Genomic DNA, 56,257 nt, shown 5'->3' with positions numbered 1-56,257 from the left:
CTCCCCGAGACGCACGCCTCGCAGACCTGGCAGATCGACGTGTACGACGGTTTGCGGCGCCGCCAGGCCTGCCAGTACGGGGCCCAGACGCGCACCGCCGCCCAGAGCGCGTCCTCCGTCGAACTGGCCTGCGTCCTGCGGACCGTCCGTGCCTGGTCGGAGCCGTGGGCCGACGACCCGCTGCCGGGCACCTATTACATCCGGCTGACGGTCGTGGGCGTGCCCGCGTCCGACCTGGGTCTCCCGGTGAGCACCGAGGTGCGGGTGGACTCAAAGGACATCGGCGGGGCGGCGGCGGTGGACGGCTCGCTGTCCGAGCCGCTGGTGCCGGGGATCGCGGTCACGTCGGGCAAGGACGACGAGGACGAGAAGGACTCCGCCGTCCTGTCCGCCATCGAGCCCGACGACGGCTGGTCCTCCGGCTGGTGGTCCGACCGGTGGGTGTGGACCGGGGTGGGCGGTGTGCTGGCCGCGCTGGCGGGCATCGGCGGGTACGCGCTGACGCGTGGCGCGGGGCGGCCGTCGAGGGTGCCACCGGGCGCGTGAGGAGTCGTCACAACAGGCCTGACGATCCGCCACGACCGGCCTGACGATCCGCCACAGCAGCCTGAGGGGCCTCACAACGGCCTGAAGAGTCGTCACAACCGCTTGTTCGAAGGCCCGCTGCAGAGAAGAGCAGCGGGCCTTCGCTCATGCTTCCCGCAGCACCTTCGCGAGCGTGCCCTCGCCGCTCACCTCGACCCGCCCGCCCCGCACCGCGTCCGTCAGGCTCAACTCCCCCCGGGCCAGCGCCATGCACGTCTCGCCATCCAGGGCCAGCCTCGCGTCGGGTTCCGCGGGCGCGGACCCTTCACCGTAGACCGGGCCGTCCTGGGCTCCGACGTACAGGTGGAAGTTCCCTTCCTCCAGCCGCACTTCGACGAGTCCCTCACCCTCCAGGGAGTTCAACAACGGCAGTGCGAACCAGTGGGCGCGGACGGCGTCCGTGGGGCGCCGCTCGCCGAGCTCGGTCCGCCCCCACTGCCCCAGCGCCTGGAGCACCGGCAGCAACTGCCGCCCGTGATCGGTGAGTTCGTACACGTAGGCCGCGCCGGGCGGGGGCAGCCGGCGTCGGGTGGTCAGTGCGTCGCGCTCCATGTCCTTCAGCCGCGAGGCGAGTACGTCCGTGCTCACACCGGGCAGGTCCGCGTGCAGGTCCGTGTAGCGGCGGGGACCGGCCAGCAGCTCCCGGACGATCAGCAGGGTCCAGCGGTCGCCGACGACGTCGAGCGCGCGAGCGGCGGAACAGTACTGGTCGTAGCTTCGGCGAGGTGACATGGCACGCAGTCTAGACAAGTCGTTGGACTTTCCAAGCTGGAACTTGGTAAAACCAAGCAACACACCGAACCGGAGGGGCGAGCGCGCATGGAGTTCCGGCAGTCGAACAAGCTCAGCGAGGTCTGCTACGAGATCCGCGGCCCCGTGATCGAGCACGCCAACGCGCTGGAGGCGGCGGGCCACAGCGTGCTGCGCCTGAACACCGGCAACCCCGCGCTGTTCGGCTTCGAGGCGCCGGAGGAGATCCTCCAGGACATGATCCGGATGCTCCCTCAGGCGCACGGCTACACCGACTCGCGCGGCATCCTGTCCGCCCGCCGGGCCGTGGCCCAGCGCTATCAGGAACGCGGCCTGGAGGTCGGCGTCGACGACGTGTTCCTGGGCAACGGCGTCTCCGAACTGGTCTCGATGGCCGTACAGGCATTGGTGGAGGACGGCGACGAAATCCTCATCCCGGCCCCGGACTTCCCGCTGTGGACGGCGGTCACCACACTGGCCGGCGGCAAGGCGGTCCACTACCTGTGCGACGAGCAGGCCGACTGGTACCCGGACCTGGACGACATGGCCTCGAAGATCACGGACCGTACGAAGGCCGTGGTCATCATCAACCCCAACAACCCCACCGGCGCGGTGTACCCGAAGGAGATCATCGAGGGCATCCTCGACCTCGCCCGCCGGCACGGCCTGATGGTCCTCGCCGACGAGATCTACGACCAGATCCTCTACGACGACGCCGTGCACCACACGGCCGCCGCGCTCGCCCCCGACCTGGTCGTGCTGACGTTCTGCGGTCTGTCCAAGACGTACCGGGTGGCGGGCTTCCGCTCCGGCTGGCTCGTGGTGACCGGCCCGAAGCAGCACGCGCGGGACTATCTGGAGGGCCTGACCATGCTGGCCTCCATGCGCCTGTGCGCCAACGCACCCGCGCAGTACGCCATCCAGGCCGCGCTCGGCGGCCGCCAGTCCATCCACGAGCTCACCGCCCCGGGCGGCAGGTTGCACGAACAGCGCAACGTGGTCTGGGAGAAGCTCAACGAGATCCCCGGCGTGTCGTGCGTGAAGCCGAAGGGCGCGCTGTACGCGTTCCCTCGTATCGACCCCAAGGTGCACCGGATCCACGACGACGAGAAGTTCGTCCTGGACCTCCTGCTCCGCGAGAAGATCCAGGTGGTCCAGGGCACCGGTTTCAACTGGCCGACCCCGGACCACTTCCGCATCCTCACGCTGCCCTACGCGGACGACCTGGACGCGGCGATCAGCAGGATCGGGCGGTTCCTGAGCGGGTATCGGCAGTAGCGGGTCCACGGCGCACGCCCCGCAAGAGTGCTGGATGATCTCCTGACGGACAAGACGCTCCTGGGCAGGCGTATTGTCCCGTGCAGGACAACAGGGCGGGGGGGTGTCATGACATACGGTTCACTGATTTTGTTCAGCTTGGGCCTGGTCGCCATCATCTCGGTGTGCGGGGGCTCGCTGGGCATCTATGCCTTCACCCGCAACCGTGTGCCCGGCCGACCGCTGCGCCGCATCGTGCGCAACCCACGACTGTGGGGGCTGGGCCTCCTGCTCCAGGTCGCGAGCCTGCTCACCCTCTCCTGGACCCTCCTGGTCCTGGGCTTGGTCTGCACCATCTGCGGCCACGCCCTCAAGCCGACCGGGTGAGACCGCGGTCCGGGTCGCCCGACACGTGGTTGCCCCCGCATCGGACGACACACCCCCGTTGACCCCGCCTGGCCGGGAGAAGTCCCCTCCCGCCATCGGCGACGATGCCGTCGCGGGGGGGCGCTGCGGAGAACCGCCGTCCGGTCCAGTACGGCCTGCGTGGGCCGGGTGTCCTGTGACACGGTGCGAGAGAGGTACGACAGGAAGGGCGCGCGTGGGTGACCTGTTTCTTGTCCGCCACGGTGAGACCGAGTGGTCGCGATCCGGGCGGCACACCGGGTGGACGGACGTCCCGCTGACCGAGCACGGGAGGGACGAGGCGCGGCGGCTGGTTCCGCTGATCCGCTCGCACCGGATCGGCGCCGCGTTCGTCAGCCCCTCGCAGCGGGCGCGGGAGACGGCCGAGCTGGTCGGACTGCATGAGGTACGGGTCGACGCCGACCTGCGGGAGTGGGACTACGGCGGGTACGAGGGGGTCACGACCACCGAGATCCAGCGGGCCCGGCCGGGCTGGTTCCTGTTCACGGACGGCGTTGCGCCCGGGCCGCCGGACCACCCCGGGGAGACCCCGGACCAGGTCGGGGAGCGCGCCGACCGTGTGCTGGCCCTGGCGGACGCTGCTCTCGCCAACACCGAGGGCGCCGTCGTCCTCGTGGCGCACGGACACTTCCTGCGCGTCCTCACGGCCCGGCGGCTGGGGCTTTCGGCCTCGCACGGGGCGCTGTTCCAACTGTCGACGGGGACGATGAGCCGGCTGGGCACGGAGCACGGGCGGCCGGTGATCGCCGGGTGGAATGTCAGACCCGGGTCGTAGTCTTCGAAGTGGATGATCCAAGTCTTCGGCGTGGGTGATCCAGGTCTTCGGCGTGGGTGAGCGGGTTGGATTCTCCCAGGTCGGCCGAGGGCTCTTCGCCGGAAAGGAGCACGCCGTGACGCGACCGCCCACCGCCGCGCAACGGCGTGTCATCGACGCCGCCGACCCCGTCACCGGCCGCCTGCGGGGGACGGAGGCTCAGCTGGCGGCTCTGGTGAAGCACGGGCTCGCCTTCCGGCATCCGCGTCCGCCCCACGACCACTTCCTGACCCCGGCCGGGCACCGGATCCGCGAGGCGGTCCCGGACGCGCCCGCGCCCTCCCCCGCCGAGCCGGCCCCGGCGACCGGCGTCTTCACCGCGCGCGTCGGCGGCGAGGAGGATCCGCCGGCCAGCTCTCCCGCCCGCGTCCGCGAGGTGCACAGCGCCTGGCAGGGCCTGCTGGAGCTACGCCGGATGACCAACCAGGACGGCGCCACCGACCGGCCGTGCGGCTGGGAGCGTACGCATCTGGTGCAGGCCGCCGCGCTCGCCCTGGAGGCCGCCGGACACCACCCCGCCGGGCCGGACGGCGAGGGCTACCGGGTGCGCGCCACCCCTCAGCCGGAGGCCGTGGCCGTGCGCGAGCCCGATCCGGAGGCGCTGCGCGCGTGCGAGGCCACCCTGGAGGCGGCGGGCTGGCAGGTCGGCGCGCACACGGAGCCGCGTACGAGGGCTCGATATCTACTGGCGTCGCCGCGCCGGGCGAGATGAGCATGCCAAGATCCATCGAAAGGGGAAGTCATGACCGAGCCGTTCTCCGTCCCCGTGACCGTTCGCGGCTACGAGACCGACGTCCAGGGGCATCTCAACCAGGCCGTGTACCTCAACTACGCCGAGCACGCCCGCTGGGCGCTGCTGCAAGCGGCGGGAATCAGCCAGTCCGGGCTCATAGGCAAGGGCGTCGGCCCGGTGGCCCTGGAGACCACCATCCGCTACCACCGGGAACTGCTCGCGGGCGACGAGGTCGAGGTGACCTGCGCCTTCGACTGGGGTGAGGGCAAGACGTTCCGTATGCGGCAGGCGATCCGCAAGACGGACGGCACGGTGGCGGCCGAGGTCACGGCCGTCGGCGGACTGCTGGATCTGGAACAGCGCAGGCTGGTGGCGGATCCACGGGAGTACTTCAAGGAACTCGCGGCGGATCCCGGCCTGTTTGGTCTCTAGTGCCCCGGCAGGCAACGTTTGCCCGTCAAGGAGCGGCGTCCGGTGCGTGCTCTCGGCGTGCCGGCCGAAAGCCCTCGTACTGGATGTACTTGGGCTTCCGGCCGGTGCGGCGAGAGTGCGTGCCGGGCGTCGCGACGGGGCGAACGTTGCCTGCCGGGGCACTAGAGCCTCACGAGCCGTTCCAGGGGCCGTCAGGGGCTCCTACGCGTCGACCAGTTCCGGCCGGTGCTCGGTGTCATAGGCGGCACGCGACTCGGCGATGTAGACGCGGTTGCGTTCCGCCCAGTCGGTGAGTCGTTGCAGCGTCTCGTGCAACTCACGTGCCACCTCGGTCAGTTCGTACTCGACCCGCGGTGGCACCGTCCGGTGCACGGTGCGGGTCACGAGCCCGTCGCGCTCCAGGTTGCGCAGGGTGAGAGTGAGCATGCGGCGGCTGATGCCCTCGATGCTGCGCTCCAACTCCGTGAACCGGATGGGTCCGTGCGCGGCGGCGACCAGGATCTGCACGCTCCACTTGCCGGAGACCCTGTCAAGAACTTCGCGGACCGGGCACGCGTGCGCGTTCACGACCTGCGCGGTAACACCGGTGTTCCTCTGGGACATCGGACTGCCTCCTTACGCCGGACTCCATGGTCACCCACGATGATCCCCGTTACAAGTCGTGCACCAAGGGCACGACCCGGAACCCATGGAGATCACGGAGGCCACACCGCCATGACCGCCCTGACCGAGTCCCGGACGCCAACGTCCCGTACGAACCGCACGACGCCACGAACGTACTCCCGTTGGGCGTCCCTCGTCGTCCTGTGCGCGGGAGCCCTGATGACGATCCTGGACGGCAACATCGTCACCGTGGCGATGCCCGCCATCCAGAGCGACCTCGATTTCAGCGGGCCCGGGCTCGCCTGGGTCGTCAACGCCTACCTCATCCCCTTCGGCGGACTGCTGTTGCTGGTGGGCCGGCTCGGCGACCTGATCGGCCGCAAGCGGATGTTCACCGCGGGCCTCGCCGTGTTCACCGCTGCCTCCGTGCTGTGCGGGGTCGCGACCGGTCAGGGCACGCTGATCGCGGCCCGCGCCCTGCAGGGAATCGGCGGGGCGATGACGACGGCCGTGGTGCTCGGCATGCTGGTCTCTCTCTTCCCCGAACCACGCGAACAGGCCCGCGCCATCGCGGTGTTCAGCGCGGTCGGCGCTGCAGGCGGGGCCCTCGGCACCTTCCTCGGCGGGGCGCTGACGCAGGCGGTCGGCTGGCACTGGATCTTCCTGATCAACCTGCCGATCGGGGTGGCCGCCTGGCTCGCCGCACTGCGCGTGCTCCCGGCGGAGCGGGGCACCGGGCTGCGCGAAGGCGCCGACTATCCCGGCGCGGCGCTGGTCACCGGCGCGCTGATGCTCACCGTGTACGTCATCGTCGGCGCCGGCGACCGCGGCCTCACCGCCACCCTGCTTCTGACCGCTCTCGCCCTCGCCCTGTTCGTGGCCTTCACCCTCCACCAGGCCCGGGCCGCACGCCCGTTGCTGCGGCTGCGGCTGTTCGGCTCCCGGCTGCTGAGCGGCGCGAACGCGGTGCAGGTCCTGATGGTGGGGACGATGTACGGCTTCCAGTTCATCGGCGCGCTGTATCTGCAACGCGTGCTCGGCTACGACGAGTTGACCACCGGCACGGCGTTCCTGCCCGCGCCGGTCGCGATCGGCGTGCTGATGCTGGGCCTGTCGGCGCGGACGATCGGCCGGTTCGGCGCGTACCGTGTGCTGCTCGCCGGGCTCGTCCTCATCGTCGCCGGGACGGCACTGCTGAGCCGGGCGCCCGTGCACGGTGCGTACGCGGCCGACGTCCTGCCTCCGCTGCTGCTGCTCTCCGCCGGGTTCGCCGCGGCGATGCCCGCGCTGACCGGGCTGGCCATGACCGGGGCCCGCGCGGAGGACGCCGGTCTGGCCTCCGGACTGTTCAACACCACGCAGGTGGTGGGCGGTTCCCTGGGCCTGGCCGGGCTCTCCACCCTCGCGGCGAGCCACACGGACCACCTGCTCGGCGCGGGCGGGCAGCTGCTCCCGGCCACGGCGGAGGGTTACCAGCTGGCGTTCCGGGTGGCGACGGGCATCGCGGTGGCGGCACTGATGCTGGCCGCGGCGGTGCTCAGAACACGACCGGCACAGTCCGCCGACTGACCGACCACCACCACCGCCGCCGCCGCCGGCAGCAGTGCTCGGGAACAGACGGCACCGGCCACCGCCCCGGCCTCACTCCTGCGCGAACGCCCCCCTGTGGTCCTCGGCCCACTCCCGGTACGTTCGCGCCGGACGGCCAAGCACCTCCGCCACGTCCTCGGTGACCACGGCGTTGCCGCCCTCGCGGACGAAGACGGTGCCGGCCAGGACGCCCTCCGCCTGTGCATCGCCGAGGCCCCAGGTGCGCAGGAACGCGCGGGTCTCCTGCGGCGCGAGGTCGTTGGTCGTGACCGGGCGGCCCAGGACCGCGGCGAGGACGGCGGCCTGGCCGGGAACGCTGATCGTCTCCGGACCGGTCAGCGTGTACGTCCGCCCGGCATGCCGGTCCTCGACGAGGGCCCGCACCGCCACCTCGGACACGTCCCGTGGGTCGATCACCCCCTGCAGCCCGTCCCCGGTCATGTTCGGCACCGGCTCGCCCGCCCCGATCGGTCGCGCCCAGCTCAGCGTGTTGGAGGCGAAGGAGGAGGGGCGCAGGACCGTCCACTCGGCCCCGCTCTCCCGGAGAGCCCGCTCCCCGGCGATGTGCCAGGTGCCGGACGGGCCGACCCGGGGATCGCCCGTCGCGATCGCGGAGAGCTTCACCAGCCGGCCCACACCCGCCACCCCGGCCGCAGCCACCAGGTCCTGGTCGTGCCGCGTGTCCGGGCCCGGCACCCCGACCAGGAAAGCGGCGGTCACCCCCGTCATCGCCGCTTCCAGCGAGCCGTGGTCGAGATAGTCCCCGCGCACCACCTCCACCCCGGGTGGCACCTGCGCCCGCGCCGGGTCGCGGGTCAGCGCGCGCACCTTCTCACCGCGCGCCGCGAGCTGTCGTACGACGTCACTTCCGATGGTGCCCGTGGCACCCGTCACCAGGATCATGCCCCCACGGTGGCGGGCCGCCGCCCCCCGGCTCTAGGAAATTCCGGCACGGTCGCGACGCCCGCGCGGGCGGGCCACGCGCTTACGGTGAGAAGGTGACCAACGCCCTTGCCGAGCGCACCCTGACCGTCCCCGACGCGCTGCGTCCCTGGATCGCCGAGATCGAATCGGCGTCCGTCCGAGGCGAGTTGCCGGAGTCCTTCACCCATGTGCCGGACTCCGCGACGAAGTTGGTCGTACGGATCGAGGAGGACGGCCACCGCGAGACGCTGGTCGTCGGTCCGCGCGCCCGCGCCTCGTACCACGCGGACACGGAACGGCGTGTGCGGTCCTGCGTGCAACTGCGCCTCAGCCCGGGAACGGTCCGCCCACTGCTCGGCACCCCGGCCGTCGACCTCGTCGGACAGGTGCTGCCCCTGGCCACGCTGCCGACCACCACGGCAGTTCAACTTGCCCGAGAACTGGCCGACTTGGCGTCGGAGGAAATAGCGGCGCACCTGGCGCGGGTGCTGCCCGAGCGGCTGACCCCGGCCGTCGACCGCTCGCGCACCCTGCTGCTGAGCGCCGCCATGGACGCCCTGTCGACCCGGGCCGGACGTGCCCCGGCCCAGGTGAGTGACGTGGCACGTGACCTCGCGGTCAGCGAGCGGCAGCTGCGCAACCTCTTCTCCGAGGGCGTCGGCCTCTCCCCCAAGCACTACGCCCGCATCGACCGCGTACGGCACGTCCTGACCCACGCGGCGACCGCCCCGTGGGCCGAACTCGCCGCCACCACCGGCTACTACGACCAGTCGCACATGACGTCGGACTTCCGCACCCTGATGGGCGTACCGCCCCGCTCCTTCTTCACCGGCCGACTTCCCGAGGCGCGCCCCTGCCAGGCCTTCGCCCGCCGTTGACGTACGACGACGGTGCTCCTGGGGCGTGTTGCGAGAGTCCCGCCTGCCCTGCGGGCGGACGACGGGACGTTCGCAACACGCCCTAGACCGCCCGCCAGACCGTCATGTCCACCTGCAGGAAGGCGATGTCCGTCAGCGCGGTCGACTTCGTCTGGACCACGAGCAGCGCGATGTCCCCCGAGGAGTGCTTGACGCAGATCCGGCTGCCGGCAGCCGTCGCGGCCAAGGGGAGGCTGGGGCTCTTGGCGTGGGCGAGGAGGAGACGGCATTCGTCGAGGGAGGCGCTGGTATCAGTGAACAGCGGGACGAACACACTGGTGTCGCTCTTCAACCGGCAGCCGGCCTCCTCGCAGTCGAAGCGGATGTCCCCCTTGCCGTCCTCGTGACGGACCGGCTCCCTGAAACTCAGCGAGGTCTTCGCGTCCAGCCACTGAACGGGATACACGGCGGCTTGCGGCGCCTGGGACGCGGCCGAGGACGGCTGTGGCGCTTTTGGTGTCCCGTCACCGTCACCGGCCTGCGATGCCGGTGACGGGACGTCGTAGGCCGATGACGACGGAGATGCCGACGACCGTGCGGACTCCCCCGGGCCGGGCGTCGACGGTGCGCTCGCGAACCAGTCGCCGAACTTGTCCACCCCGTCCCCGACGGTCCACACCAAGCCCGTCAGCAGCAGCGTCCCCGCCGTGACAGCCGCGGTGGTGATCAGCGCGGTACGCCGTCTTCGGGCCGGCCGCTCCCGCGGAGCCGGCGGCGTCGGTCGCGGGACCCACGGCAGTGTGTGCACCGGGGTGGGGTCGGGGGCCGGAGCCGGAACGGTCACTTGGGGCCCCATGAACTCCCGCCAGACGGCCGGTCCCGCGCCCGCGTCGGCGTCCGGGCCCAGCCGTTGCCGGCACCATTCGACGATCTCCGCCAGGGTGGCCCGATCCTCCGGGGCGGCGGCCAGGCAGCGGGCGACCAGCGGACGGAGTTGCTCGGGCAGCACAGACAGGTCGGGTTCCTCGTGCACGATCCGGTACAGCACGCTGACCGCGGGACCGTGGCCGTACAGCGGCTCGCCCAGTGCCGCGAACGCCGCCGTCTGCCCCAGGGCGAAGACGTCGGTCGCCGCCGTGACCTCACCCGCGGACGCCTGCTCGGGTGCCATGAACTGGGGCGTGCCGATGGTGGAGCCCGTGGCGGTGTGCGAGGTGGCGTCGGCGGCCAGCGAGATGCCGAAGTCGATCACGCGTGGCCCGTCGGCGGCGAGCAACACGTTCGACGGTTTGAGGTCCCGGTGGACGATGCCCGCGCCGTGGATGGCCTGCAGCGCCTCGGCCACGCCCGCGATCAGCCACAGCACCGCGGTCACGGGCAGCGGTCCGCTCCGGGCGACGGCCTCCGCCAGGGAGGGACCGGGCACGTACAGGGTGGCCAGCCAGGGTGGTGTGCCGTCCGCGTCGGCGTCGATCAGCTCGGCGGTGTACGCGCCCCGGACCCGCCGCGCCGCCTCCACCTCCCGGTGGAAGCGCCGCCGGAAGTCCGGGGCGTCGGCCAGCTCCGGCCGTACCACCTTGATCGCCACCGGCCGTCCGCCCTGCGTGTGCGACAGGTAGACCCGGCCCATGCCACCCGCGCCGAGCCGGGCGGCGAGGCGGTAGCCGGCCACCAGCGGCGGATCGTCCGCCTGGAGTGGCTGGAACACCTCAGTCGCGCTGCTCATCGACCTGCTTCCCCCTTGGTCCCCTGCCCCCTTGGCCAACCGAACGGTCGACCAACGGCAGCAGCCTAAGCGGACGGGCGCGGTCGGTGATCACGAGGGGGAACCGTGCGGGTTCGGCGCCACTCAACGCCAGGGGTCAGGCGGGGAGGTGCAGGCCCGGATGGACCGTCCGGGGCGCGCTGAGCGCGTGCCCCGGAGGCTGCCGCCGCGGACCCCCGCTCGGGTCCACGGCATCCGGCCAGAAGCCTCCCACCCGGCCGTAGTTCTTCAACTGATCAGCCCTGCGCGGCGATTCGTGCCAGGCGCTGGGCCTCCTCGCGTGTGGCGTGCGCGATCGCGTCCTCGTCGGCCGTGAGGAGCCGGCCGTGGGCCACGATCTGACGGCCGTTCACGAAGGACGCCGTGACGGGTGCCGCCGCGCCGAAGACCAGCGCGGTGACGGGGTCGGCGATGGAGGCGTGGGCGAGGGTGTCGAGCCTCCACAGCACCAGGTCGGCCAGCTTGCCCGGCTCCAATGAGCCGATCTCCCTTGCGCGGCCCAGCACTTGAGCGCCGCCATAGGTGCCCAGTCGCAGTGCCTGACGGGCGTTCAGGGCCGCTTCCCGGCGTGCCCCGAGGCGGTTGATGAGCAGCGCGTTGCGCAGCTCGGTGTGCAGTTCGCCGGACTCGTTGGACGCCGTACCGTCGACGCCGAGGCCGACCGGGACGCCGGCCGCGAGCATGTCGGGGACGCGGGCGATGCCTGCGGCCAGGCGGGCGTTGGACGAGGGACAGTGGGCGACCCCCGTCTTCGTACGCGCGAAGGCGTCGATGTCGGAGTCGTTCATGTGGACGCAGTGCGCCATCCACACGTCCTCGCCGAGCCAGCCGGTGGACTCGAAGTAGTCGGTCGGGCCCATGCCGAACAGCTCGTGGCAGAACTTCTCCTCCTCGACGGTCTCCGAGCCGTGGGTGTGCAGCCGTACGCCGAGTCGGCGGGCCAACTCGGCGCCCTGCTGGAGTAGTTCGGTGGAGACGGAGAAGGGCGAGCAGGGGGCGACGGCCACCTGGGTCATCGCGTCGAAGGAGGAGTCGTGGTGCTCCTTGACGGTCCGCTCCGTCGCGGCGAGGGCACCCTCGAGGGTCTCGACGGCGAAGTCCGGCGGCAGACCGCCGTCCTTCTCGCTGCGGTCCATGGAGCCGCGGGCGAGGGTGAAGCGGACGCCCATGTCGCGGGCGGCGCCGATGATGGCGCCGGACAGGTCGCCGGAGCCCTTGGGGAACACGTAATGGTGGTCCATGGCGGTGGTGACACCGCCGCGGGCCATCATCGCGAGCGAGCCCTGGGCGGCCGCGCGGACCATCGGCTCGTCGATGCGCGCCCAGGTCGGGTACAGCGCGACGAGCCAGTTGAACAGGTTGTGGTCGGTGGCCAGTCCCCGGGTGATCCACTGGTAGAAGTGGTGGTGGGTGTTGACCAGGCCGGGGGTGACGAGGTGGCCGGTGGCGTCGATGCGGCGTACGACGTTCTCCAGGCCCTCGGGGGCCTGGCCCGCGCCGAGCGACTCGATGCGGTTGCCCGCGAGGACGACGTACCCGCAGGCGTGCTCGGTGTCGTTCGCGTCGACGGTCGCGATCGCCGCGTTCTCGATGACGATGCGCTGGGCTGTTGCCATGGTTCGTCCTTCAGAGGTTGGTGAGGTCCGCGGGGATCTTCGCCTCGCACCCGTCCCGCAGGACGGTGGCCTCGATCAGGCCGTAGGGGCGGTCGGCGGCGAGGTACACAGCTCCGTCGGCGGTGTCGTTCTTGAGCCCGAACGGCTGCAGGTCCACCAGGAAGTGGTGCTTGTTCGGGAGGGAGAAGCGGACCTCGTCGATCTCGCGGCGGTTGTCGATGATCCGCGCGCCCATCTGGTACAGGGTCTGCTGGAGTGACAACGAGTACGTCTCGGCGAAGGCCTGGAGCATGTGCTGCCTCGTCTGCCCGTAGGACTCGTCCCAGTCGGGCGTCCCAGTCGCGTCGTCGGCCCAGTTGAAGCGCCATCGGGCGGAGACCTGCGTGGCCAGGATGCGGTCGTGGGCCTCGGGGAGCGTCGTGTACTTGTCCTTGACGTAGCCCCAGAACTCGGAGTCGGTGGAGTTCATGACCACCAGGTCCTTCAGGCCCGAGACGACCTCCCACGACGAGCCGTCGTACGTGATCTGCGCGAGCCGGGTCTCCTGCCCCTTGCGGACGAAGGAGTGGGCGCCCTCGCCGGAGTGCTCGATGCGCTCCCAGGCGTACTCCTCGATGCGGATCCGGGCCCGGTGGATCGGCTCCTGACTCGTCACGAAGTGGCGGGCGAGGTGGATGCCGAACTGCTCGGCGGACTCGATGCCGTGCTCCTTGGCGAACGCGTACACCGTGTTCTTGGTGGTGTCGGTCGGCAGGACGTTGGCATTGGAGCCGGAGTAGTGGACCTCGTCCATGTCGCCGGAGAGCGACACGGAGACGTTCAGGTCCTTGATGTGGTGGGTGGCGCCGTCCCGCGTGATCTTGACGACTCGGTTCTCGGCCTTGCCGTACTGGTTCGGTCCCAGGATGGGCATGTAGCTAGCTCCCTCGGTATACGGAGTAGCCGAACGGGTTGAGCAGCAGCGGTACGTGGTAGTGCTCGCCCGGTACGACGGCGAACGTGATCGCCACCTCCGGGAAGAACGCGCCGGCACCGCTGTCCCGATTCGCGGGGGCGTCCTGCTGCGCATCGGCTTGCTTCTTCGCGGATGTCTCGAAGTACGGCTCCACCGCGAAGTCGAGCCGTACGTGGGTGGTCCCCTCCGGCAGCACCGGGAGGTCCTTGCACCGTCCGTCCGCGTCGGTCGCGGAGCCGCCGAGCGCCCGCCAGTCCGCGTCTCTGCCGCCGCGGGCGGAGAGGTGGACGGCGACGCCCCGGGCGGGGCGGCCGACGCTGGTGTCCAGGATGTGGGTGGACACGGAGGCGGTGGTGCTGGTGCTCATGCTGCTCTCAGTTCTCTTCGACGAGGCGGGCGAGCCGGATCCTGTTGATCTTGCCCAGCTCGGTGCGGACGATCTCCCGCTCCTGCTCCGGCTGGTTCCCGATCCGCTCCTTGACCGCGTCGCGCATCTGCTCGCCGGTCAGGCCGGTGGCGCAGATGAGGAAGACGTGGCCGAAGCGGTCCTGGTAGGCCAGGTTCAGTTCCAGCATCTCCGTTTTGAGCTCCTCCGAGGCGCCGGCCATGCCGCGCTGCTCGCGCGCCGAGGTCGGGTCGCCCTGCTTGGGGCGGCCGATCGGCGGGTGCCCCGCCATCGCCTCCTCAAGGTCCGCGGTGGTCAGCTCGGCCATGGCGGCGTCGCTCGCGGCGAAGAGGGCGTCGGCGGTGGCGTAGGGGCGGGACGCGAGCAGCCGCTCCGCCCACGCCGTGGAGGCGCACACCTCGTGGAGGGCGGCGAGGGCCGCTGACTCCTCGAGTTCATTGAACCGGGCCAGGCCCATGGGCATGGAGGTCGAAGTCACGGGGCCAGCTAACGCCTCCCCACAACCCGACGTCAACACTTTGTTGAAAATTCCGGGCCGGGTTACAGGCCTACAGGCTTTCCGCCGCTCAGCCCTTCTCGCGGTTGAGGTAGTTGTAGACCGTGAAGCGGCTCACCCCGAGCGCGCTCGCCACGGTCTCCACGCCGTGCCGTACGGAGAAGGCGCCGCGCGCCTCGAGTATCCGTACGACCTCCTGCTTGGCCTTGCGGTCCAGGTCGGCGAGGGGCTTGCCCTTCTTGCGCTCCATCGCGGCCAGGATGTGATCGAGGGAGTCGGCGAGCTGCGGCAGGCGTACGGCGACGACGTCGGCGCCCTCCCAGGAGAGCACGACGTCGTCGGGGCCTGCCTCGTCGGGCGGGAGCATCTCGCCGCCCATGGCGTCGACCAGCGGTTTCACGGCCGTGATGAACGGCTCGTCCCCGGAGCCGGTCACTCGCCCTCCCCGAGGACGTTGACCTGCAACGAGATCCGGGTGGCGCCGGCTTCCAGGGTCTTGCGCAGCAGGGCGTCCACGGCGGTGAGGACCGCGCCGGCCCGCCCTTCCGCGGTGTTGCCGAACGGACCCACGTCCACGGCGTCCAGATCCGCCGCCTCGACCACTTCGCGCGCCACCAGCGCGTGCGCCGGCGCCTCGTCGAGGTCGAAGGGTTCGGTCGTGAACTCCACTCTCAATCGCACGCGCCCAACCTAACGCGCGGTGCCGCCTTGCGCCGCCCCCGCGTGACAAGCTCCGACCCGCGGCGGGAGCCTTCCGGAGTCGGAGCGGTTCCGCGCCGACATCGACGTGGCCGACGATGCCCCGGAGGACCGAGCGGGACCGTGGCGGCCTGCGAGCCAGTGCGGTGGTGAAGGTCCGGGGCCCGCTTCTCGACCTGAGGGGAAGCGGGCCGCCGGTTCCGTCGCACCGCCACGGTCCTTCCGGCGTGCGGATCCGCGTCCCGCGCAGCAGCCTGGGGGCATGGGAAATCCGACGCAGTACCCGCACATCGTGGTGCATGTCCCGGCCCTCGACGGCTCCCGCCGCGTGACCCTGGGCGACGAGACCCTCGGCATCGCCACACATCTGGACGACGTCGTGGAGATCCTTCGGCTGGCCGACCTGGACCGGATCGAGGTCGAGGAGAGCGACCTGATCGAATGGCAGGGCGGCGGACCGGACGACTGGCCGGGACTGTCGGAGCACCACGAGGACTGAGTCCGCGTACGGCACCGGTCGTAGGGCGGCTACGGAACCCTCAAATCAACCTCTGAACCGGCGCCGAAAGGCTTCAACCACCCCCGCGGTCGGGCACATTGTCGTCACACGGGGCCCGTCGGCACGGGGGCGGCGGGCCCCGCACGGGGGTGATGTGATGGGCGGCGCGGTGACGGTCCCCTTGGAACCGCACGAGATCGCGCTGCTGCGGGGCGGTCCCCGCGCCGCCGTCACGGTCGCCGTGGTGGGCCTGTACCTGCGGGGCGAGGTGGAGCCCGGCCGACCGGGGACGACGCAGACGACACGGACGACGGAGCCGGTCGTCGCGGACGCGGTTCCTGCGCACTCCCCACCTCCCCTTCCGCCGCTGGAGAGCGCGGTACGCGCCTCCCTCGACGAGCCCCGCGCGCCGCGGAAGTTGGCGAAGCGGTCGGACATCCAGCTGGCGGTGGCCCTGATGCGCGTCCCCCTGGCGGAGGCCGGTCTGCTGCGCTACCCGCTGCTCGGCCCGACCCGCGCCGCCCGCCGCCATGTGCGCGACCTTCAGCGGCGACACCCCCTGCCCCCGAGCAGGCGCGGCCTGACGGACCACGACAAACTGCTCGCCGTAGCACTGCACGGCGAGGCGGCCCTGCACGCGCTCTTCCCACGCTTCGCCCTGCGGACGGGACTTCTCGCCCGCGCCGAGGTCGCGGACAAGGGATTCCACGGCCGCCCCAGGGGCGGCGGAACGGGCGGCGGGGAGTCCTACTCCTCGTACTACTCCTGTGGCGGCGGGGGCGGCGGCTCGGACTGAGCGCGCCCAAGAGGTCGGCCTCTCCTGGTGGGCGGGCCGACCCAGGCGTTTCAGGCCTTCAGCGTCCTGATCGAGGTCGGCACATGGCCGGGCTCGGTCGCGAGTTCCTCGAACTCGACCACGTGCCGATGTCGTTGGTCGTCGACATCGCGATACTGGTGACGCGCTCCAGGATCGCCTCGCCCGACGACCGGGACCCGGTACCCGGCGGCGAGCTTCTTGGCCTGTTCGGAGGCCGCGCCGAGCGCGTTCGGGTCCGTCACCCGGATCGCCTTGCAGCAGGGGCCCTCGGCGACCTGACGTGGTCGACGCCGCAGACGCCGAGTTCGGGCGCGTTGACGTTCTCGAACTCCAGCTTCGCCTGGAAGTCGATGTCGAAGACGCGCTGCGCCTGCCGGATCCGGCCGAAGGAGGCCGGGGGGCCGGCCGAAGGAGGCCAAGGGACGGACAGGCGGGGGTGTCGTGGGCGACGATGGGGTCATGTCCGAGAGCGTGTCCATGCGCTGCCCGGCCTGCCGGCGCGAGCACCTCTACGCCGCTCCGTCGTACCCGTGCGTGTGCGGTGCGCCCGTCCATCCGCCGCTCGATACCTCGGGGACGGCTACGGCGGTCACCCACCAGGTGTGGGACGAGCAGTGGATCACCGTGCGCTGCGCGTCCTGCGGCCGCCGCGACGAGTGGCCGCGGCCGGAACTCGGGTGCCCGTGCGGGACGATACTGCGGGTTCCGGTGACGGCCCCCGGCGCCACGACCGAGGCCGGGCCGCCCGGCTCCACGGCCGATGCCCGGCCTTCCGGCACCACGGCCGACGTCCCACCGCCGACCACTACCGATACCGGCCCGCCGGACGCCACGGCCGACACCCGGCCCCCGACCACTACCGACGCCGGGCCCCCGACCACCGCCGAACCGGTCCGTGTGCCCCGGGCCCTCCAGCCGGTCACGATCCGTACCGCCCGTGACGCCGTCACCGCCGCCGCGCTGTACCTCCGGAGCCTCGGGTACCAGAACATACGCCGGGCCGACCAGCGCCCCCCGTCCGGCATCGGGCTCGCCGCCCGCGGCCTGCTCGCCCAGGTCGACCCGGCCATCCGCCCCGCCTCCCTGCGCGACGTGGAGTGCCTGTGGCTCACCGCCATGACGGAGTCCGCCGCCTGTGTCTACTTTTCCCTCGCGGGCTACACCGCCGCCGCCCGGACCCGCGCCGACGGCCTGGACATCCCCCTGTTCCTCCTCGACCTCACGGGCGTTCCGCAGCCGGTGAACGCCCCTGCGGGACGGCTGGACGCGACGGGGGCGTGAGGGGCGCTCAGCGGGATCAGACGGAGGCCCGGGGGACACCCGGCGCCCGCGCGAGAGGCAGGCACCGCGCGAGAGGCAGGCAGGCCCAAACCGCACCCGCCGACCGCGCACCAGGCACGCACCCTGCGCGACAGGACACAGAAGCCCGAGCCCCACCCAACACCGCATGCGGAACGCACCTGCGCGCGCGAGAGCACAAAAGCCCGAGCCGCACCCGCCGACCGCGCGAGGGGCGGGCACCGCAAGAGAGGACGCGGCAGCCCGACCTCCGCCCCATGCCCATGTCAGGGAGCGCCCCACGCCGGAGCGCACGACGACGCCGGCCGGGCCGCGCCTGAAAGCCGGACGACACCCACCCCACCCCGACCCGATACTCGACCTATGCGCATCCGCCCCGCGGCCCCCAGTGAACTCCCCGCTCTGCAGGACATCGAGCGGGCCGCCGGCCTGGTCTTCCGGGAGCTCGGCATGGTGGAGATCGCGGAGGACGAGCCGCCCGCGGTGGCCGTGTTGGAGCGCTTTCGCGGGGCGGGGCATGCCTGGGTGGCCGTCGGCGAGGGGGATCGGCCGGTGGCGTATCTGATCGGGGAGCCGGTGGACGGGGCGTTCCATGTCGAGCAGGTCTCGGTGCATCCGCGTGCCGCCCGCCGGGGCGTGGGCCGCGAACTCCTCGACCACGCCGGAGGCCGGGCCCGGGCCGAGGGGCTGGCCGGGCTGACGCTGACCACCTTCAGGGACGTCCCGTGGAACGCCCCGTACTACACCCGCCTCGGTTTCCGCACGCTGCCGGAGGCCGACCTCACCCGCGGCCTGCGCGCGATCCGTGCCGCGGAGGCCGAGCACGGCCTCGACCGCTGGCCGCGGGTATGCATGCGCAGGGACTGAAGGAGCTAGGGTCTTTCGTTTGGATCAGGCCGGACCCCGCGAGCCCGGCATGATCCAAACGGGAGGCCCTAGGCAGTCGCTCAGTCCGCGTACGTCTCCCGCAGCTCCACCTTCCGTACCTTCCCCGACACCGTCATCGGGAAGGAGTCCAGGATCCGCAGCCTGCTCGGTGCCTTGTAGTGCGCCAACTGGCCCTCGCAGTAGGTGCGCAGCTCCTCCAGGGTCGGCGGGTCGGCCGGGTCGTGTGGGATGACGCAGGCGAGGACCTCCTCGCCGTATCTCTCGTGCGGTACGCCGACGACCTGGACGTCCCTGATCTTCGGGTGGCCGTAGAGGAACTCCTCGATCTCGCGGGGGTAGATGTTCTCGCCGCCCCGGATGATCATGTCCTTGATGCGACCGACGATCTCGACGTACCCGTCCTCCCGCATCGTCGCGAGGTCACCCGTGTGCATCCAGCGCCCCGCGTCGACGGCCTCGGCGGTCTTCTCGGGCTCGTTCCAGTAGCCGAGCATCACGCTGTAGCCGCGGGTGCACAACTCGCCGGCGCTGCCGCGTGGTTGGGTCACCCCGGTCGCCGGGTCGACGACCTTCACCTCGATGTGCGGGAGGACACGGCCGACCGTGCCCGTGCGGTGCTCCAGGTCGTCGTCCCGGCGCGTCTGGAGGGACACGGGGGACGTCTCGGTCATGCCGTAGCAGATGGAGACCTCCTCCATGTGCATCTCGGCGACCACCCGCTTCATCACCTCCACCGGACACGGCGAGCCCGCCATGATGCCGGTGCGCAGGGAGGAGAGGTCGTACGCGGCGAAGTCGGGGAGGTTCAACTCCGCGATGAACATGGTCGGTACGCCGTACAGCGAGGTGCAGCGCTCCTGCTGGACCGCATCCAGCGTGGCCCTGGGCTCGAAGGACGGTGCCGGGATGACGATGCAGGCGCCGTGGGAGGTCGCTCCCAAGTTGCCCATCACCATGCCGAAACAGTGGTAGAAGGGCACTGGGACGCAGACCCGGTCCTGCTCGGTGTAGGCGATCAACTCGCCCACCCAGTAGCCGTTGTTGAGGATGTTGTGGTGGGAGAGCGTGGCCCCCTTCGGGAAGCCGGTCGTCCCCGAGGTGTACTGGATGTTGACGGGGTCGTCGCAGCTCAACTCCGCCGCGATCTCACCGAGTCGCTCCTGCAGGACCGAGGCGGCGCCCGCGGTCAGGGCGTCCCAGGAGGCGTCGCCGATGTAGACCGTCTCCCTCAACTCCGGGCACTTGCCACGCACCTGGTCCACCAGCGCCCGGTAGTCGCTCGACTTGTGCGCGAGCGAGGCGATCAGCACAGAGATGCCCGCCTGCTTCAGCACGAACTCCAACTCATGGGCGCGATAAGCCGGGTTGATGTTCACCATGATCACGCCGAGGCGGGCGGTGGCGTACTGGACGAGGACCCACTCGGGACAGTTGACCGCCCAGATCCCGACGCGATCCCCCTTCACCACGCCCTTGGCGAGCAGCCCGCGCGCCACCTCGTCGACCGCCACCCCGAACTCGGTGTACGTCCAGCGCCGCCCGGACGGCACGTCGACGAGGGCCTCGCGGTCGGGGAACGCGGCGATCGCGCGGTCGAGGTTGGCACCGATCGTGTCGCCGAGCAGCGAAGTCCCGCTCGTGCCGTGCGTGTAGGACAACTCGCTCATCGGAAGTCCTCCTCGCGGTACTCGTTCGCCGAGCCCGCGGCCGTGGCCTCGCGCAGCTCGATCCGGCGGATCTTGCCGGAGACGGTCTTGGGCAGGGGCGCGAACTCCAGTCGGCGGATGCGCTTGTAGGGGGCGAGGGCCTCGCGGGAGTGCTCGAACAGCACCTTCGCGGTGTCGGCCCCCGGCTCCCAGCCGGCGGCGAGAACGACGTACGCCTTGGGGACGGCCAGGCGCAGCTCGTCCGGTGCGGGCACGACGGCCGCCTCTGCCACCGCCTCGTGCTCCAGCAGCGCGCTCTCCAGCTCGAAGGGGCTGATCTTGTAGTCGGAGGCCTTGAACACGTCGTCCGCCCGCCCCACGTACACCACGTACCCGTCGGCGTCGCGGGTGCCGATGTCCCCCGTGCGGTAGTAGCCGCCCGCCATCGCCTCCGCCGTACGGTCCGCGTCGCCGTGGTAGCCGGTCATCAGGCCGACCGGGCGCGCCGACAGGTCCAGCGCGATCTCGCCCTCGACGGCGCCGGGCGCGCCGGAGACCGGGTCGAGGAGCTCGATGCGGTAGCCGGGGCTGGGGCGGCCCATGGAGCCGGTCTTCAGCGGCTGGCCCGGGCTGTTGGCGATCTGCACCGCCGTCTCCGTCTGCCCGAAGCCGTCCCGGATGGTCACACCCCAGGCGCGCCGGACCTGCTCGATGACCTCGGGGTTCAGCGGCTCACCGGCGGCCACGACCTCGCGGGGCGGGGTGCGCAGCTGAGTCAGGTCGGCCTGGATGAGCATGCGCCAGACGGTGGGCGGGGCGCAGAAGGTGGTGACGCCCGCCCGGTCCATCTCGGCCATCAGCCGGGCCGGGTCGAAGCGTGTGTAGTTGTGGATGAAGACGGTCGCCTCCGCGTTCCACGGCGCGAAGAGGTTGGACCAGGCGTGCTTGGCCCAGCCGGGTGAGGAGATGTTGAGGTGCACGTCGCCGGGCTTGAGGCCGATCCAGTACATGGTCGACAGGTGCCCGACGGGGTACGAGGTGTGGGTGTGCTCGACGAGCTTGGGCCGGGCGGTGGTGCCCGAGGTGAAGTAGAGCATCAGCGGGTCGTCGGCCAAGGTGGGGCCGTCGGGCACGAACTCCGGGGAGGCGGCGTAGGCGTCCTCGTACGGCTGCCAGCCCTCGGGGACTCCGCCGACGGCGGTGCGTGTGTAGTCGCCGGGCACGTCGTCGAACTTCGCCGCGTCCTCCGCGCGCACGATCACGTGCCGCACCCGGCCGCGGTCCACGCGGTCGCGCAGGTCGGCGGGGCCCAGCAGCGGGGTGGCCGGGATGACGACGGCGCGCAGCTTCATCGCGGCCAGCGCGGTCTCCCACAGCTCGGCCTGGTTGCCGAGCATCACGAGGATGCGGTCCTCGACGCCGACCCCCCGCTCGCGCAGCAGGTTGGCGACCCGGTTGGAGCGCTCGGCCAGCTCGGCGAAGGAGAGCAGGGTCTGCGAGCCGTCCTCCTCGACGATGTGCAGGGCCGTGCGGTCGTTGCCGTCCGCGATGACGTCGAACCAGTCCAGCGCCCAGTTGAAGTGCTCGGGACTCGGCCAGGCGAAGCCCTCGTAGGCCGTGGTGTAGTCCTCACGGTGGGCCAGCAGAAAGTCCCGCGCCCTGCGGAACTGCTCCGTCGCCGTCGTCATCTGTCCTCCGATTTTCTGGCCGGCGCGCCCCTGCGGCTCGCTTCCGGATCGTTGCCGGACCATTGCCGGGCGGCTCTCTGTCATCGTGTAATCCGTGATGCAGGTCTCACTACCCCCGAACGGGGGTGTGGGCCACGAGTCGGCCGCATTGAAGGGGCGAACAGGTGACAGCGGACGCGGCCGGGGTGCCGGAGATACGGGGTGCGCTGGCGCGGCTGCGCCGCGCGACCGGCCTCCCGATGGCCTTCGGCGGCCTGGTGGGTGCCGGGCGGCAGCAGATGCGTATCAGCGAACTGAGCGGCAACACCACGCTCGCGCTCAATACCGTCACGGTGACCTCGGGAAACGGCCTCGGCGGCAAGGCGGTGGCGCTGGCCCGCCCGTGCGCCGTGACCGACTACTCGCTCTCGCGGCAGATCAGCCACGAGTACGACGCCGCGGTGGCCGCCGAGGGGCTGCGCTCGGTGCTCGCGGTTCCGGTGGTGGTACGGCGTCGGGTGCGCGGTGTGCTGTACGGGGCCCTGCGGACGGCCCAGCCGCTGGGCGACCGCGCGCTGTCGGCGGCCGTGGCGGCGGCGCGGGACGTGGAGCAGGCGCTGGTGGTGCGGGAGGAGGCAGGGTCGCTGCTGAGCGCGGTGCGGACGGTGCCCGTCCGCCGGGACGCCGACCCGGATGCCGCCTGGGAGCAGGTGCGGGAGGCCCACGCGGCCCTGCGGGCGCTCGCCCCGCGCATCGCCGACCCGGCGCTGCGGGCCGAGCTGCTCGCCGCGTGCGGGCTGCTTGCGGGGGGCTCGCCTACGGCGGGAATCAGCCTCGCGCCGCGTGAGGTGGACGTGCTGGCGTGTGTGGCCGAGGGGGCGACGAACGCGGTGGCGGCGCAGCGGCTGGGGCTGCGCGCGGAGACCGTCAAGGGGTACCTCAGGTCGGCCATGCGGAAGTTGGGGGCGCACACGCGCGGGGAGGCGGTCGCGGCCGCACGCCGGGCGGGGGTGCTGCCGTAGCGCCGGGCGGAGGGGGCGCCGTAGCCCTGGAGAGGGGGCGCCGTGCGACCCTCCGGCCTCCCGGGCAGACGACTTTTCATTCATTCACGCGCGCTTTGAATTTCCCTATGCCTCGGGCGCTGTTATTTCCCTCACCACGCCGTACGTCCGAATTCCGAAGAAGGATTGCCTAATATTGGCCAGGACACGACACACGGAGGGGAGCGGTGACCGTGCGACGGGAGTTCCAGGAGCCTGCGGGAAGCCGCCCCGACCTGGTCATCGGCAGGGACGAGCTGACGACGGCGGCGCGTGAGCAGCTCGCGCGCGGCGGCAGTGTGCTGCTCCACGGCCCCGCCGGAATAGGAAAGTCGACCGTCCTGCGGGCATTGGCCGCGGAATACGCCGATACGGCACGGATTGTGTTGCGCTGCTCGGCGACCGAGTCGGAATCCCATCTCCCCTTCCTGGCCCTGGCCGACCTCCTCGGTCTGGTCGTCGGCGAGGTATCCGACCAGCTGCCCGCCGCCCAGCGCACCGCCCTGGAGTCGGCGCTCACCGGACGCGGCGAGTCCACCCTCCAGAGCGACGGCCTCGCGCTGCGGCTGGCCGTGTTGTCGGCGCTGCGCGCCCTCGCCGCTCACGGCCCCGTCCTGATCGTCGCCGACGATCTCCAGTGGCTGGATTCAGCCAGCGCCGAACTCCTCGGCTTCGCCGCCCGCCGCCTCGGCGACACCCCGGTCCAGCTGTTGTGCGCGGTACGGACCGAGGGGCAGGAGTACGACCGCCATCTACGCGCGTCCCCGCCGGACACTCTGGCCGTACGGCTCAATCCGCTCTCCCGTGTCCAGGTCTCCGCGCTGCTCGACCACCGCGGCTACACCGACCTGCCGCGCTCCACCGTCCGCGACATCCACCGCACCAGCGGCGGCAACCCCCTCTTCGCCCTGGAGCTGGGCCGCGCGCTCGCCGAGAGCCCCACCCCGCCGCGCCCCGGCGAGCCGCTGCCGGTGCCCACCTCCCTGCGCGCCCTGGTCCTCAGCCGCCTGGACTTGCTGTCGGACGAGGCCCGCCGCACCCTCCTCGTGGCCAGCGCCGGCGCCCGCCCGACGCTGACCCTGCTGCACGCGGCCGGACTGGGGAACGCCGAGGCGGACACCGCGCAGGCCGCCGCGCTCGGGCTGCTGGCGACGGAGCCGGAGGGTCCGGCCGTACGGTTCGCGCATCCGCTGATCTCCGCCGCGCTGTACGCGGAGGCGAGCGCGCAGGAGCGCCGCGCCGCGCACGCGGCGCTGTCCACGGCCGCCTCCGACCCGATCGAGCGGGCCCGGCACCTCGCCCTGGCCACTACCGGCACCGACCCGGAGGTGGCCGCCCGGCTCGCCGAGGCCGCCGCGCTGGCCCGGGACCGGGGCGCCCCGTCGGTGGCGGCCTCGCTCGGGCTGCTCGCCGCCCGGCACACCCCGGCCGACGGCGAACCGGCCCCGGACGAGCGCCGGTTGCAGGCCGCGGAGGACGCGATCACCGCCGGCGAGGTGGACCTCGCCCGGGACATCGCGCGCGAGGTGCTGACCCGGGCCACCGTGCCCGCCGAGCGGGTGCGGGCCTGGGAGGTGGTGATCGAGGCGGCCGGGCAGTCCCTGGGAGACGTCGACGCCGTCTTCCCGCAGGTGCTGGCCGACGCGGGCGACGACCCCCGACTGCTCGCCCTGGTCCACTACCGGCTGGCCTGGCGCGGCCTGGTCGTCATGGGCGACTTCGCCGAGGCCCGCCGGCAGGCCGCGCACGCGGCGGAACTGGCCGCGCGCGGCTCCGACCGCCGCACCGAGCTGATGGCCCTGTCCTTCCAGGCCTCGGCCGAGGCCCTCATGGGCCACCCGGACGCGCCCGCCACCATCAGGCAGGCGCTGCGCGAGCCTCAGGACCCGTACGTGGCGTGCCATCACAACGGCGTCGGCATGGCCCGGTTCCGCTGGCTGCTGATGAGCGACCAGTTGCCCGAGGCCCGCACGACCATCACCGCGCTGCTGCGCGAGGTGCAGCGGCGCGGCATGGTCGAGAGCGAGGTGCACTTCCAGCGCTTCCTCGCCGAGACCGAACTGCGCTCCGGGCACTGCGGTCGCGCCCTCGACCTGGCCCGCGAGTCCCTGCGGCTGGCCCGGGACTCCGGGATCGGCCTGGGCGCCTCGGCCATGCTCACCTCCCTGGCGGAGGCCTCCGGCGGTGACGTGGACCGGGCGCTGGCGCTGGCCCGGGAGGCGGCCGAGCGCGCCGAGGAGGACGGCGACCAGATGTACCTCTCGCGGGCCCTGGCCGCCCTCGGGTACGCCCAGTTGGTGGCCGATGACGCGGCGGGCGCGGTCGGCTCGCTGCGCCGGGTACGGGAACTGGAACTCGGCCTCGGCATCACCGACCCGGCGCGGGGCCGCTGGCAGGGCGACCTCGCCGAGGCCCTCGTACGGATCGGGGAGCCGGGCGAGGCCCAGGACGTGATCGACGTGACGCGCGAACACGCGCTGCGGCTCGGCCGGGAGAGCATCCTCGCCGTACTGGACCGGGCGGAGGCGCTGGTGCGGGCGGCGCGCGGGGAGCACGAGGAGGCACTGGCGCGGCTGACGTCCGTACAGGACCGTCTGGCCAAACTGGGCTACGGCCTGGAGGAGGCGCGGGCCGCGTTCGCGCTGGCCCGGCTGCGCACGCGGCAGCCGGGCCCGACGTCGTACGACGAGTCGGCGCGGCTGTTCCGGCGGTGCCGGGCGCTGCCCTGGCTGCGTCAGGTGGACGCGGCGGCGACCGCGGTCGAGACACAGCCCATCGCCGTTCCCGAGCGGGACACCGCGTCGGCGGCGCTGGAGGGGCTGGCCTCGATGGAGCGTCAGGTCGCCGCGCTCGTCATGGAGGGCGCCACCAACCGGGAGATCGCCGCGCGGCTGTTCATCAGCGTCAAGACGGTCGAGGCGACGCTCACCCGGGTCTACCGCAAGCTGGGCATCCGTTCGCGGGTGGACATCGTCCGACTGGCGGCGGGGCGCCGGGCGATGTGAGGGCGGCGCGGCTCCAGGGCCCGCCCGGCGGACCATGCCCCAGACGCGGGGTGGGGCACGCCCCCTCCCCCACTCCGGGTTTCGCTCGCGCGGGAGCCCGTCGCGTCGACGCCCCCCTCCGCCTTGCAGCTGCACGCACCACACCCCGCTCAGCCGCGTCGATGAATCTCTGTCGCCTTCCTGCGACTTGATCCGCCGGGGCGGCCCTACCGCCCTCACGGAAGGCAGCCCGTCCTCGCAGGTTTCCCGGAGGGTCACCGAGGGTTTTCCCTCCCCGCCTCCCGGAGGCGGTAGGGGGTTCCCTCATTGGGATCCGGCGAGCCGGGCCATAGCGTTTGGGACGTGCCGCTCGCCCGGGCACACGGGGGTCGGTCCCGCGACCCCCGTGCAAACCCCCCACACCCGCGCGACCCCCCACCGGCAAAACCCCCACTGAGGAGACTCATGTTCGGGCTCACCCGTGCCAGGAAGACCGCAGCGGTCCTGGCGGCGACCGCCGCCGCGGCCGCGACCGCGATCGCCGGCGCCCCCACCGCCGTCGCCGCACCCCAGCCGATCGTGGGCGGCACGACCACGACGACGACCGCGTACCCGTTCGTCATGCAGATCACGGACGCCTCGCAGAACCAGTTCTGCGGCGGCACCCTCGTCTCCCCCACGAAGGTGGTCACGGCCGCGCACTGCATGGTCGGCGAGACCACCAGCAGCGTCCGGGTGGTCGGCGGGCGCACCTATCTCAACGGCACCAACGGCACGGTCAGCAGAGTCAGCAAGATCTGGATCCACCCGAGCTACACCGACACCACCAACGGCGACGACGTGGCGGTCCTGACGCTGTCGACGTCGATGCCCTACACCGCGGCGAAGTACGTCTCCTCCTCGGACACGTCCGTGTACGCGGCCGGCACCAGCGCCCGCATCCTCGGCTGGGGCACCACCTCCTCGGGCGGCAGCTCCTCCAACCAGCTGCGGACGGCGAGCGTGCCGATCGTGTCCAACTCCAGCTGCAGCAGCTCGTACGGCTCCGACTTCGTCGCGAGCGACATGGTTTGCGCCGGATACACCTCCGGCGGCACAGACACCTGCCAGGGCGACAGCGGCGGTCCCCTGCTCATCGGGGGCGTCCTGGCAGGGATCACTTCTTGGGGCGAGGGCTGCGCGCAGGCCGGTTACCCGGGGATCTACACCCGGTTGACCACCTTCTCCAGCCTGGTGACCACACAGGTCAACTCGTGACCCGGAAGAATTCCTGAGCACCCCTCAGGTGACATACCAGGGGGCGCTGCGAGCCTCCACGAGCGGCCCGCAGCGCCCCCTCTCCACGCCCCGGCTCACTGTCGTACGACAGTTCCGAACCGGATGTCGTACGCGCTGCCCGGATGCATCACCGCGAGCATCCGCTCCGCCTCCTCGGCGATCTCCTCCCGCTGCGCCCTGCTGAGCCGCCCGAAGGGCTCGACGACCAGGGCGTCCTCCTCCAGCTTCCACACTCCCGCCAGGAAGCCGTCGACGAGGAGGGTGGAGTACGCCAGGTTCCCCTGCCAACTGCGGCCCCGGTACTCCTCGGGGACCACGCGGGTGCGGTCGGCGTGGGAGAGGAGCAGGTTGTCGAACTCGGGGAGGAAGCGGGGCGGGGCCGGGGTGCCGGGATCGGGGCGGGGTGCGTCGGGGAGGTCGAAGAGCTCTACGCCGCCCGTGTCCCGGAAGGTGACCAACTGCGGGCGCAGCCGCTGGAAAGCGGGACGCAGACGGGTCAGACCGGACCAGGTCTGCATGTCCTTGACGGAGGCGGGTCCGAAGGCGGCGAGGTAGCGCAGGACCACCGCGTCCGGGGCGGGCGCCTCTTCGCCGGCGCGGCCGAGCCAGTGCTCGGCGGTGGTGAGCGCGACCTGACCGCTCCTGCCCCACAGGCCGCGCGGGGTGACCTGGACCAGCGGCAGCTTGCAGCGCGCGGCGATGGCGAGGGCCTGCGGATCGGCGTCCGGCCACTCGGCGAGCAGGGCCTCGCGCAGCTGCTTCATGGTGCGAGGCTCGGCCTCGACGAGGTCGCGGGCGAGCGCGGCGAGCCGGTCGAGGTCGACACCGACGAGCCCTTTGCGGAAGACGCCGATCTCACGGTCCCGGGCGGGCTGGACGAGCGGTCGCAGGGTGAGGCAGTCGTCGGCGGTGTGGGTGTGGATGGTCGAACGCAGGGTGACGATCCGGACGACCCGACGGTCCGCCATGAGCCGGGACAACTGCTCGGGGGCGAAGGCGTCGAGACGGGCGGCGAGAGCGTAGTACGGCGGCTTCACGTTCTGCGCCTGGAGCCCCACCAGGTGTGTGACGGCCGCCTCGGCGCTCAGCGTCGAGCGGCGCAGCAGCAGTTGCCGGTCGAGGGTCGCGCGGTTCAAGGCGCGGGCGTCGAGCACGGGAGCCGTCCCGGACGTCGTCTTGGTCATGCGGAGCACGTTAGCGGTGGTTGCGGACAGGGGGTGTCCGCAACTCTCCGAGCCTCTGGAGCTCCTCAAGTCGCTTGGCGGGGACGGGACATGACCGCCACGATGATCCACATGGCAGGAATCAGGGGACTGAACAAGAAGCTCAACCATGTGCTGCTCATCCGGGACGCGGACATCGTCGCAGCAACCCTCCGGCAGGCGCTGGCGGACGCCTCGCCCGAGGACCGCCCGGGCCTGGAACGCGCCGCCGCGCTCGTCGAGTCCACCGCCGCCACCACCGAAGGCCAACTGCGCGCCCGCTGGGTCCACTCCCGGCTGGCCGCCGTCGGCTTCACGGGAGACATCACCTCGGTCAAGGCGATCAGAGCGCTGCGCCAGGCGGAGCCCGGGCTGAGCCTGTCGGCGGCGGTGGAACTCCACAAGGAGGCGGTGGCCCACCCGGAGTGATCCGGCAGGGCCGTCAGGTCAGCGGGTCGAGGAAGGTCAGTACCGAGGCGTCCTCCTCGATCAGTGGGGCGAGGGCGGTGTTGAAGGGGCCACCGTAGGGGGCCTTCAGGTGGGCCTGGAAGGCCTCCTCGTCCCGGTAGGCCTCGAAGATCCAGAAGGCACGCGGGTTGGACGCCTTGGTGTAGACGTCGAAGGCGAGGTTGCCCTCTTCCTCGCGCACCTTCCGGGCGTAGTCCAGGATCATGCGGGCGACCTCGTCCTGCGCTCCCTCGCGGGCCGTGAACTCGGCGAGCAGGGTCTTGTTCATGGTGTGGGGTCCTTCGTGGTCGAGTCGGTCGAGTCGGTCGGGGCGATCTGGGCGATCTGGGGGGGTCGATTCGGAGTCGGGGATCGGTCGCGGCAGGAGTCAGGGGCCAGACGCGGGCCCGGTCCGGCTGCACCGAGCCGCTCTCCGCGAAGGCCGGTACTCCCTGGCCGGCGGGGTCGGGGACAGGCGGGGCGCGACACGCCCCGGCAAGGCCCGTCCGCCCGTCAGACGCGGTCGGCAGCCATGAGCTCCGCCAACTGGCTCTGCCACGGCGGGTTGGGACCGGCGACCGCGCAGGTCAGCGCCGCGACCCGGGTGGCGAAGCGGCAGGCTTCCGCGACCTCGTCGAGGCGGAGTTCCGTCAGCCGGCCGCCGAGGAGTCCCTGGGCGCCGAGGTGGTGCAGCAGTCCGGCGGTGAAGGAGTCCCCCGCCCCGACGGTGTCGGCGACGCTCGTCCGTACGGCGGGCACCTGAACCCGTTCGCCGTCGAGCGAGGCCAGCGCGCCGTGGGCGCCGCGCGTGATCACGACGAGCCGGGCGCCGGCCGCGTGCCAGATGTCGCATGCCTGCTCGGGCGGCGTGTCCGGCAGCAGGAGCGCCAGGTCGTCCTCGCTGAGCCGGAGCACGTCGGCGAGGTGGCACCAGTGCGCCAGCCGAGCGCGGTAGACCTCGGGGCGTACCAGGAGAGGCCGGACATTCGGGTCGATGCTGATGGTCGCCCGGGAGGCGGCCGCCGCCAGGAAGTCCTCCACGACCGCCGCTCCGGGTTCCCGGACCAGGGCCAGGGATCCGGTGTGCACGCAGACCGTGTCGGACAGGTCCACCCCTGCCAGTTCCTCGGCCGTCCACTGCCAGTCGGCCGTGTTCTGGGCGTGGAAGGAGAACGCGGCCTGTCCGTGCGCGTCCAGCTCCGCCACGGCCAAGGTGCTGGGCTCCACGGCCGGGACGGCGTTCGACAGGTCCACCCCGGACGCCTCCAGGTGGGCCCGGAAGAGGCGGCCGAACACATCGCCGGACAGGCGGGCGAGGAAGCGGGCCGGGGTGCCGAGCCGGGCCAGGGCCACGGCCGTGTTCGCAGGTCCGCCGCCGGGCAGCACCCGCAGGGAGAGTTCGTTCGACGTGCTGGCGGGGCCGGTGAAGGCGTCCGCCACGCACTCCCCGAGGACGGTGATCTGACGTGGACTCATGGGCTGCTCTTCTCTGACGAACGGACGGGCCGACCGGACGCGTCTCGGCGGGGCGGCGGAGCGGCTCCGCAGGGGCGGCCGCGAGCGTTGCCGATTTGTGACGAGCGAAGGGCATTGACGTTTCCGGGAGACGGAGTCCATCATCCTCGCCATGCGGTGTCAACGATGACATAAGTCAACGATGACACCACGGGACGGCATGCTCCGATGCCGGCCGCGCCGCTCGTAATCCCGCAGGAGTCGTTCATGTCTCGCACCTCTCGTCTGCCCCTCTCCCTCCTCAGAGTCGCCGCGTGCACGGGCATCGCGGCCCTCACCCTGACGGCCTGCGGTTCCGGCTCCGGATCGGGTTCCTCAAGCACCGGCTCGGGCGAGGTCAAGGTGGGTCTGATCACCAAGACCGACACCAACCCGTTCTTCGTGAAGATGAAGGAGGGCGCGGAGAAGTCCGCGAAGGCCGAGGGCGTCAAGCTCATGACCGCGGCCGGCAAGTTCGACGGCGACAACGCCGGTCAGGTCACCGCCATCGAGAACATGGTCGCCGCCGGAGTGAAGGGCATCCTGATCACCCCGAGCGACTCCAAGGCGATCGTGCCCGCGATCGAGAAGGCCAAGGCCAAGGGCGTCCTCGTCATCGCCCTGGACACCCCGACCGACCCGCAGACCGCGGTCGACGCCCTCTTCGCCACCGACAACCTCAAGGCCGGCGAGCTGATCGGCGAGTACGCCAAGGCGGCGATGAAGGGCAAGACCGCCAAGATAGCCGCCCTCGACCTCGCGCCGGGCGTGTCCGTCGGCGTCCAGCGCCACAACGGCTTCCTGAAGGGCTTCGGCGCCACCGACAAGGACGTCGCCTGCGCCCAGGACACCGGCGGCGACCAGTCCAAGGGCCAGACAGCGATGGAGAACTGCCTCCAGAAGGAGCCCGGCATCAACGTCGTCTACACCATCAACGAACCGGCCGCCCTGGGCGCGTACACCGCGCTGAAGGCCAAGGGCCGGGAGAAGGACGTCCTCATCGTCTCCGTCGACGGCGGCTGCACCGGCACCACGGCCGTCAAGGACGGCAAGATCGCCGCCACTTCGCAGCAGTACCCGCTGAAGATGGCCGCCGAGGGCGTCAAGGCCGTCGTGACGTACGCCAAGGACGGCAAGAAGGCCTCCGGCTACACCGACACGGGCGTCACCCTGATCTCCGACAAGCCGCAGGACGGGGTCACGTCGAAGGACACCGCCTACGGCCTGGAGAACTGCTGGGGCTGAGCCGCCCCCTAGGGCCTGTCGCGAACGTCCCGCCTGCCCTGCGGACGGGCGTCGGGACCTTCGCCACACGCCCTGGAACTGTTCGTTCCTAGAACTGTTCGACGCCGCCTTTCCCGTCAGCGGGCGGCCGGCCCCTCCTCCCCGAGCGGGGACGGCCGCCCCCTCGTCCTCTTCGCCCGCTTTGCCTCGTTACCGTCCGGCAAGGACGGGCAAGGGCTTCTGTCTTCCGACAAGGACTTCGCATGACTGCCACGTCCACGCCACCGTCGACGTCCACGCCGTACGCCGAGCTCAAAGCACCGACCGCGGCCCGCCGGCTGCTCACGGCGCCGACCACCGGCCCCCTGGCCGCCCTCCTCCTGGCCTGTGCCTTCTTCTCCTTCTCGACCGACCAGTTCCTCACGGGCGGCAACTTCTCGCTGATCGTGCAGCAGGTCATGGTCGTCGGCACCCTCGCCATCGGACAGACCCTGATCATCCTCACGGCGGGCATCGACCTGTCGTGCGGTGCCGTGATGGCGTTCGGCAGCATCGTGATCGCAAAGATGGCCGCCGAGGGATCCGTGCCCCCGCTCGTCGCCATCGCCCTGGGCCTGGTCGTCTGCGGCGGCTTCGGGCTGCTCAACGGGCTGCTCGTGCAGAAGATCCCGCTGCCGCCGTTCATCGTGACCCTCGGCATGCTCAACGTGGCCTTCGCGCTGACCCACATCTACTCCGAGGAGCAGACCGTCAGCAGCCTGCCCGGCCCGCTGACGGCCCTCGGCCAGACCTTCCCGCTCGGTCACACCGACATCACCTACGGCTCCCTGGTCACCATCGCCCTGTTCCTCCTCCTCGCCTACGCGCTGAGCAGCACCGGCTGGGGACGGCACGTCTACGCGCTGGGCAACAGCCAGGAAGCCGCACGCCTGAACGGCATCCGCACCTCCCGGCTGACCATCGGCGTCTACACCACGGCCGGCCTCCTCTACGGCGTCGCCGCCCTGCTGCTGATCTCCCGCACCGGAGTCGGCGACCCGCAGGCGGGCCAGACCGACAACCTCGACAGCATCACCGCCGTGGTCCTCGGCGGCACCAGCCTCTTCGGCGGGCGCGGATCGGTCCTGGGCACCTTCATCGGCGTGCTCATCGTCGGCGTCTTCCGCAACGGCCTGCAGCTGATGGGTGTCGCCTCGATCTACCAGACCCTGATCACCGGAATCCTGGTGATCCTCGCGGTGACCGTCGACCAGATCTCCCGGAAGAAGGCCCGATGACCGCCACCTCCTCCCCCACGCCCGTGCTGCAGGCCCGCGGTCTGGTCAAGCGCTACGGCCACGTCACCGCCATCGACGGTGCCGACTTCGACCTGATGCCCGGCGAGGTCCTCGCCGTCATCGGCGACAACGGAGCCGGCAAGACCAGCCTGATCAAGGCCCTCACCGGCGCGGTGGTCCCCGACGAGGGCGAGATACGGCTCAACGGCGAACCGATCCAGTTCTCCGGCCCGCAAAGCGCCCGCGCCCACGGCATCGAGACGGTCTATCAGGACCTCGCCGTAGCCGCCTCCATGGACATCGCGTCCAACATGTTCCTCGGACGCGAGCTCCGCCGCCCCGGCGTCCTCGGCAGTGTCTTCCGCATGTTGGACAAGAAGCGCATGCGTCAGGAGGCCGCCGAGCACATGGCCGACCTGAAGATCGGGCTGCGTTCGCTGACGCAGTCGGTCGAGACCCTCTCCGGCGGACAGCGGCAGGCCGTAGCGGTCGCCCGTTCCGTCGCCTGGGCCCGCAGCGTCGTCGTCATGGACGAACCGACCGCCGCCCTCGGCGTAAAGGAATCCGGTCAGGTCCTGGACCTCATCCGCCGCGTCCGGGACAAGGGCATGCCGGTGGTCCTGATCAGCCACAACATGCCGCACGTCTTCGAGATCGCCGACCGGATCCACGTCCACCGGCTGGGCCGGCGTGCCGCCGTGATCAAGCCGTCCGACTACTCCATGGCGGAGGTCGTCGCCATCATGACCGGCGCGCTCACCGTCGACGAGGCCGGCGGTACTGTCGTAGCGGATTCCGAGGCGGCGAAGGCCGCGGGAGTCCAAGCCGGTTGACGGCACGACCCCGAAACACTCCCAGGTTCCGGCCGGGGCCGCGGCCGGAACCGACAAGCACAGGAGACTGTTTACTCCATGGCAGCGAACCGCCGCCCCACCCTGGCAGACGTCGCCCGCGAAGTGGGCGTCAGCGCCAAAACGGTCTCCCGCGTCCTCAACGAGGACGGTCCGGCCTCGGCGCAGACGAGGGAACAGGTGCTCGCCGCCGTGGCCAAGCTCGGCTTCCAGCCGAACCTCATGGCCCGCAACATCCGCGTCGGCGGGCCCGACACCACCATCGGCCTGGTCGTCCCCGACCTCGGCAACCCCTTCTTCGGAGCCGTGGCCAGAAGCATCGAGGACACCGTCCGCGACCGCGGCCTGACGCTGCTCATGGGATCCTCCGCGGACGATCCCGGCCGCGAACGCGCGCTGACGGACACTTTCCTCGCCCGCCGCATCAGCATCCTGATGGTCGTGCCGTCCGTCGGCGCCGACCACTCCCGTCTGAAGACCCATCGCGCCGCAGGCCTGCCCATCGTCTTCCTCGACCGTCCGGGAGTGGGCCTGGCCACGGACAGCGTCGTCAGCTCCAACCGCACGGGCGCGCACGACGGCGTCGCCCACCTGATCGCCCACGGACACCGGCGCATCGGCTTCGTCGGCGACCTCCCCACCAAGCTCTACACGCGCCGCGAGCGCCTGGCCGGATACCGCGCCGCCCTGCAGGAAGAGGGCCTGCCGCAGGACCGCTCCCTGGTCACCAACGCCCATGACCAGCACGGGGCTTCGGCCGCCACGTCGCAGCTTCTGGGGCTGGCGGATCCCCCCACCGCCCTGTTCGCGGGCAACAACATCGTCGCGTTGGGCATAGTCACCGAACTCGCCCGCAGCGACCGCAAGGACGTCGCGGTCGTCGCCTTCGACGACGTGGCGCTCGCCGAGGCACTCGAACCGGCCCTGACCGTCGTCGCCCAGGACCCCGAGGAGATCGGCAGGACGGCGGCGACCACCGCCCTGGCCCGCCTGGACGGCGACCGCTCCCGCACCCGCACCGTCACCGTCCCCACCCGGCTGATCGTGCGGGGCTCGGGCGAGCGCCCTGCTCCGGTGTGGCAGGAAGCCTGATCCGGCCTTCCTCCGTGGAACGCCGAAGGACGTCAGCTCCGGGCCGGCGTGAGTACCACGAAGTCCGCCTTCGACGGATCGAGGCAGACAGCCAGCCGGCCCACGCCCTCCGCGTCCTCCGGTCCCATCTGCACACTGCCGCCGTTCTCGGTGACCTTGGCGACCGCGGCGTCGCAGTCGGCGACGGCGAAGACCGGGTGCCAGTACGGCCGCCCGTTCGTCAGGGAGAGATCCTCCTTGCGGAGCTCCATGAGGCCGCCCTGCATACGCTCCTCGGGAAGCCCGGCGGGGGTGATGAGGATGTATGTGCCCCCGCCGCCCGGCAGGTCCATGTCGGTGAACTGCCAGCCGAAGACATCGCCGTAGAACTCCCTCGCGCCCGCGGCGTCGCTGGTGTACAGCTCGGTCCAGGACAGCGAACCAGGCTCGTCCGCCAGCTCGAAGCCCGCATCCTGCCCAGGCTGCCAGACGGCGAACTGGCCCCCTGCCGGGTCGTTGTACTGCGCCATCCGGCCCCATTCGCCGAGGTCTCTCGGCGCCACCCGCACCGTGCCGCCCGCGCGCTCCACGGCCTCGGTCGTGGCGTCGGCGTCGGTGACGGTGTAGTAGATCATCCAGGCCGAGCGCGCGCCCTCCTCGGTGAGCTTGCCGAGCCCGCCGACGATCTTGCCGTCCTTCCGGAACATCCCGCCGTCCATGCCCTCGCCCATGGACTCGTACTCCCAGCCCAGTACCGCGGCGTAGAAGGCCGCGGCGGCCTGGACGTCAGGGGCTCCGAGGTCGAGCCAACAGGGGGTGCCGGGGGTGAGGTCAGTGGTGATCACGACGATGCCCTTTCGCAGATCCTGTGTCCGAGATCAGCTCTGTGTGACATCAGCGTGACACCCGGCACTGACAATCGCGCGTCGGCCGGTGCGCGGTCAGGCTCCGTTCGTGCCGGTGCGGTGCGGGAGGCGGCCGGAGAAGCGGTGGTACGCGGCGCCGAGTACCGCCGCCTGGAAAAGGGCGCCGATGGCGACGCCGGCCCACGGGAGCGGGCCCGGCAGGGCCAGGAACAGCCAGGAGGTCGGGGCCGTGACCACGAAGGCCCACACCCCGGCGAGGCTCGCGTCCTGATGCTCCACGAACAGCCAGTCCGCCCCCACCCAGCCCAGGACGGCGGCCACCACCACGAGGTAGCCCAGCGCCGCCGGGTTGAGCAGGTAGTGGCGCACCGTCGCGGGAAGGGAACGCTGCGAGCCGTTCATGTCGGGCCTCCTGAGATCGTTTACCGGTTTCCCACGATCCCGCGAGGCGGCCCCGGCGGCCTGAGTAGCCGTACTCAAGTCCGCACGCACGGCTACCCAGGCGGGGCTACATTCGTGCTGTGAGCCATCCCGGTGTCCAGCAGTCGGTCCTCCAGGCCATCGGCGACACCCCCCTGGTGCGGCTGCGTGACGTCGTCCCGGACGGTGCCGCGCAGGTGCTGGTCAAGCTGGAGGGCGGCAACCCGTCCGGCAGCTACAAGGACCGGATGGCGCTGGCCATCGTCGAGGGCGCGGAGCGCCGCGGTGCCCTGCGGCCCGGGCAGCGCGTGGTGGAGTACACCGGCGGCAGTACGGGATCCTCGCTCGCCTTCGTCTGCGGGGTGAAGGGGTACCCCCTGTCGCTCGTGTCGTCGGACGCGTTCGCTCCCGAGAAGCTGCGGACCATGCGGGCGTTCGGTGCCGAGGTGATCGTGGTGCCCAGTGAGGGTGGCCGGATCACGCCCGAGCTGTTCGTGCGCATGCGCGCGGAAGTGGACCGGATCGTGGAGCGTGAGGGGGCCTACTGGACCGACCAGTTCCACAACACCGACGCGCTCACCGGCTACGAGGAGTTGGGCCGGGAGATCCTGCGGCAGACGCAGAGCAGCGGTGTGACCGTGGACGTCTTCTGCGCGGGCGTCGGCACCGCCGGGATGCTCGCCGGTGTCTCCGGGGCACTGCGCCGGGCCGGTAGTGGTGAGCGTGTCGTCGCTCTCGAGCCGGCCTCCTCGCCCATGCTGACCACCGGCACGGCCGGCCCGCACCGCGTCGAGGGCCTCGCCACGGGGGTGGTCCCGCCGCTGCTCACGGCGGAGGCGTACGACGAGGCCCGAACCGTCGATGAGACCGAGGCCCGGCGCATGGCGCTGCACCTGGCCCGGCGCGAGGGAGTCCTCACCGGCACGTCCGGTGCCCTCAACATCGTCGGCGCGGTCCGGCTGGCCGGCGAGATCGGCGAAGGGCACACGGTCGTGACGGTCGCCCCGGACACCGGGCTCAAGTACCTCACGGGTGATCTGTTCGAGAGCTGAAGCCGTCGCTCGGGGAGGGGCGGCCACCGACGGACGCGGTCGTTCTCAGGGGCGCCGCCGCAGGGGGCATGCCCAACAGGGCGCGGGTCGCCGCGTGTTGGGGTGCGGCGAAAAGGTCGGTGGTGGGGCCGGACTCCACGGCGCGGCCGGCGTGCAGGACGGTGACGGTGTCGGTGCGGTCGGCGATGAGGGGGAGGTCGTGGCTGATGAGGACGAGGGTGGTGCCGCGCCGCTCACGCAGGTCGGTGAGGAGGTCCATGAGGGACCGGCCCGTCTCGGGGTCGAGGGCGGATGTGATCTCGTCACAGATGAGGACGTCGGGCTCGGCGGCCAGCGCTCGTGCGACGGCGACCCGCTGGCGCTGTCCGCCGGACAGCTCGTGCGGGTAGCGGTCGGCGAACTCGGGCGGCAGACCCACCTGTTCGAGGAGGTCGGCGACCCGGTCTCGGACCTCCGCGGAGGCGCAACGGCGGTGCAGGCGCAGCGGTCGGCCCACGGCGGCGCCGACCGTCCGGCTGGGGTTCAGCGCGCCGAGCGGGTTCTGCGTGACGAGTTGCAGCCCGCGCCGCTGCTCACGGGTGCGGCCGCGCAGGCCGGTGCTGAGGGCGGTGCCGGCCAGGTGAACCGTGCCGGAGGTGCCGCGTTGCAGTCCTACGACGGTACGGACGAGGGTGGTCTTGCCGGACCCGGAGACCCCGACGATACCGACCGCGGAACCCGCGGCGACGGTGAGACCGACGCCGGTGAGGGCGGGGGTGCCGCGGAACGTGACGTGCAGGTCCCGGACCTCGAGGATCGGTGAACTGGCCTTGGGCGCCGCGGGGTTGGTCGCCAACGCTGTGGGCGCGGTGCGCGGTGCGGGCGCACCGCGGCCCGTCGACGCCGTCAGACCAGTCGGCTCTGTCGGACCAGTCAGCGCCGTCATCCCCGTAGCCCCCGACAGTCCAGCCGGCGACAGCCCGCCCGGGCCCGACAGCTCAGTCGGCGACAGCCCGCCCGGGCCCGTCAGACCAGTCGACCCGGTCGGCCCATCCGGTCCCGCCGGACCACTCGACCCGGTCGGCCCACTCGACCCCGCCGACCCAACCGGCCCCGCCAGACCACTCGCCCCTGTCGGCCCAGCCAGCCTCGATGGCTCCGCCGCGCGCGCTCCCCCCACGCCCCCGGTCCCGAGTTCCACCACCTCGTCCGCCACCCGCTCGACCACCACCGGGTCGTGGCAGGAGAAGGCGACGGCGAGGTGGTGTTCGCGGGCGAGGTGGCGGAGCAGCTCTGCTATCTCGTCGCGGAGTTCGGGGTGCAGGCCGGCGGTCGGTTCGTCGAGGAGGAGGACATCGGGGCGGCGGGCCAGCGCTCGGGCGAGGGCGACGCGGCGTTGCTGGCCGCCGGAGAGGGCGCCGGGGCGGCGGGCGGCGAGTCCGCCGTCGGCCGGGAGGCGGACCTCGGAGAGGAGCGCGGCGACGGCCTGCGGACTGCGGTCGGCGGAGAGTTCGCGGACGAGGCTGCGGACCCGCATCCGGGGGTTGAGGCCGGAGCCGGGGTCCTGTCCGACGTAGGCGAGGCGGGTGCCGCGCAGGGTGCGCAGGTCGCCCTCGGTGAGGGCGAAGACATCGTGGCCCAGGACGTCGACGTGGCCCGCGGTGCGGCTCGTGCCGGGCGGCAGGAGGCCGGTCACGGCACGCAGCAGTGTCGTCTTGCCGGCGCCGGAGGGCCCGGTCAGGGCGACCAGTCGGCCCGGGCGGACCGTCAGGGAGGCGTCCCGCAGCAGGAACCGGCCGTCGGGCACGGTCACCGCGAGGCCCGTGACCCGTACGGCGGGTGTGTCGCTCGGCGGGCCCTCGGGCTTCGCGTACCGGTCACGCACATGGCTCACAGGACGGTCACCGCCTTCCGGCCGGTCTGGGGGGCGAGGGCGGCGGCCGCGAGGTTGACGCTCAGGGCGAGCAGACCGATGGCGATGCTGGGGGCGACGACCGACCAGGGGTTGAGGAGGATTCCGGGAGAGTTCTCGCGGATCATCAACGCCCAGTCGGCGGCGGGGGGTTGGGGACCGACCTGGAGGAATCCGGCGGTGGCGACGAGGTACACGGCGGCGACGAAGCGCAAGCCGAACAGGGCGAGCAGGGTGGCGCGCACGTTGGGCAGGATCTCGCGGACGACCAGGTACCAGAGGCGTTCGCCGCCGGCGGCCGCCGCTTCGACGTACCCCGCCTCGGCGACGGGGGCCGCCGCGCTCGCCGCGAGCCGGACCGCGTACGGCACTCCGAGGACGACGGCGGCGGCGATGACGGCGAGTCGGCCGCCGCCGGGCCAGGAGAGGGTGACCAGCAGGATCCCGAGGACGGCGGGGAGCAGCATCAGCACGTCGGCGGTCCGTTCCACGATCCGTCCGACGAGCGGCCGTACGGCGCCGATCGCGCCGAGGATCGCGGCCGTTGCCGTGACGAGCACCGCGACGAGCAACGAGGACAGCACGAGTTCGCGCCCGCCGGCCAGCAGCCGGCTGAGCACGTCCCGGCCGAGTTGGTCGCCGCCGAGCAGGGCACCGTCGGTCCCGGCCTCCGCGTACGGCGCGGCCACCGGGACGTCCACGGCGTGCGGCGCGATCCAGGGGCCGACCAGGGCGAGGCCGGTCAGGAGCAGGGCGGGCAGGACGCGCAGGACGACGCCCGCGCGGGCCCGTGACCGGCCGCCGGGGCGGTCGGTGGGGAGGTCGCGCGGAGTGACGCCCCCGCGGGCGGTCTTCTCGCTCATCGTCGGCCTCCGGTCACCGTGTCGCGTACGAGGTCGGCCAGGAGCAGCACGCCGGTGATGACCGCGCCGGACAGCGCCGTGACCCCGGCGATGACCGGGCTGTCGCGGTCGGTGACGGCCGAGGCGAGGACCGTACCGATGCCGGGGTAGTTGAAGATGGTCTCCACGACGACCGCGCCGCCCAGCAGCATGCCGGTCGAGGTGGCCAGGCCCGCGGCGACGGCGGGCAGGGCGCCGGGCAGCACGTGGTGGGTGAGGACGCGGCGGGGCGGGAGTCCGTCGAGGACGGCGGTCTCGACGTGCGGGGCGCGGGCCTCGTCGGCGAGGGCGGCCCGTACGATCCGGGTGTTCCAGCCGACCTGCGGGACGGTCAGGGCGAGGACGGGCAGCACGAGCATGTCCCAGGAGGCCGGAGAGCCGTCGGCGTCGGTCAGGGTGACCGCGGGCAGCCAGCCGGTCCACAGCGACAGCACCAGGACCAGGGCCACCGCGACGACGAACTCCGGCAGGGCGAGGATCGCGGTCGCCGTTCCCGACACGGCCCGGTCCAGGCGTCCGCCGGGCCTCAGGGCGGCCCAGCAGCCCAGGCAGAGGGACAGGACGGCGGTGAGCAGCAGGGCGATGCCGCCGAGCAGCAGGGTGTTGGGGAACGCGGTGGAGAGCAGGTCGGTGACCTTCTCGCCGCGCGCCGAGGTGCCGAGGTCACCCGTGGGCAGGCCGGTCATCCAGTCCCAGAAGCGTTCCAGGACCGGGCGGTTCAGCCCGAGCAGCTCTCGGCGTGCCGCGAGGTCGGCCGCGCTCTCGCCGCGTTCGGAGGTCGCCTTGGCGGCGTCGCCCGGAAGCAGTTCGACGGTGACGAAGACCAGCGCGAGCAGCAGCGCCAGGAAGGCGACCCGCTTGGCCAGCGTGGTGCCGACGCGGGCCAGGAGCAGGGCGGGGCCGCGGCCCGGCCTCCTCTCCGCGGGGAGCGGGGAGGAGGCCGGGGCGGCGGTGTCGGGTGTCAACTGGCCAGCCATGCGCCTTCGAGCTGGACCCTTCCGTATCCGGGCAGCGTCGGCAGTCCGCGCACCTTGGCACCTGCGAGGTCGATGCCGTCGGCCATGCCCCACAGGAGGTAGCCGGAGCTGTCGTACTCGATCTGCTGGAGTTGCTTGAGGAGTTGGGTGCGCTCGGTGGCCTCGGCGGTGCCGATGGCCTTCTGGTAGGCCGCGTCGAACTCCTTGGACTTCCAGCCGGCCTCGTTCTGGCCGCTCTCGGAGACCATGGTCTTGCTGGCGAAGAAGACCACGGAGTCGTTGGTGCCCCAGTAGGTGGTGTAGAGGTCGCCCTTGAGCCAGGTCTTGTCCCAGAAGACGGCCGACTCCTGCTTGACGACCTTCACCTTCACACCGGCCTCGCGGACCTGGGTGGCGAAGAGGGTGGCCGACTCGGCGAGGCCGGATATGTCCTCGGTGGTGAAGAGTTCGTAGGTCTTGGAGGTGTCGAAGCCGGCTTCCTTCAGCAGCTTCTTGGCCTGCGCGAGGTCGCGGGTGCGCTGCGGGATGCCCTTGTCGTAGGCGGGGTCGCCGGTGCCGAGGATGTCGTTGGCGACGGTGCCGTAGCCGGAGAGGACCTGGTCGACCATGGCCTTGCGGTCGACGGCGAGGCGGAGCGCCTCACGCACCTTCGGGTCGGCGAAGGGGCCGTCGGTGGTGCGCATGACGATCGGCATCGCCATGTCGTTGGGGCGGCGGACCGTCGACACGTCCTTGCGAGCCTTGGCCGTTCGGGCAGCGACGGCGCCGACGTTGGAGGCGAGGTCGATCTGGCCGGCCAGCAGCGCGTTGGCCATGGCCTGCGGGCTCTCGAAGATCTTCACCTCGATGGCGTCGAGGTACACCTCGCCGCCGTACCAGCCGTCGTTGCGGACCAGGCGGGCGTTGCCGGAGCGGAACCAGTCGAGCTTGAAGGGGCCGGTGCCGGGGGCCTTCGCGATGTCCTTGTCGGTGGTGCCGTCGGGGACGACGAAGGTGGTCAGGCGGGTGAGCAGGGGCAGTTCGGCGTTGGCGTAGTCGGAGACCAGGACGACGGTGTCGGTGCCCTCGGCGGTGATGTTCTTCGCCTGGATGCCGGGCAGCCGGGAGGCGCCGGACGGGGTGGCCCGCAGGCGCTTGAGGGAGAAGACGACGTCCTTGGCGGTCACCGGGGAGCCGTCGTGGAACTTCGCGCCCGGGGCGATCTTGAATTTCCAGGTCTTCAGGTCCGCGGAGGGCTGCCAACCGGCCGCGAGCCGGGGCTCGGTGTTCGGCTTGGTGCCGGGCACGGTGAGCGTGTCGTACACCAGGCTGATGATGAGGTAGTCGCTCTCGTTGGCCTGGGAGCCGTGCGGGTCGCGGGTGATGGCGCCCGGCCTGCCGAGGGCGCCGACGCGCAGGGTGCCGCCCTTGCGGGGCTTTTCGGAGCCGCCGGTGGCGGACCCGGCCGGCTCGGCGTCATCGCCGCCGCCACATGCGGCCAGCAGGGCGGTCGCGCCCACGGCGCCACCAGCCCACAGGAGTTGACGTCTGGTCAGGTCCACTTCGTCCTCGATTTCACACGTGGCTCGATTGCTTAGGTTTGCCTACCCTGATTCATACCCGGTGCACAAGGGGGTACGCAGCGTGATCTAGATCAAACTTAGGTAAGCCTTGCCTACCATCTGTGAAATGGCTATGTTTCCGTCCGGCCCATGCGGCTTCCTTCGACGGAAGCCCACCGCCCGCACCCCCACCCGCACCGGAACGGACGGTTCACCATGCCGACGGCAGCCATGCCTGTACGTCAGCTTCACCCGCAGGCCGTGACCGAACTGCACAGCACGGCCCGTACTCTGCTCGACGCCTTCGACGGCGTCTCCACCCACGCGGGACTGCTCGCCCAAGTCCCCTCCGCCGCAGCCGCGTTGAGCGATGAAGTCCGCCACGCCTGCCGCCCCGTCGACACCGCCGACGGCCTCTTCGTCCTGCGTGGCCTGCCGGTCGACGACGAGGCGATCGGCCCCACCCCGGACCACTGGTCGACCGCCGGGAACGCCGGCGCACTCCACGACGTGGTCCTGCTCCTGCTCTCCACGGTGATGGGCACGCCGCTCGCCTGGGAGGGACAGCAGGACGGCCGGTTCGTGCACAACATCGTGCCCTCGCCCGGGCACGAGGAGGAACAGACCGGCGCCAGCAGCAGCGTGCTGCTCAGCCCCCACACCGAGGACGCCTTCCACCCGGGCCGCGCCCATCTGCTGGTCCTGGGCTGTCTGCGCAACCCGGACGCCGTCGCCACCACAGCCGCCAGCGTCCGGCAGATCCAACTAGACACCGACGACCTGGAGTTGCTGGGCCGCCCCGTGCTGCCGATCCTGCCCGACGACGCCTACGCCGAGGCACAGGGCTACGAGGGCACCCCGCCGCCCGTGCCGACCGTGTGGCAGTCACCGGACGGACCGACACTGCGCTTCGACCCCGCCTACACCCCGCTGGAGGAGGCGCCCGAGGAGCACCGCGCGGCCTACGGCCGGCTCGAGGCCGAACTCTCCCGGGTCTCCGTGGCGGTGGCCCTGACCCCGGGTGACGTCCTGGTCGTCGACAACGACCTCGTCGTCCACGGACGGGTTCCCTTCAAGGCCCGCTACGACGGCACTGACCGCTGGCTGAAACGTTCCTCCGTGCGGGTGCCCGGCCGCCGCAGCCGCCCGCAGGCCGAGCGGTTCGAGCACGGCTACGGCCAGGCGGCCGTCGAGGCGTTCGCATGACCCACAACGACAGGACGGGGAGCACCATGGCGACCGACGACACGACCCTGCGCATCCTCAGCACCAGTGACGTGGCAGGTATCGACATCACGCTGTCCGACGTCGTCTCCGTGGTGGAGCAGGCGTACCGCACCCTGGCCGAGGGCAGGTCGGACAACCCCCGCAAGCTCACCGTCAAGCCGCAGGACGGCCACTCCGTCGCGTACGCGATGCTCGGCCGCGACGGGGTGCGGGGCGTGGTCGCGGTGAAGACGTCGTACAAGTACGGGCTGCACGAGGACCGCGACAAGCAGCACTACTACACGACGCTGACCCTGTACGACGACGAGACCGGGCTGCCGGTCGCGATGCTGGACTGCGGCCGCGTCGGCGCGCTGCGCACCCCGGCGGTCTCGGCGCTGCTGGCCCGTGAGCTGGCCGCACCGGGCAGTAGCAGTGCACTTGTCATAGGCACCGGCACCCAGGGGCGGCTCGCGCTGCCGTTCCTGCTGACCACGCTGCCGGACCTGGAGCGGCTGATGCTGTTCGGCACGCATCCGGACGGCATACGGGCGGTCCGCGAGCAGTTGCACGCCCACTTCCCCGAGCGTGAGCTGGAGATCGTCACCGACCTGCGCGCGGCGGCCGGGGACGCGGACGTCGTCCTCGCCACCGCCGGCCCCAACACCCCGGCCTCCGTGGACGCGGAGTGGCTCAAGCCCGCCGCGTTGTCCGTTCTCATCGGCTACGGCATCGCTCCCTCGACCCTGCACCGGGCCGACCGCGTGATCGCCACCAGCGCCGCCCAGATGCGCGTCACCGGCACCGACATGGCCGGCACGGACGGGCAACTGCGGGACGTGCACGCCGAGTTCCCCGACGTGCTGGCCGGACGCGCCGCCGGGCGCACCGACGCGGGGCAGCGGATCTTCGCGTACAACAGCGGGCTGGTCGTCACCGACATCGCGCTCGGCCACCGGTTCGCCCAACTCGCCCTCGCGCAGGGGCTGGGCACGGCGGTCCCGTTGTGGAAGTGACGACGGCACTCCCCTCGCACACCACGCCCGAGGTGCGCTCGCTCCTCGGCGAGGCGCTGCCGCACGAGCTGAGTCATGGGCTCGGCGGCCCGTACCACGTGCTGTTCCCGGGGCGCTTCGACGCCAACGCGGCCGCGTTCCGTGAGGTGTTCACCGAGACCGGCGTCGACGGCCGGGTGTACTTCGCGAAAAAGGCCAACAAGGCGGCCGTCTACGCCGAACGGGCCGCCGTGGCGGGCCTGGGCGTGGACGTGGCGAGCCATGGGGAGCTGCGCGAGGCCCTGGCAGCCGGGGTGCGCGGTGAGGACCTGGTGGTGACCGGTCCCGCCAAGGGCGACGATCTGCTGCGCGTCGCCGTGCTCCAGGGCGCGCTGATCGCGGTGGACGCGCTCGACGAGCTGGACCGCCTGCTCGTCCTGACGGCGGAACTCGACCGTACGGCACGGGTGTTGCTACGCCGCCTGCCTCCGGAGCAGCCTCACAGCCGCTTCGGTCTGGATGACGCCGAGTTGCGCGGTGCCCTGCGACGATGCGCCGACGGGCGGGTCGACATGGAGGGCTTCAGCTTCCACCTCTCGGGCTACGACACCCGCCAACGTGCCCAGCTGGCAGCGGAGTTGATCCGCCTCTGCGCGGACGCCCGCACGCTCGGCCTGCGCGCCGACCGGATCAGCATCGGCGGCGGCTTCGCCGTCGACTACGTCGACGCCGAGCACTGGCGGCGGTTCGAGGAGAGCAGGCGCCCCGAGCACTTCCACGCGGGCAAGTCCTTCGGGGGCTTCTACCCGTACCACTCCCCCGTCGCGGGCGCCGACGCCCTGCGTACGATCCTGGCGGCCACCCCGGCCGGTGAGAACACGGACCTCGCCGGGCTGCTGCGAGCGGCCGGTGTCGCACTGCTCGTCGAGCCGGGCCGGGCACTGCTGGACCAGGCCGGGTTCACGGTGTTCCGGGTGCAGGGCGTGAAGGAGCGCGACGGGTACGCGATCCTCACCGTGGACGGCAGCAGCCTCAGCCTGTCCGAGCAGTGGTTCGACAGCGAGTTCCTGCCGGACCCGGTGCTCGTGCCGGCCGGGTTCGGTCCGGTCGCCGACGCGGGCCCTTACCCGGCGTGCGTGGGCGCGGCCACCTGCCTGGAGTCGGACCTGCTGACCTGGCGCAAGATCCCCTTCCCTGTCCGGCCGGCCGTCGGTGACCTGCTGGTGTACCTCAACACCGCGGGCTACCAGATGGACTCCAACGAGTCGCCGTTCCACGAGCTCCCGCTGCCACCGAAGGTCGTCGTGGAGCCCTCGATCTCAGCCTCGGCCTCGTCCTGGTCATCTTCGTCCGCCTTCCGCTGGCGCCTCGACCGCCGCCCCGCCTGAACCTCCCTGGAGCCCCCATGGACGACCCCCTGTACCGGCCGCCCATCGTGCGGCAGGTCTCCGAACTCATCGGCGCCACCCCGCTGTTCGAGCTGTGCCGTACCGAGAGCGACGCCCGGCTGCTGTTGAAGCTGGAGCAGTTCAACCCCACCGGCACCGCCAAGATCCGGATGGCCCGGCAGATGGTCATCGACGCCGAGGAGCGCGGTCTGCTGCGCCCGGGCGGGCGGATCATCGAGTCGACCTCCGGCAACACCGGGCTCGGTCTGGCCGTCGTGGCCGCCGAGCGCGGCTACACCTTCACCGCCGTGGTCGACCACCACGCGGCCGTCGACAAGCTGCGCGCGATGAAGGCGCTCGGCGCCGAGCTGGTCTACGTCGCGGCGGACGGGGACGAGGAACTGGCCACCGCCGCCCGCGAGGAGCTCGCGGAGAGGATGGCCGCCGAGTCCGACAACGCCTACTTCACCGAGCAGCACAACAACCCGGCCAACGGGGTCGGTTACCACCCGGTGGCCCGCGAGCTCGACGCCGCCCTGGACAGCCGTGTCGACATCCTGATCGGCGCGGTCGGCACCGGCGGCGGGCTGTTCGGGACCGGGAGCGTGCTGCGCGAGACCGTCCCCGAGGTGCGGATCGTCGGGGTCGAGCCGAAAGGGTCGATCGCCTTCGGGCCGCCCGCGCACGACTACTACCAGTCCGGCACCGGCACACCCGAGGGTGCGACGATCGGGGCCATGGTCGACTACTCGCTGCTGGACGAGGGGGCGAAGGTCGGGGACGTGGAGGCCTTCGCCACGGCCCGGGCCGTGGCCCGCCGCACCGGACTGCTCCTGGGCGGTTCGGCGGGCGGGGTGGTGTACGAGGCCCTGACCCGGATGTCCGCCCTGGCGCCGGGCACGACTATGGTCGCGTTGGTCAACGACGGCGGTGAGAAGTACATGGACACCGTCTTCGACGACGACTGGATGGCCGCACGCGATCTCCTCTCTCCCCAAGTGGAGCGCGAGGTCGACGAGTTGCTGACCAAGCTACGCCGCACCGCCGCGCCCGATTTCCCGCAGGAAACGAACTGATGCCGCCCGCCCTCTCCCGCCTCCTCGTCGACGGCCGTGCCCTGGCCACGCTCGCCGTCCCGCTCGCGCTCACCCAGCTCGCCCAGGTCGCACTCACCACCACCGACACGGTCATGATGGGCCTCCTCGGCACCGAGGCCCTGGCCGCCGGCGGTCTCGCCATGGTCATCTTCAACCAGCTGCGGACCATGGGCGTCGGCCTGGTCACCGCCGTCGGCAACCAGGTCGCCGCGGCGGACGCGCGCGCCGAGAAGGAGGGCGCCGACGCGGAGAGCGCCCACGAGGAGGTCCGGGACCTGGTCCGGGCGAGCCTGCTGCTGTCCACGCTCGCCGGTCTCGCGGGCGCGGTGCTGATGGTGCTGATCGGGCACGCCGTGGTGTTCCTCGGCCAGGACCCCGACGTCGTCGACGCGGCGAAGCCGGTGCTGTACGCGATGGCGCCCGGCCTGGTGCCCTGCCTGTGGTTCCAGGCGATCCGCCAGTTCACCGTCGGCATGCGCCGCCCGCAGGCCCTGCTGCGCATCACGATCGCCTCGATCGCGGTCAACGCGGGCCTCAACTGGGTCTTCATCCACGGCACTTGGGGTCTGCCCAAGCTGGGCCTGCCCGGCATCGGACTGGCCACGACCTCGGTCTACGCGCTGTCGTTCCTGGCGCTCTACGTCTCCGCCCGCCGCGACCCCGCGCTGGCACCGGTGCTGTCGCTGAGCATCTGGAAGACCCGCCCGGCCACCTTGCGCCGCCTTGCCGGTCTGGGCGCGCCGATCGCCGCGACCTACGGCTCCGAGGCGGGCTTCTTCTCCGTGGTCGCGCTGCTGGTGGGCAGCTTCGGCACGGCCGCGCTGGCCGCGCACACGGCCGTCAACCAACTCGTGTACATCGTGTTCCAGATCGCCGTCGGCCTCTCCCACGCCGCGTCCCTCGGCGTCAGCCGCGAACTCGCCCTGGGCAACACTGCGGCGTCCCAGCGGCTGAAGTCGACCGCGCTGGCGTGCGCCGCCGCGGTCATGGCGGTGGTGGCGCTGATCTATGTCACCGTGCCGAGCCTCGTACTGGCGCCGTTCTTCGAGAGTGAGAACAAGTCGGCTATCGACCTCGCCACCCAACTCCTGCTGGTCGCCGCGGTGATGCAGTTCTTCGACTGCACTCAGAACATCGGCGTCGGTCTGCTGCGCGGCCTCGACGACACCAAGGGCGGCTTCCGGGTCACCCTGGTCGGCTACTGGCTCGTCGGCCTGCCCGCCGCCGCGCTGCTCGGCTTCGCGGCCGGCTGGGACACCGTGGGCATCTGGCTGGGGCTCCTCATCGGCCTCGCCACGACCGCGGTACTTCTGCTGCGCCGGTTCGGGCGGGGGGTGGAGCGGCGCCAGGAGGCCGCGGCCGTGGCGCTGTGAGGCGCGGCGGGCGCACGTGGCGGGCGCCCTCCCACCAGCCAATGTTGTGCACTTTCTTGACGCCAGTAAGTGGAGAGCCTAATTTCGCGGTGTCCTTCCCCCGTCAAGGGAGTTCGCGATGCCCCCGTCCCCCCTCGCATCACCGCCCCCCGACCGCGAACGAACCCGGCAGCTGCGCCGAGTAGCCCTCTCCGGGCTGCTCGGCACCGCCGTGGAGTTCTACGACTTCCTCGTCTACGGCACCGTCGCCGCCCTCGTCTTCGGCGAACTGTTCTTCCCCGGCGCCGACCCCGCCGTGGGCACCGTCGCCGCCTTCGGCACGTTCGCCGCCGGCTATGTCGCCCGACCGCTCGGCGGCATCCTCTTCGGTCACTTCGGCGACCGGCTCGGCCGCAAGTCCATGCTGCTGCTCACCATGGGCCTGATGGGCGGCGCCAGTTTCCTCATCGGCCTGCTGCCCACGTACGACACGATCGGCGTGTGGGCGCCGGTGCTGCTGATCACCCTGCGCGTCGTCCAGGGCGTCGCCATCGGCGGTGAGTGGGGCGGCGCCACCCTGATGGTCGTGGAGCACGCCGGAGAGCGGCGGCGCGGACTGTGGTCCAGCTTCACGCAGATGGGAGCACCGCTCGGCTCCCTGCTGTCGACCTCCGTCGTCACGTTCGTCGTCGCCCTGCCCAAGGACGAGTTCACGGCGTGGGGTTGGCGTGTGCCGTTCCTGCTGAGCGTGGTGCTGCTCGGCGTCGGTCTCTTCGTACGGCTGAAGGTGGTGGAGAGCCCGCTGTTCGCCGAGGTCAAGCAGGACCGATCCGAGTCGCGGCTGCCGATCCTCGACGTGTTGCGCCGCCCGCGCCCGGTGCTGCTCGCCTGCTGCGTCGGCATCGGCGCCTTCACCGCCCAGTCGCTGCTGACCAGCTACATGATCGCGTACGCCACCGGCATCGGCTACGCCCGCCCGCAGGTGCTCACCGCGCTCACGGTCTCCGCCTGTGTCGCCCTCGTCGTCCTGCCCTGCGCCTCCGCGCTCTCCGACCGGATCGGCCGCCGCCCGGTCGTCCTGGCCGGAGCCCTCGCCTCGGCCGCGCTCGCCTTCCCCGTGCTCGCGCTGGTCGACTCCGAGTCGCCCGGGCTGCTGATCCTCGCCGTCGTCCTCGGCCACGGCATCGCCCAGTCCACGATGTACGGCCCGCTGGGCGCCCTGCTCACCGAGATGTTCGGCACCCGGGTCCGCTACACCGGCGCCTCCCTGGGCTACCAGGGCGCCACCCTCATCGGCGCCGGCTTCTCCCCCATGATCGCCGGAAGCCTGGTGGCCGACAGTGGCGGCGGCACCCCCGTCGCGCTTCTGGTGTGCGGGGGCTCCCTCATCACCGCACTGACCGTCTGCTTCGTGCGCGAGACCAGCAAGGCGTCCCTCACCGAAGCCACCGAACACCCCACCGCCCCCCACACCCAGGAGATTTCCGCATGACGGCCCGCACCCGCACCCGTACGGCTCGTCGCACCGCCTGCGCGGCGGCCCTCCTGCTCTCTGTCGCCGCCTTACCCGCGTCGGCCGCGGCGGCCACCTCCGACACCAGCCACATCGAGGGTCGACTCCCCTCGGGCGCCACGTACCTGATGGATGTACCGGCCGACTGGAACGGCACCGTCCTGCTCTTCAGCCACGGCTACACCCCGTCCGGAGCGCCCAACTCCGCCCAGGACGCCCCCGACGCCGCCACCAGGGCCCTGCTGCTCGACAAGGGTTACGCGCTCATCGGCTCCTCGTACGCCACCACCGGCTGGGCCGTGACGGACGCGGTCCCCGACCAGCTCGCCACCCTCTCCGCCTTCACCGACCGCTTCGGGGCGGCCCGACGCACCATCGCCTGGGGCATGTCGTACGGAGGACTGGTCACCACCGCGATCGCCGAGCGCCACCCGGACCGGATCGACGGTTCCGTGTCCCTGTGCGGACTCGTGCACGGCGGCGTCGCCAACTGGAACAACACCCTCGACCCCGTCTTCGCCGTCAAGACGCTGCTCGCACCGGACTCCGACGTCCCCCTCACCGGCCTGCCCGACCAGGCTGCCGCCACCGACGCGGCGAACACCCTGACGGCGGCGGTCGACTCGGCGCAGTCGACGCCCGCCGGGCGGGCCCGGATCGCCCTGGCCGCGGCCCTGCACAACATCCCGGTCTGGAACCAACCGACCCAAGGCCGGCCCGCCGCGACCGACTGGGACGCACAGCAGGCCAACCAGTACGGCGCCCTCAAGGGCCTGTTGAAGGTCCCCGCCTTCAACTGGCGGCAGGAGGCCGAAACTCGGGCGGGCGGCAACATGTCCTGGAACACCGGGGTCGACTACGCGAAGCTGCTCGGCCGGTCGTCGGTCCGCAAGGAGGTCACCGAGCTGTACCGGAAGGCCGGGCTGTCCCTGCGGGCCGACCTGACCACCCTGAACCGTGCTCCGCGCATCAGCGCCGACCCGGCCGCCGTCGCGTGGATGAGCCGGACCAGTGCGTTCACCGGCCGGCTGACCACACCCCAGTTCAGCGTCCACACCGTCGGCGACGCCCTGGTCCCGGTCCAGACCGAGAGCGCCCTGCGCCGGGCCGTCACCGCCGCCGGTTCGGGGCCCCTGCTGCGGCAGGCGTACACCGACAACGCCGGCCACTGCACCTTCTCTCCGGCCGAGCAGCTCGCCGCCGTGCACACCCTGGAGGACCGCCTCAGCACCGGCCGTTGGCACGGCACCGACCCCGCGTCCCTCAACTCCCGTGCCAGGGTGGCCGATCCCTCCACCCCCACCCGCTACGTCACCTACCATCCCACCCCGTACCTGCGGCCCTACGACCTTGCCCACCCGGCCGACGGACAGTGACGCCGTACGGCCGCCCACCGGGCCCTCGGTGGGCGGCCGTACGCTTGCCGACGTGGAGAACGACGACATCCTGGACACCTCGGACGGGCCGCAGCAGCGCCCCCAGTCGCTCATGCTCGCCTTCTTCGGCAACCACGTCCTGGAGGAGGGGGACCTGTGCGTGTACTCCGGCAGCATCATCGACGTCCTCGGCCGCGTCGGGGTCGGTGAACAGGCCGTGCGGTCCACGCTGACCCGCATGGTCAACCGGGGCCTGCTGCGGCGCCAGCGCGAGGGCCGCAGGATGTACTTCGGTCTCACCCTTCAGGCGACACGCGTCCTGGAGGACGGCCGTACCCGCATCTGGAGACAGGGCGCCGTCAACGACGACTGGGACGGCTCGTGGACGCTGCTGGGCTTCTCCCTCCCCGACTCCTGGAAGCGCCAGCGCCACGACCTGCGCTCACGGCTCACCTGGTGCGGATTCGGCGCGCTGTACAGCGGCCTGTGGATCGCCCCCGGGAATGTCGAGGTCTCCGCCGTCGTCGCGGAACTCGGCCTGACCGACCACGTCAAGATCTTCCATGCCCGGGCCGACGAGGCCACGGACATCGAGCTGATGGTCCGCGACACCTGGGACCTGGAGAGCGTCGCCGCCCGTTACGTCACCTTCGACAAGCGCTGGACCGCCCATCCGGTCGCGGGATCCGGAGACGACCCGATCGCGACGCGGCTGCGACTGGTCAGCGAATGGCTCTGGACCATCCGCACGGACCCCCGGCTCCCCGCCCGGCACCTGCCCCCCGCCTGGCCGGCCCGCGCCGCCCAGGACACCTTCCGACGCGTCGCGGAACAGACCGAGGCGCCCGCGCGGGGCATGGCCCGCGAACTGCTGGAGACCACCCCGGTGCGCTAGTGCTGTGACCGGAAAGGTTTGCCGGGAAGCTCGCGGCGTCCGGTGCGGTGCCTCGCAAGGCGGAGCATGACCCGCGTACTGGATGTACTCGGGTGATGCGACAACGCGGCGAGGTGCCGTGCCGGGCGTCGCGAGCCGGTGAACCTTTCCGGTCGCAGCACTAGGCAGCGGCGCCAGGGGGCCTCCACGATTCCTGGCGCCCGTCCCGGCCTGGGCATCAGCCCTCGCCGGCCCGCTCCATGACTGTGCGCAACAACGCGGCCATCGACCGGCCGGCCACCCGCAGCGGCTCCGGGTCGCGAGCGGCCCGGGAGAGTACGAACGCCCCCTCCCGGATCATGATCATCGGCTGGGCGAGTGACCGCGCCGCGTTCGTCCGCGGCCGTCAGCTGCTTGAGCCGGTCACGGACCGCTGCTTGAGCCGGTCACGGACCGCCACCCCCGAGGGGCCGGGAACCACGAACGGCGCCGCCAACTTCCGCAACCCGCCCATCCCCCTCTCCCCCACGACGCCGGCGGTGTGCGTCAGCCTGGACGCGACCGGGCAGAGCGGCCGCGCGGGAAGCTTCGTGACGCTCACAAGCGACCAGGACTGGCATCTGGTGATGTGGCTGCGGACACGGCAGCGGACACGGCAGCGGACCGGGTGTGCGGCGGCCTCGTGCGGTGTGTCACCTCATCCCCGGCAGGCTGCGTAGTTCCCCGATCCGAAAGAGACGTGCGAGGAGGAGGTACAGCAGGACCATGGTGATGCCGCCTGCGGCCAGGGAGAGGGCCGGTGCCGAGGAAACTGATGTCAGGCCCTGGCTGCAGGAGCGGGCGATGAGCCACCCGGCAGCTCCGGCCGCGGTGGCGGCGGCGGTCAGTTTCGCGTAGGTACGGCAGATCCGCCGGCCATCCAGCAGCCCCTCGGTGCGCCGCCGCAGCCGCAGGGCGGTGAGCAGCAGGCCGATCGCGTAGGAGAAGGAGTACGCGGCGGCCATCCCGGTGACCGCCCAGCGGGGGGAGAGCAGGAGGTGGCAGGCCGTGGCGAGAGCGATGTTGACGACGCTGATCCACAGGGCCATGCGGAACGGCGTGCGGGTGTCCTCGAAGGCGTAGAAGCCGCGCAGCAGGAGGTACTGGGCGGAGAAGGGGATCAGTCCCAGGCCGAAGGCCTGCAGCATGTGGCCCAGGGGAACGGCGTCTGTGGCGTCGGCATTGCCGTGGGCGAACAGCAGCTGGGCGATCTGCGGTCCGAAGGCGAGGAAGAAGAAGGCAGCCGGGACGATGATGACGCCGCTGACCCGCAGGGCGCGGGACAGATCGGCGCGCAGGTCGCCGAGACGGTGCTCGGTCACTGCCCGGCTCATGCGCGGAAGCAGGGCGGTCACGAGGGAGACGGTGACGATCGACTGGGGCAGCATCCACATCTGCTGGGCGTAGCTGTACGCGGTGTAGCCGACGCCGTCGTCGGGCAGGGCGGCGTCGGCGGAGGAGGCCAGCCTCGTGACGACCGTGAGGAGATCGCCGCGCGATGGCGTGCGCGACTGCTCTGAGGGCGGACCCCGGCCGGACCCGGGTGTCGTAGCAACTGCTTTAGGGAGGTCGCCTGACAAAAACAGGCATCGAATCGTTGTCCCGGAGCGCGTCGGCCCGTGAGCCCCAGGGCGTGTGCCCGTGAACTCCCCGCGCGTCAGCCCGGGACGACCGTGAGTCCCGCCTCCCCGGCCGCGTCGAACGTGTCGTCCACGGCGACGACCTCGCGGCCCGCGGCGTCCAGCAGTGAGGCCGCGATGGCCGCGCGCATGCCGCTGGCGCAGTGCACCCACACGCGGCCGGCGGGGACCTCACCGATCCGCCGGTGGAGGGTGTGGATCGGGATGTGCAGCGAGCCCTGGAGGTGGGCGTCGGCCCGCTCCGAGTCGCGGCGGACGTCCAGGACGACGAGGTCGCCGTCGGCTGCCTGCGGTTCGCCGGAGTCGCCTTGGGCCGAGGCCAGTTCGGCGAACGTGGCGCGGGGGAAGGAGCGCGGCGCCTCCCCGTCGCGGAGCCACGACGAGGGTCCACCGGTCGCCGCGGCGGCCGGGCGGTCCACGCCGACGCGCGCCAACTCCCGCTGGGCATCGGCCAGTTGCTCCGTCGATTCGGCGAGCAGCGTCACCGGCTTGCCCCACGGGACCAGCCAGGCGAGATACGTGGCGAGCTTCCCGTCGGCCTCGAAGTTGAAGGACCCCGCGACGTGGGCGGCGGCGAAGGCGACACGGTGGCGCAGATCCACGACCCACTCCCCCGCGGCCAGCCGGTCCGCGATGTCGTCGGCGTCGGCGACGGGGGGCGGGGTCAGGTCCACCGGGGCCGGGCCCGCCGCGTTGACCGGCCCCAGGTGCGCGTAGTAGGCGGGCACGTCCTCCAGGCCGTCCAGCAGCTGCCGTACGAACGTGTCGGCGTCCTGGACGAGGGCCGGGTTGGCCGCCCTCTCCCTGCCGATGGTCGTGGCGTCCTGCCCGGCCGGTGCGGACGCGCAGAAGCTGCCGAAGCCGTGCGTGGGCAACACCTTTGTCTCGTCGGGCAGTTCGGCGGCGAGGCGGTGGGCGGAGGCGTACTGGTCGCGGGCGAGTCGTTCGGTCAGCCGGGGCTCTACCAGGTCCGGGCGGCCGACGGTGCCGATGAGGAGGGAGCCGCCGGTGAAGGCGGCTACGGGCCTTCCGGTCTCCCCCGGCGCCGTCTCCCCCTGCCCCGTCACCTCCAGGACGTAGGACGTGTGGTGCGGCGTATGGCCAGGCGTCGCGAGTGCCCGAAGAGTGAGGCCGGAGTCCACGGCCGTGATGTCGCCGTCGTGAACCGGGACGCGTGCGACGCAGACGCGGGCGGCGGCCGGGACGAGGTACGCGGCGCCCGTCAGGCGGGCCAGCTCCGGGCCGCCCGTGACGTAGTCGTTGTGGACGTGCGTCTCCACGACGTGCGAGACGCGCACGCCCCTGCGGGCGGCCGCGGCGAGCACCCGGTCCACGTCCCTGGGCGGGTCCACCGCGACGGCCGTGTGCGCGGCTCCCGCGAGGTAACCGTGATGGCCGAGCCCTTCGGTCTCGAGGGTGTCGATGAAGAACATCTGGGAGCTCCCTTCCTATGGACATCATCCGTCGGGGCTTCCGTGACGGTGTCGGCTACCCCGGTGACGCTCGGTGACACCGCGGGCCCACGCGAGGTCTGGCGTCCGCGCACGGCGGCGCTTCTCCGGCCACGCTTCTACCCTGCTGTCAGGGGGTCGACGGCAGGGGGTTGCGAACAGTTGACGCGGTTCGAGGTGCTGGGTCCGCTGCGGGTGCGCGAGGGGGAGCGGGAGCTCGATCTCGGGTTCCCCCAGCAGCGCGCCCTGCTGGGGCTGCTGCTGGTGGGGGCGGGGCGGCCCGTGCCGGCGGGCGAGATCGTGGATGTGCTCTGGTCGAAGCGGCCGCCGGCCAGCGCGCTGAACGTGGTGCGCCGGTACGTCGGCGCGCTGCGGCGGCTGCTCGAACCCGGGCTGCCGCCCCGGGCACCCGGCCGCCGTCTGCTGCGCCGGGCCGGCGGCTATCTGCTGGAGGCGGACGAGGACGACGTCGACCTGCTGCGGTTCCGTGGTCTGACCAAGCGGGGCAAGCGGGCGGCCGCCACGGGCAGACCCGAGGTGGCGCTGCGGCACTTCGTCGAGGCGCTGGGCGAGTGGCGGGGCCCGGTGGCGATGGGCATCCCTTCGTCGGTGCGGGGGCATGCCGTGTTCGCCGCGGTGGAGCGCGAGCTCGTGCACACGACGGTGATGGCGGCGGACGCGGCCCTGCTGTGCGGCGGGACCGAGCCCGTGCTGCCCCGGCTGCGCCAGGCCGTGGAACTCGATCCGCTGAACGAGTCGCTGCACGCCCGGCTCGTCATGGCCCTCGCCGCCTGCGGGCTGCAGGCGGAGGCGCTCGCGGCGTACGAGGGCGTACGGCGGCTGCTGGCCGAGGAGTTGGGGGTGTCGCCCGGCGCGGAGCTGGCCGCCGCCCACGGCCGGGTGCTGCGTCAGGAGCTGCGGCCTGCCCGACTGCCGTCCGGGCGGGGAACGCGGGCGGCAGGGGCGGTGGTGTCGGAGCCGGTGGTGCGGCCGGCCCAACTGCCGTCGGATCTGAAGGTGTTCTCCGGACGGAGGACCGAGCTGGGCAGCCTGCTGGAGATCACGGAGGCGGCGGCCGGTTCCGC

General features: G+C 71.8%; 53 protein-coding genes and 2 pseudogenes (2 of these 55 running past the window's edge). 31 read left to right on the top strand and 24 right to left on the bottom strand.

Annotated elements, in window-relative coordinates; genetic code table 11:
* Positions 1-546, top strand: partial view of a hypothetical protein gene (locus tag AC067M_RS34180; RefSeq protein ID WP_478700911.1) — the 3' portion only. Its footprint begins 258 nt before the window's first position; only the last 546 of its 804 coding nucleotides appear in the window; the start codon falls outside the window, past its left edge; the stop codon is at positions 544-546.
* A gap of 144 nt (positions 547-690) precedes the next feature.
* On the opposite strand, the gene AC067M_RS34175 is transcribed toward AC067M_RS34180, so the two are convergent.
* Positions 691-1,317 carry a winged helix-turn-helix transcriptional regulator gene (locus tag AC067M_RS34175; protein ID WP_478700910.1) on the bottom strand — a complete coding sequence of 209 codons (627 nt, stop codon included), beginning with the start codon at positions 1,315-1,317 and terminating at the stop codon, positions 691-693.
* An 87-nt stretch (positions 1,318-1,404) separates the two neighbouring features.
* Here AC067M_RS34175 and AC067M_RS34170 point away from each other — a divergent pair, with 87 nt between their 5' ends.
* The 5 genes from AC067M_RS34170 to AC067M_RS34150 all read left to right on the top strand — a co-directional run bounded on the left by AC067M_RS34170 (position 1,405) and on the right by AC067M_RS34150 (position 4,997).
* Positions 1,405-2,613: a pyridoxal phosphate-dependent aminotransferase gene (locus AC067M_RS34170; RefSeq protein WP_478700909.1), complete on the top strand. Its 1,209-nt coding sequence runs from the start codon at positions 1,405-1,407 to the stop codon at positions 2,611-2,613.
* A gap of 108 nt (positions 2,614-2,721) precedes the next feature.
* Positions 2,722-2,979, top strand: a complete 258-nt coding sequence (locus AC067M_RS34165; protein ID WP_478700908.1) for a hypothetical protein — start codon at positions 2,722-2,724, stop codon at positions 2,977-2,979.
* A 214-nt stretch (positions 2,980-3,193) separates the two neighbouring features.
* Complete coding sequence (locus AC067M_RS34160) at positions 3,194-3,793, top strand: histidine phosphatase family protein (RefSeq protein ID WP_478700907.1); 600 nt, start codon at positions 3,194-3,196, stop codon at positions 3,791-3,793.
* A 115-nt stretch (positions 3,794-3,908) separates the two neighbouring features.
* Positions 3,909-4,544, top strand: coding sequence for a hypothetical protein (locus AC067M_RS34155; protein ID WP_478700906.1), 636 nt, complete (start codon positions 3,909-3,911; stop codon positions 4,542-4,544).
* 30 nt (positions 4,545-4,574) lie between these two features.
* A complete protein-coding gene (locus AC067M_RS34150) occupies positions 4,575-4,997 on the top strand; it encodes an acyl-CoA thioesterase (protein ID WP_478700905.1) in 423 nt (140 codons plus the stop codon).
* Between the two features lie 201 nt (positions 4,998-5,198).
* On the opposite strand, the gene AC067M_RS34145 is transcribed toward AC067M_RS34150, so the two are convergent.
* Positions 5,199-5,600 (bottom strand): winged helix-turn-helix transcriptional regulator, encoded by a 402-nt coding sequence (locus tag AC067M_RS34145; protein ID WP_478700904.1) that lies wholly within the window; start codon positions 5,598-5,600, stop codon positions 5,199-5,201.
* Positions 5,601-5,711: 111 nt separating this feature from the next.
* Between AC067M_RS34145 and AC067M_RS34140 the strand changes: the two genes are divergently transcribed.
* Positions 5,712-7,169: an MFS transporter gene (locus tag AC067M_RS34140; protein ID WP_478700903.1), complete on the top strand. Its 1,458-nt coding sequence runs from the start codon at positions 5,712-5,714 to the stop codon at positions 7,167-7,169.
* A gap of 72 nt (positions 7,170-7,241) precedes the next feature.
* On the opposite strand, the gene AC067M_RS34135 is transcribed toward AC067M_RS34140, so the two are convergent.
* Positions 7,242-8,093 carry an NAD(P)H-binding protein gene (locus AC067M_RS34135; RefSeq protein WP_478700902.1) on the bottom strand — a complete coding sequence of 284 codons (852 nt, stop codon included), beginning with the start codon at positions 8,091-8,093 and terminating at the stop codon, positions 7,242-7,244.
* Between the two features lie 95 nt (positions 8,094-8,188).
* Between AC067M_RS34135 and AC067M_RS34130 the strand changes: the two genes are divergently transcribed.
* Complete coding sequence (locus AC067M_RS34130; RefSeq protein WP_478700901.1) at positions 8,189-8,992, top strand: AraC family transcriptional regulator; 804 nt, start codon at positions 8,189-8,191, stop codon at positions 8,990-8,992.
* Between the two features lie 82 nt (positions 8,993-9,074).
* Here the strand turns inward: AC067M_RS34130 and AC067M_RS34125 are convergent, their stop codons facing one another.
* The 7 genes from AC067M_RS34125 to AC067M_RS34095 form a co-directional block, all read right to left on the bottom strand.
* Entirely contained in the window at positions 9,075-10,697 is a 1,623-nt protein-coding gene (locus AC067M_RS34125; RefSeq protein ID WP_478700900.1) for a serine/threonine-protein kinase, read from the bottom strand.
* 275 nt (positions 10,698-10,972) lie between these two features.
* Positions 10,973-12,352 (bottom strand): 8-oxoguanine deaminase, encoded by a 1,380-nt coding sequence (locus AC067M_RS34120; protein WP_478700899.1) that lies wholly within the window; start codon positions 12,350-12,352, stop codon positions 10,973-10,975.
* A gap of 10 nt (positions 12,353-12,362) precedes the next feature.
* Positions 12,363-13,265 carry a factor-independent urate hydroxylase gene (gene pucL, locus AC067M_RS34115; protein WP_478700898.1) on the bottom strand — a complete coding sequence of 301 codons (903 nt, stop codon included), beginning with the start codon at positions 13,263-13,265 and terminating at the stop codon, positions 12,363-12,365.
* Between the two features lie 4 nt (positions 13,266-13,269).
* Positions 13,270-13,674, bottom strand: coding sequence for a hydroxyisourate hydrolase (gene uraH / locus AC067M_RS34110; RefSeq protein ID WP_478700897.1), 405 nt, complete (start codon positions 13,672-13,674; stop codon positions 13,270-13,272).
* Between the two features lie 7 nt (positions 13,675-13,681).
* Positions 13,682-14,191, bottom strand: coding sequence for a 2-oxo-4-hydroxy-4-carboxy-5-ureidoimidazoline decarboxylase (gene uraD, locus AC067M_RS34105; RefSeq protein ID WP_478700896.1), 510 nt, complete (start codon positions 14,189-14,191; stop codon positions 13,682-13,684).
* Positions 14,192-14,279: 88 nt separating this feature from the next.
* Entirely contained in the window at positions 14,280-14,645 is a 366-nt protein-coding gene (locus AC067M_RS34100) for a helix-turn-helix domain-containing protein (RefSeq protein ID WP_478700895.1), read from the bottom strand.
* Entirely contained in the window at positions 14,642-14,890 is a 249-nt protein-coding gene (locus tag AC067M_RS34095) for a YkoF family thiamine-binding protein (RefSeq protein ID WP_478700894.1), read from the bottom strand. The genes AC067M_RS34100 and AC067M_RS34095 overlap by 4 nt, the downstream gene beginning before the upstream one ends.
* Positions 14,891-15,170: 280 nt before the next feature.
* On the opposite strand from AC067M_RS34095, the gene AC067M_RS34090 reads away from it, so the two are divergent.
* Both AC067M_RS34090 and AC067M_RS34085 read left to right on the top strand, forming a co-directional pair.
* Positions 15,171-15,407, top strand: a complete 237-nt coding sequence (locus AC067M_RS34090) for a hypothetical protein (protein ID WP_478700893.1) — start codon at positions 15,171-15,173, stop codon at positions 15,405-15,407.
* A 157-nt stretch (positions 15,408-15,564) separates the two neighbouring features.
* Complete coding sequence (locus AC067M_RS34085; RefSeq protein ID WP_478700892.1) at positions 15,565-16,203, top strand: TIGR04222 domain-containing membrane protein; 639 nt, start codon at positions 15,565-15,567, stop codon at positions 16,201-16,203.
* Positions 16,204-16,253: 50 nt separating this feature from the next.
* Here AC067M_RS34085 and AC067M_RS34080 read toward each other — a convergent pair.
* Positions 16,254-16,609, bottom strand: a pseudogene (locus AC067M_RS34080) (glyoxylate carboligase); the annotation flags it as partial.
* Positions 16,610-16,683: 74 nt separating this feature from the next.
* On the opposite strand from AC067M_RS34080, the gene AC067M_RS34075 reads away from it, so the two are divergent.
* Together AC067M_RS34075 and AC067M_RS34070 are read left to right on the top strand one after the other, a co-directional pair.
* Positions 16,684-17,505 carry a hypothetical protein gene (locus AC067M_RS34075; protein ID WP_478700891.1) on the top strand — a complete coding sequence of 274 codons (822 nt, stop codon included), beginning with the start codon at positions 16,684-16,686 and terminating at the stop codon, positions 17,503-17,505.
* 381 nt (positions 17,506-17,886) lie between these two features.
* Positions 17,887-18,390, top strand: a complete 504-nt coding sequence (locus AC067M_RS34070) for a GNAT family N-acetyltransferase (protein ID WP_478700890.1) — start codon at positions 17,887-17,889, stop codon at positions 18,388-18,390.
* An 80-nt stretch (positions 18,391-18,470) separates the two neighbouring features.
* On the opposite strand, the gene AC067M_RS34065 is transcribed toward AC067M_RS34070, so the two are convergent.
* Positions 18,471-20,078: an AMP-binding protein gene (locus AC067M_RS34065; protein WP_478700889.1), complete on the bottom strand. Its 1,608-nt coding sequence runs from the start codon at positions 20,076-20,078 to the stop codon at positions 18,471-18,473.
* Positions 20,075-21,745, bottom strand: coding sequence for an AMP-binding protein (locus tag AC067M_RS34060; protein ID WP_478700888.1), 1,671 nt, complete (start codon positions 21,743-21,745; stop codon positions 20,075-20,077). The genes AC067M_RS34065 and AC067M_RS34060 overlap by 4 nt, the downstream gene beginning before the upstream one ends.
* Before the next feature lie 164 nt (positions 21,746-21,909).
* On the opposite strand from AC067M_RS34060, the gene AC067M_RS34055 reads away from it, so the two are divergent.
* From AC067M_RS34055 to AC067M_RS34045, 3 genes are all read left to right on the top strand, one after another.
* A complete protein-coding gene (locus tag AC067M_RS34055; RefSeq protein WP_478700887.1) occupies positions 21,910-22,746 on the top strand; it encodes a helix-turn-helix transcriptional regulator in 837 nt (278 codons plus the stop codon).
* A gap of 206 nt (positions 22,747-22,952) precedes the next feature.
* Positions 22,953-25,769 (top strand): ATP-binding protein, encoded by a 2,817-nt coding sequence (locus AC067M_RS34050; RefSeq protein ID WP_478700886.1) that lies wholly within the window; start codon positions 22,953-22,955, stop codon positions 25,767-25,769.
* Between the two features lie 444 nt (positions 25,770-26,213).
* Entirely contained in the window at positions 26,214-27,005 is a 792-nt protein-coding gene (locus tag AC067M_RS34045; protein WP_478700885.1) for a S1 family peptidase, read from the top strand.
* 95 nt (positions 27,006-27,100) lie between these two features.
* Here AC067M_RS34045 and AC067M_RS34040 read toward each other — a convergent pair whose 3' ends face one another.
* Positions 27,101-28,210 carry a winged helix DNA-binding domain-containing protein gene (locus AC067M_RS34040; protein WP_478700884.1) on the bottom strand — a complete coding sequence of 370 codons (1,110 nt, stop codon included), beginning with the start codon at positions 28,208-28,210 and terminating at the stop codon, positions 27,101-27,103.
* A 111-nt stretch (positions 28,211-28,321) separates the two neighbouring features.
* Here AC067M_RS34040 and AC067M_RS34035 point away from each other — a divergent pair, with 111 nt between their 5' ends.
* Positions 28,322-28,657: a hypothetical protein gene (locus AC067M_RS34035; RefSeq protein ID WP_478700883.1), complete on the top strand. Its 336-nt coding sequence runs from the start codon at positions 28,322-28,324 to the stop codon at positions 28,655-28,657.
* A 13-nt stretch (positions 28,658-28,670) separates the two neighbouring features.
* Here AC067M_RS34035 and AC067M_RS34030 read toward each other — a convergent pair whose 3' ends face one another.
* Positions 28,671-28,964: a putative quinol monooxygenase gene (locus AC067M_RS34030; protein WP_478700882.1), complete on the bottom strand. Its 294-nt coding sequence runs from the start codon at positions 28,962-28,964 to the stop codon at positions 28,671-28,673.
* 224 nt (positions 28,965-29,188) lie between these two features.
* Positions 29,189-30,151, bottom strand: a complete 963-nt coding sequence (locus tag AC067M_RS34025) for a carbohydrate kinase family protein (protein ID WP_478700881.1) — start codon at positions 30,149-30,151, stop codon at positions 29,189-29,191.
* Positions 30,152-30,397: 246 nt separating this feature from the next.
* Between AC067M_RS34025 and AC067M_RS34020 the strand changes: the two genes are divergently transcribed.
* The 4 genes from AC067M_RS34020 (at position 30,398) to AC067M_RS34005 (ending at position 34,613) form a co-directional block, all read left to right on the top strand.
* Positions 30,398-31,414, top strand: a complete 1,017-nt coding sequence (locus AC067M_RS34020) for a substrate-binding domain-containing protein (protein ID WP_478700880.1) — start codon at positions 30,398-30,400, stop codon at positions 31,412-31,414.
* A gap of 242 nt (positions 31,415-31,656) precedes the next feature.
* Positions 31,657-32,670 (top strand): ABC transporter permease, encoded by a 1,014-nt coding sequence (locus tag AC067M_RS34015; RefSeq protein WP_478700879.1) that lies wholly within the window; start codon positions 31,657-31,659, stop codon positions 32,668-32,670.
* Positions 32,667-33,503 (top strand): ATP-binding cassette domain-containing protein, encoded by an 837-nt coding sequence (locus AC067M_RS34010; RefSeq protein WP_393629677.1) that lies wholly within the window; start codon positions 32,667-32,669, stop codon positions 33,501-33,503. Before AC067M_RS34015 ends, AC067M_RS34010 begins: the two co-directional genes overlap by 4 nt.
* Positions 33,504-33,581: 78 nt before the next feature.
* Positions 33,582-34,613 carry a LacI family DNA-binding transcriptional regulator gene (locus AC067M_RS34005; RefSeq protein ID WP_478700878.1) on the top strand — a complete coding sequence of 344 codons (1,032 nt, stop codon included), beginning with the start codon at positions 33,582-33,584 and terminating at the stop codon, positions 34,611-34,613.
* A gap of 32 nt (positions 34,614-34,645) precedes the next feature.
* Here the strand turns inward: AC067M_RS34005 and AC067M_RS34000 are convergent, their stop codons facing one another.
* Positions 34,646-35,437 (bottom strand): VOC family protein, encoded by a 792-nt coding sequence (locus AC067M_RS34000; protein ID WP_478700877.1) that lies wholly within the window; start codon positions 35,435-35,437, stop codon positions 34,646-34,648.
* 96 nt (positions 35,438-35,533) lie between these two features.
* Complete coding sequence (locus AC067M_RS33995; protein WP_478700876.1) at positions 35,534-35,860, bottom strand: SCO4225 family membrane protein; 327 nt, start codon at positions 35,858-35,860, stop codon at positions 35,534-35,536.
* Between the two features lie 119 nt (positions 35,861-35,979).
* Here AC067M_RS33995 and AC067M_RS33990 point away from each other — a divergent pair, with 119 nt between their 5' ends.
* A complete protein-coding gene (locus AC067M_RS33990) occupies positions 35,980-36,930 on the top strand; it encodes a PLP-dependent cysteine synthase family protein (protein ID WP_478700875.1) in 951 nt (316 codons plus the stop codon).
* Here the strand turns inward: AC067M_RS33990 and AC067M_RS33985 are convergent.
* From AC067M_RS33985 to AC067M_RS33970, 4 genes are read right to left on the bottom strand one after another with little or no spacing between them, the layout of a single operon-like run.
* The gene (locus AC067M_RS33985) at positions 36,905-38,803 is read right to left on the bottom strand and encodes an ABC transporter ATP-binding protein (protein ID WP_478700874.1); all 1,899 of its coding nucleotides are present in this window, start codon (positions 38,801-38,803) and stop codon (positions 36,905-36,907) included. The genes AC067M_RS33990 and AC067M_RS33985 overlap by 26 nt on opposite strands.
* Positions 38,800-39,684, bottom strand: coding sequence for an ABC transporter permease (locus tag AC067M_RS33980; protein ID WP_478700873.1), 885 nt, complete (start codon positions 39,682-39,684; stop codon positions 38,800-38,802). The genes AC067M_RS33985 and AC067M_RS33980 overlap by 4 nt, the downstream gene beginning before the upstream one ends.
* Positions 39,681-40,700 (bottom strand): ABC transporter permease, encoded by a 1,020-nt coding sequence (locus AC067M_RS33975; protein WP_478700872.1) that lies wholly within the window; start codon positions 40,698-40,700, stop codon positions 39,681-39,683. The genes AC067M_RS33980 and AC067M_RS33975 overlap by 4 nt, the downstream gene beginning before the upstream one ends.
* Positions 40,685-42,241: an ABC transporter substrate-binding protein gene (locus tag AC067M_RS33970; protein WP_478700871.1), complete on the bottom strand. Its 1,557-nt coding sequence runs from the start codon at positions 42,239-42,241 to the stop codon at positions 40,685-40,687. The genes AC067M_RS33975 and AC067M_RS33970 overlap by 16 nt, the downstream gene beginning before the upstream one ends.
* Positions 42,242-42,502: 261 nt before the next feature.
* Here AC067M_RS33970 and AC067M_RS33965 point away from each other — a divergent pair, with 261 nt between their 5' ends.
* The 9 genes from AC067M_RS33965 (at position 42,503) to AC067M_RS33925 (ending at position 52,761) form a co-directional block, all read left to right on the top strand.
* Positions 42,503-43,447 carry a TauD/TfdA family dioxygenase gene (locus tag AC067M_RS33965; protein ID WP_478700870.1) on the top strand — a complete coding sequence of 315 codons (945 nt, stop codon included), beginning with the start codon at positions 42,503-42,505 and terminating at the stop codon, positions 43,445-43,447.
* Positions 43,444-44,463 carry an ornithine cyclodeaminase family protein gene (locus AC067M_RS33960; protein ID WP_478700869.1) on the top strand — a complete coding sequence of 340 codons (1,020 nt, stop codon included), beginning with the start codon at positions 43,444-43,446 and terminating at the stop codon, positions 44,461-44,463. Before AC067M_RS33965 ends, AC067M_RS33960 begins: the two co-directional genes overlap by 4 nt.
* Complete coding sequence (locus AC067M_RS33955) at positions 44,460-45,830, top strand: type III PLP-dependent enzyme domain-containing protein (protein WP_478700868.1); 1,371 nt, start codon at positions 44,460-44,462, stop codon at positions 45,828-45,830. Before AC067M_RS33960 ends, AC067M_RS33955 begins: the two co-directional genes overlap by 4 nt.
* Positions 45,831-45,847: 17 nt before the next feature.
* Entirely contained in the window at positions 45,848-46,906 is a 1,059-nt protein-coding gene (locus AC067M_RS33950; protein WP_478700867.1) for a cysteine synthase family protein, read from the top strand.
* On the top strand, positions 46,906-48,300 hold the full coding sequence (locus AC067M_RS33945; RefSeq protein WP_478700866.1) for an MATE family efflux transporter: 1,395 nt from the start codon (positions 46,906-46,908) through the stop codon (positions 48,298-48,300). The genes AC067M_RS33950 and AC067M_RS33945 overlap by 1 nt, the downstream gene beginning before the upstream one ends.
* A gap of 118 nt (positions 48,301-48,418) precedes the next feature.
* Positions 48,419-49,771, top strand: a complete 1,353-nt coding sequence (locus AC067M_RS33940) for an MFS transporter (RefSeq protein WP_478700865.1) — start codon at positions 48,419-48,421, stop codon at positions 49,769-49,771.
* On the top strand, positions 49,768-51,168 hold the full coding sequence (locus tag AC067M_RS33935) for an alpha/beta hydrolase family protein (protein WP_478700864.1): 1,401 nt from the start codon (positions 49,768-49,770) through the stop codon (positions 51,166-51,168). Before AC067M_RS33940 ends, AC067M_RS33935 begins: the two co-directional genes overlap by 4 nt.
* 52 nt (positions 51,169-51,220) lie before the next feature.
* Entirely contained in the window at positions 51,221-52,063 is an 843-nt protein-coding gene (locus tag AC067M_RS33930; RefSeq protein ID WP_478700863.1) for a PaaX family transcriptional regulator, read from the top strand.
* Between the two features lie 239 nt (positions 52,064-52,302).
* Entirely contained in the window at positions 52,303-52,761 is a 459-nt protein-coding gene (locus tag AC067M_RS33925) for a hypothetical protein (RefSeq protein ID WP_478700936.1), read from the top strand.
* On the opposite strand, the pseudogene murJ reads toward AC067M_RS33925, so the two are convergent.
* Together murJ and AC067M_RS33915 are read right to left on the bottom strand one after the other, a co-directional pair.
* Positions 52,735-53,565 (bottom strand): annotated as a pseudogene (gene murJ / locus AC067M_RS33920) (murein biosynthesis integral membrane protein MurJ); the annotation flags it as partial. The gene AC067M_RS33925 and the pseudogene murJ sit on opposite strands and share 27 nt — an antisense overlap.
* Before the next feature lie 173 nt (positions 53,566-53,738).
* Positions 53,739-55,154 carry a rhodanese-like domain-containing protein gene (locus AC067M_RS33915; protein WP_478700862.1) on the bottom strand — a complete coding sequence of 472 codons (1,416 nt, stop codon included), beginning with the start codon at positions 55,152-55,154 and terminating at the stop codon, positions 53,739-53,741.
* 180 nt (positions 55,155-55,334) lie between these two features.
* Between AC067M_RS33915 and AC067M_RS33910 the strand changes: the two genes are divergently transcribed.
* On the top strand, positions 55,335-56,257 hold the beginning of the coding sequence (locus tag AC067M_RS33910; RefSeq protein WP_478700861.1) for an AfsR/SARP family transcriptional regulator. Its footprint extends 982 nt past the window's final position; the window shows 923 of its 1,905 coding nt (coding positions 1-923); it begins with the start codon at positions 55,335-55,337; its stop codon lies off the right edge, out of view.

Source organism: Streptomyces sp. NPDC043427, assembly GCF_056436655.1.
Note: the sequence above shows the minus strand (reverse complement) of the source record. Positions and strands in the feature narration are given on the sequence as shown.

Bases quoted from the DNA above. Each gene is read 5' to 3' on its own strand.
- AC067M_RS34150 (WP_478700905.1), top strand. From the start codon at position 4,575: ATGACCGAGCCGTTCTCCGTCCCCGTGACCGTTCGCGGCTACGAGACC.
- AC067M_RS33940 (WP_478700865.1), top strand. From the start codon at position 48,419: ATGCCCCCGTCCCCCCTCGCATCACCGCCCCCCGACCGCGAACGAACC.
- AC067M_RS34085 (WP_478700892.1), top strand. From the start codon at position 15,565: ATGGGCGGCGCGGTGACGGTCCCCTTGGAACCGCACGAGATCGCGCTG.
- AC067M_RS34070 (WP_478700890.1), top strand. From the start codon at position 17,887: ATGCGCATCCGCCCCGCGGCCCCCAGTGAACTCCCCGCTCTGCAGGAC.
- AC067M_RS33935 (WP_478700864.1), top strand. From the start codon at position 49,768: ATGACGGCCCGCACCCGCACCCGTACGGCTCGTCGCACCGCCTGCGCG.
- AC067M_RS33915 (WP_478700862.1), bottom strand. From the start codon at position 55,154: ATGTTCTTCATCGACACCCTCGAGACCGAAGGGCTCGGCCATCACGGT.
- AC067M_RS34045 (WP_478700885.1), top strand. From the start codon at position 26,214: ATGTTCGGGCTCACCCGTGCCAGGAAGACCGCAGCGGTCCTGGCGGCG.
- AC067M_RS34120 (WP_478700899.1), bottom strand. From the start codon at position 12,352: ATGGCAACAGCCCAGCGCATCGTCATCGAGAACGCGGCGATCGCGACC.
- pucL (WP_478700898.1), bottom strand. From the start codon at position 13,265: ATGCCCATCCTGGGACCGAACCAGTACGGCAAGGCCGAGAACCGAGTC.
- AC067M_RS34020 (WP_478700880.1), top strand. From the start codon at position 30,398: ATGTCTCGCACCTCTCGTCTGCCCCTCTCCCTCCTCAGAGTCGCCGCG.
- uraH (WP_478700897.1), bottom strand. From the start codon at position 13,674: ATGAGCACCAGCACCACCGCCTCCGTGTCCACCCACATCCTGGACACC.
- AC067M_RS34165 (WP_478700908.1), top strand. From the start codon at position 2,722: ATGACATACGGTTCACTGATTTTGTTCAGCTTGGGCCTGGTCGCCATC.
- AC067M_RS34030 (WP_478700882.1), bottom strand. From the start codon at position 28,964: ATGAACAAGACCCTGCTCGCCGAGTTCACGGCCCGCGAGGGAGCGCAG.
- AC067M_RS33980 (WP_478700873.1), bottom strand. From the start codon at position 39,684: ATGAGCGAGAAGACCGCCCGCGGGGGCGTCACTCCGCGCGACCTCCCC.
- AC067M_RS34015 (WP_478700879.1), top strand. From the start codon at position 31,657: ATGACTGCCACGTCCACGCCACCGTCGACGTCCACGCCGTACGCCGAG.
- AC067M_RS34005 (WP_478700878.1), top strand. From the start codon at position 33,582: ATGGCAGCGAACCGCCGCCCCACCCTGGCAGACGTCGCCCGCGAAGTG.
- AC067M_RS33995 (WP_478700876.1), bottom strand. From the start codon at position 35,860: ATGAACGGCTCGCAGCGTTCCCTTCCCGCGACGGTGCGCCACTACCTG.
- AC067M_RS34145 (WP_478700904.1), bottom strand. From the start codon at position 5,600: ATGTCCCAGAGGAACACCGGTGTTACCGCGCAGGTCGTGAACGCGCAC.
- AC067M_RS34025 (WP_478700881.1), bottom strand. From the start codon at position 30,151: ATGAGTCCACGTCAGATCACCGTCCTCGGGGAGTGCGTGGCGGACGCC.
- AC067M_RS34065 (WP_478700889.1), bottom strand. From the start codon at position 20,078: ATGAGCGAGTTGTCCTACACGCACGGCACGAGCGGGACTTCGCTGCTC.
- AC067M_RS34010 (WP_393629677.1), top strand. From the start codon at position 32,667: ATGACCGCCACCTCCTCCCCCACGCCCGTGCTGCAGGCCCGCGGTCTG.
- AC067M_RS34170 (WP_478700909.1), top strand. From the start codon at position 1,405: ATGGAGTTCCGGCAGTCGAACAAGCTCAGCGAGGTCTGCTACGAGATC.
- AC067M_RS34060 (WP_478700888.1), bottom strand. From the start codon at position 21,745: ATGACGACGGCGACGGAGCAGTTCCGCAGGGCGCGGGACTTTCTGCTG.
- AC067M_RS34135 (WP_478700902.1), bottom strand. From the start codon at position 8,093: ATGATCCTGGTGACGGGTGCCACGGGCACCATCGGAAGTGACGTCGTA.
- AC067M_RS33950 (WP_478700867.1), top strand. From the start codon at position 45,848: ATGGACGACCCCCTGTACCGGCCGCCCATCGTGCGGCAGGTCTCCGAA.
- AC067M_RS33975 (WP_478700872.1), bottom strand. From the start codon at position 40,700: ATGGCTGGCCAGTTGACACCCGACACCGCCGCCCCGGCCTCCTCCCCG.
- AC067M_RS34175 (WP_478700910.1), bottom strand. From the start codon at position 1,317: ATGTCACCTCGCCGAAGCTACGACCAGTACTGTTCCGCCGCTCGCGCG.
- AC067M_RS34035 (WP_478700883.1), top strand. From the start codon at position 28,322: ATGGCAGGAATCAGGGGACTGAACAAGAAGCTCAACCATGTGCTGCTC.
- AC067M_RS34090 (WP_478700893.1), top strand. From the start codon at position 15,171: ATGGGAAATCCGACGCAGTACCCGCACATCGTGGTGCATGTCCCGGCC.
- AC067M_RS33960 (WP_478700869.1), top strand. From the start codon at position 43,444: ATGACCCACAACGACAGGACGGGGAGCACCATGGCGACCGACGACACG.
- AC067M_RS34125 (WP_478700900.1), bottom strand. From the start codon at position 10,697: ATGAGCAGCGCGACTGAGGTGTTCCAGCCACTCCAGGCGGACGATCCG.
- AC067M_RS34040 (WP_478700884.1), bottom strand. From the start codon at position 28,210: ATGACCAAGACGACGTCCGGGACGGCTCCCGTGCTCGACGCCCGCGCC.
- AC067M_RS33945 (WP_478700866.1), top strand. From the start codon at position 46,906: ATGCCGCCCGCCCTCTCCCGCCTCCTCGTCGACGGCCGTGCCCTGGCC.
- AC067M_RS34140 (WP_478700903.1), top strand. From the start codon at position 5,712: ATGACCGCCCTGACCGAGTCCCGGACGCCAACGTCCCGTACGAACCGC.
- AC067M_RS34075 (WP_478700891.1), top strand. From the start codon at position 16,684: ATGTCCGAGAGCGTGTCCATGCGCTGCCCGGCCTGCCGGCGCGAGCAC.
- AC067M_RS33925 (WP_478700936.1), top strand. From the start codon at position 52,303: ATGACTGTGCGCAACAACGCGGCCATCGACCGGCCGGCCACCCGCAGC.